Below are 57,436 nucleotides of genomic sequence, written 5' to 3' on the forward strand. Positions count from 1 at the left end.
TCTTCGCCCGGGATGACTCCGGCAGAGCATAGGCATAGTACCCCTGCGTCTGCGCCACAGGTCCCGTAGGGTTTTCCATGCTCTTCGGCTGATCTCCCACGACTTTGTCAGAGCTCAGCCGTGCACTGAGTGCAATGTACTCTCTGCCATTCACTTCATAGACAGTGGGAATTCCTTCGGGACCTCCCGGCATCTGGATCTCGGAGATCTGCCTCCCCGTATCTTTGTCGTAGATGTGCAGCTTTGCGTCCGACCGTGTACCGACAACGATGAGTCCACCCGCTGTAATAACGGCTCCTCCACGCGGCCAGTAGCTTCCTGTATTGCGAATGCCCTTCGCAACCAGCTCTGAAACCTCCCCCAGCGGAATCCGCCATTTCATGTCGCCCTTGTTCATGTCATAGGCCGTCAGGCTCGACCACGGAGGACTGATCGCTGCAAGTCCTTCGGATGAATTCATATAGCCGTAGCCGGTCCAGTAGCGCCTTCCTCCTGGCCCTAGCTTCGTCGTAGGCACGGGAGGCGCTAGAAGCCTGGCCTTAACCTCTGGCGAAAGATTCGCTTTATCCGGAGCTTTCAGATACGCGATCAGATGATCGATGTCTGCTGTGTCGAGATCAGGAAACGCCGGCATAGGCGCCAGACCATTGTGCACTGCATTCCTGACGCGGTCCGCCCCCGCCTTCTCTATCACTCCCTCAAGCGACGGAATCGCAGGTGGCTGCCCCTGGCGATGGTCCCCGTGGCATGTCTGGCAGTTCTGCAGATACACCGCATACCCTTGTGTCTCGGGCGAGCCTGCGATCTGGCGCTTTGGCGGCTTGGCTTCCAGATGCAGTAACGACGGTGCGTCTTTGGAAACAACATAAAACGTATTGGTCGTCGGATCGATTGCGCCCGATCCCCAGTTTCCACCGCCGTTGTTTCCAGGGGTCTCCATCGTCGTCGCAAGACTTGGCGGCGTAAAGATGCCCTCCTGCCTCGCTTCTTCGACCTCCTTCTTGATCGCCTCCCTCTCCTTTGGATCAGCGATGTAGGGGTTCACCATATCTGGAGTGAACTTCTGGCGCGCGAAGGGCGGAATGTGTGTTGGAAACGGCTGTGTCGGCCAACTCTCCTCACCAGGAACATCGGACTTTGGAACCGGACGCTCTTCAATCGGCCAGATAGGTTTGCCATTCGTCCGATCGAAGACATAGACGAAGCCGTTCTTCCCGGCTTGAACGACAACATCGACCATCTTGCCGTCGTGTTCGATCGTCATCAGCTTCGGTCCCGTCTCCAGGTCGTAATCCCAAAGATCGTGATGAGTCGTCTGAAAGTGCCAGATGTACTTCCCCGTCCTCGCATCCAAAGCCAGCAGGCAGTCCGAGAAGAGGTTAGCGCCAATGCGATCCGCTCCGTAGAAATCGTAGGTTGGCGATCCGAGGGGGAAGTACACGATGCCTCGCTTTTCATCGATCGAGAATTCGCCCCAGTTATTCGTTCCCCCCGCATACTTATAGGCACCTTTGGGCCAAGTGTCATAGCCCATCTCACCGGGATGCGGAACTGTGTGGAACTGCCACACCAGTTTGCCGCTAACCACATTGAAAGCGCGCAGATCTCCCGGAGGCGAGTCGTACTCCTCGCCAGTCGCAGAGCCCGTGATGTACAGATTCTCAAAGACCCTTCCCGGCGTATTTGACTGGATCTGCCGGATCGTCGAAGGGTCGCGGCCCAGCCCCAGCCTCAGATCTACGGCTCCGTGATCTCCGAAGCTCTCGATATCTTTCCCCGTTCGCGCATCCAGCGCATGCAGGCGGTTGTTCATCGAAAACAGGATGCGCCGGTCTGAATGGTCCTTGCTCTCCCAATACGTCATGCCTCGATGCGAAATCAGTCTCGGGTCGTGCGTGTCGTACACCCAGATCTCTTTGCCGGTCGTCGCATCCAGTGCCACAACCGCATTGTTCTTTCCATAAACGAACATCACACCATCGATCACCAAGGGATTCGATCCGTAGCGGAATCCGTTGTTTCCAGCCGGGTAGAACCACACCTGCTGGAGTTCCTTCGCATTGGTTCGGTTGATCTGCTTCAACGCGGAATACTGGGCATCATCGTTCGATCCGCCATAAGTCGTCCAAGAGCTGTTCGAGGCCTTTTGTGTCGCCGCTGCAGCATCGACAGTCCTCAACGGATGTTGCAAAACAACTGTCGTTATCCCACCAATCGCGAGGACCCACATACCCGCCTGTATCTTCCATGAAACTCGTTCCATCTCTCTTGCCTCTTACCCGGGATTTTCCTAACAACAGTTCGTCTTACGGAGTCAGAATCTAAACAGGCAGCTTCCACCCTTTGCGGCGCGGCCTTGTAAACATTGCATTTGCACTCTCGGAGTTCGAAAACCTCTTCTGTTCAGCATCGAAGCGCAGCACTGTTCCGTGGTGTGCAATCGCTATATTCCCTAGCAGACACAACTCGGTGATGTGGGCTCCATAGGCCCAACTGCAGGACGGTTGTGTGCCTCGCTTGGCTGCATCAATCCATTCCATCCAGTGGCTCGAGGGCCGCTCGACGCTCTTCGCGGGACGCTCGAAGCTCCGGTCTAGCTCTTCAGGAAGCAGCCACACCTGTTTCTGTTCTCCGGGTTTGCTGCTGTAAACCGGGCCATAAACCAGCACACCCTTCGTGCCATACACAATGCCCCCGCCGGTCGGCAATGGCTCACCCTTCTTCCATCCCGGAGGCGTTGGTGGCGTGTCGTAGCCCCACCACTTCACCGAGACCGGTGGACGACTCCCCTTTGCAGAAAAGCGATAGCTTACATGCGAGACTCGCGCAAACATCTGCTTCCGAATCTCTGCGGAATACTCCGCGTCCGCATCCGCTTCAACGCTCTCCGGATAGCCGAGATCTAACGCCCACACCACCGGATCGAGGAAGTGCGGGCCATGATCTCCCAAAATTCCCGTTCCGAAGTCCTGCCAGTTACGCCAACGCAGAGGAAGATACATCGGGTTGTACTTTCGAACCGGTGCCGGTCCCAGGAAGAAGTCCCACTTCACCTCTTGAGGAACCGGAACGTCCGCATTGACCTCTTCGACATCCGAGTAAGGATTGATGTATCGCTTCCCCGAAGCCCAGTCCGTCTGGAACACGTCGATTCTATCTACCGTCCCAATCGCACCGGCCCGAATCCACTCGACGATCAGACGCACATCCTCTGAGGCATGGCCAACAATCCCCGTCTGTGTCGCCTGCCTCGGAGAATGCTGCGCCGCGTGTGCCATCGCTCGCACCTCTTCGATCGTCGCGGCAAGCGGCTTCTCGCAATAAACATGCTTGCCCATCTTCATCGCTGTAAGTGCAGCCTGGGCGTGGACGTGATCGGCCGTGCAGACCACAACCGCATCGATCTGCTTATCCATCTGGTCCAGCATCACACGCCAGTCATCGAATCGTTTCGCCCCCGGATGCGCCGCCGCGACCTCCACCGCCGGTGTAAACCTGCCTGGCAATTGCGCCCGAGTCCTCCAATCGACATCGCAAACGGCGACAATATTCTCGCTCGCCAGCTCTCTCAGGTTGGTCGCTCCATAGTTTCCAATTCCGATGAATGCAATGTTCGCCTTTTCGAGGGAAGAAGCACCCTTGGAGATTCCCAGGCTCCGCATTGCTCCCAGTCCTCCCAGGGCTGCCGCGCCCGCAAGCACCTGGCGGCGCGAAAGCGTATGAGTCTGGTTCAAGGACGGTCCTCCCGTTTCACATTGCTGGAATGTAATTTCATTGCGCAATTCGCAATATCAATTGCACATTACGGAGCAAAATAGTAGCAATGTACGAAGAACATCGTCAAGAATCAAGATTATGACTTCTACCGGAACATCTGTCCCAGCAGCGCCTGCGCATGCTGACTCGTCTCCGGATCGGAGCTCTGCGCAGCGGCCTGCAGATATCGCAGGCCCTCCGCTCTTCCGCCCTGCTGCAACAGAATCATCGCGAGCCCAAGATTCGCATCGCCCTTGGCAGGGTTGAGAACCAGCGTCCGCCGATACTCCGCGGCTGCATCCGTTAGCCTGCCCTCTGCAGTCAACAGATCTGCCAGGTCTGCATGGGCACCGGCGTCTCCAGGTGCAACCCGCACTGCCTCCAGCAGCTCCTGCATGGCCTCAGCATTCTTACGTTCCATAATCATCAGCAGGCCCAAGCCGTGGTGAGCATCTCCGTAGCCGGGCCTCAAGGCGATCGCTCTCCGGAAGTGCATCTCAGCCTCCGGAAATCGCCTCTCTCCAATCAGAAGATTTGCCAGGTTATTGTGGGGCTCCGAAAGATTGGGGCGCATCCGGATCGCTTCACGGAAGGCCTCCTCCGCACCCGATGTGTCGTGGCGTTCGACTGCAATCAGCCCCTCTAGGTCATGGATATCAGGCCTGTCCGGATTGATCGCCATGGTGCGCGAGACCGTCTCCTGCGCCTCCGTCAGCTTTCCCTGCCGTAGATAGGCGTTGGCAAGATTCGCCAGAAATCCGTCATCCTCCGGATATCGACTCACAGCCCGCTGAAGGAGATCGACCGCGTTATTTACCTGTCCCGCGTTCAACATCACAGACGCCAGCTCACGCATCGCCGCTCTGTCGTCTTCCCGCAGCTTCAGCGCCTCGTTCAGGGTCGCGATCGCATCCTGAATCTTGCCTTTGCGAGCATAGGCTTTTGCGAGGGCGACATAAGGTTCAGGCCAGCTCGGGTGCACGTGGTCTATCTGCGACTTCAGCTGTCCAATCCCATTAATTCCCTCGTCGTTAACTCGGGCCACGGCTAGCAGCAGCTCTTCCCTCTCGGTCGGTGCGGAGCTTGGATAGAAGATGCGGACAGGCGTTCCATCCTCCGGCTGAACCTTTTCAGCGAATGCGGCACGCAGATCGCGAGACGGACGCACCCGCTGTATGTAGTGATCCGTCAGAACAATGTGCACCGACCCCTCCGTCCGGCGTTTCGGCATATGGCAGCTCAGGCAGTCGCTGCCCTTTGTCATCGCTACGTTCTGGTGTGAGACTTTCTGGTGGCACTTCTCACAGACCGCGATGTACTGTCTCTTTGCTTCTTCTCCTCGCGGGATATCGTGGGGATTGTGGCACGTCAGGCACGTCATCTGCGAATTGCGATAGCATGCCGATCTCAGCAGCTGGTATCCCGCATGAGCTACTTCAAACTCGTCGCCTTTTGAGTCTTTCGGCCTCTCGAAGTAAGTTTTGAACTCTCCCAGCTTCTCTCCGGGGTGGAAGGAGTAGGGCGCTCGATCGTAGTTTCGAGTCGCATTCGGAACATGCAGCGCGCTCGTCTCCATGTGGCACTCCATGCAGACCTCCATCTGCCGGTCCCGGGATAGCTTCGCCGGATTCACAATCTTGCTCCGAATCTGCTGAAGGCTGGCCTTGCCCCCGGTCGCCGCCGCAACATGGGCCGCTCCCGGACCATGACAGCGCTGGCAGTCGATACCCTCCGGAAGCTTCGCCGGAAATACGGAGAAGTCGTGATTTGGTTGCGCCGCGTTCTGATGCTCCGGATACGCATTGTGACAGAACATACAGTCCTCTCCAATTGCACCCTGCATATCCTGCTGATCCACCCGGTCGAAACCCGGGCTCATATTCCAGTAGCCCTGCTTTTCGACATACCAGCTCACCGGCAACTCAATCAGCTTGCCTTGCGTCGTGCGATGCATATACGTTCGAGCGTGGTTTCCAGAACCAAGGACGTAATCGATCGTCTCTTCGCGAACGTTCTCCTCTTTTCGGCCCGTGCCAAGAGTGAACCTCCGTTCGAAAAAGCGGCCATCTCGCTCGATCATCTTGTAGTGCAGGCCTGAAGGCTTATGCGCGAATGTATTCGCCTTCGCATAATCCTCAATCACGTTTTCAGCCGTTGGCCTGTAGAACGACCTTGCCATACCTGTCTTCTGGAAGGTCCTGGCAATCTGTCCATGGCACGTGGCACAGACCTGGCCGTCAACGTAATCTGTATCCGCCTGCGCCTCAGCGTGACCTTTTACCTCTCGTGGGCCAACGCGCTTCTCTGTTCTGTACCAGACGAAACCGACGGCTGCAAATGCGAGGGAGACAACCACCGCAAGGATCGCCAGACGTGTCGGCGAAAGCTTCCACTTGCGATGCGAGATCACCATGAACCTGCCTTAGTGGTCGTACAGGACAGATCGTGTCAAACGATAGATCCTGCAGATGTTGCTCATTATGCAATTGGTATTGCGCAACGGTGCATCATCATAGCACTATGTTTCAGAGACTTGTCCAGCAGTTTTCGACGCGTTAGCCTTGTGAGGCAACAAAGGCGGGGAGATCTCGTACTCTCCTCTTTTCTACGGAATGGAGTCGTCCTTGCAACCACTCATCGGCAGAACCGCCCTCGTCACAGGGGCATCGCGCGGGATAGGCCGCGCGGCAGCGCTCGCGCTTGCTCGTGCCGGTTGCAATGTGGCCGTCAACTACCTCAACGCGGAAGAGGATGCCCTCTCCGTCGTTCGGGAGATCGAACAGCTCGGCTGCCGCGCACTTGCGATCCGTGCCGACGTCTCTCAGCCCTCCGGTGTCGATCAGATGGTGAAGAGGGCTTTTGCCGACCTCGGCGACATCCACATCCTGGTCAACAATGCGGGAATCAATCCCGCCCGGCCCTTCCTGGAGCTCACGCTCGAAGACTGGAATAGGACCCTCCAGACGAATCTCACCTCAGCCTTCCTGGTCTCGCAGGCAGCCATTCCTGCAATGCGGCAGCAAAAGTGGGGCCGGCTCATCTTCATCTCTTCGGTGGCCGCACAAACAGGAGGAGTCATCGGCCCTCATTACGCTGCGAGTAAAGCTGGCATGCTTGGCCTCATGCGCAGTTATGCCAACCTCCTCGCCAAAGATGGCATAACCTCCAATGCCATCGCTCCCGCGCTCATTGAAACCGACATGGTCCGGAACAACAGGAACGTCCGCCCTGACCTCATTCCCATCGGCCGCTTCGGCCATTCCGAAGAGGTCGCAGAAACCGTTACTCTTCTCGCCACAAATGGCTACATCACCGGCCAGACCATTAACCTCAATGGCGGCTGGTACATGAGCTGAACCGATATCCCTCGCACCATAGCCAGAGCGAATCTTCAGAAAAACATTGATCCCTTCTTCTCTCCATCCAAAATCCGCCTCGAAAGACATCTCCTCACCCGAAGCCCAGAGGACGATACACGCATCCTTGAAGCGTCGTTGGACCTACGTTCTTCCGGCTGCCTTCATCACCTACAGCCTTGCCTATCTTGATCGCGCAAACTACGGCTTCGGTGCCGCTGCCGGGCTGGCGACCACGCTCCATATCACCGGCTCTCAGACGTCGCTGCTCGGAGCATTGTTCTTCCTCGGCTACTTCACCTTCCAGATCCCCGGGGCCAGTTTTGCACGAAAGCGCAGCGCGCGCTGGCTCATCTTCTTCGCTCTCATCCTCTGGGGAACCCTTGCTGCGCTCACCGGAGTCATCCGCCATTTCTGGTTGCTGGCCCTCGATCGCTTCCTCTTGGGAGTCGCTGAAAGCGTCATCTTCCCCGCGATGCTGCTCCTGCTCACGCGTTGGTTCACGCGCGAAGAGCGCTCGCGCGCAAACTCCATCCTTATCCTTGGTAATCCCATCACCGTACTCTGGATGTCCGCCATCACTGGCTACCTCATCCAGGCCTTCGGCTGGCAGAAGACCTTCATCCTCGAAGGTCTTCCATCCGTACTATGGGCGCTTGCATGGATCTTCCTCGTTCGCGACAAGCCCGACGAGGCTGGCTGGCTCGACCCTCAAGCGGCAGAGACCCTCGAACATACCCTGGCGCAGGAACAGACCTCCATCGATCCGGTTGAATCCGTCAGGCATGCCCTGCTTCGGAGCGATGTCCTTCTCCTCTCGCTTCAATATTTCGCCTGGAGTGTCGGCGTCTACGGCTTCGTCCTCTGGCTCCCCACTATCGTGCGCCGCGGCAGTTCGCTGTCCATGGGACAGACCGGACTCCTCTCCGCCGTCCCCTATCTCGCAGCCATCGTGCTCATGATCATCGTCTCCTACCTCTCCGATAAGAGCCTCCGCCGCCAGGATCTCGTGTGGCCCTTCCTCCTCCTCTCCGGCCTCGGCATGCTCGGCTCGTTCCTGCTGGCCGACATCAGTTTCGCTGGAGCCTTCGTCTGTCTCGTCATCGCAGGAGGCTGCATGTACGCGCCCTACGGTCCTTTCTTCGCCATCATCCCCGAGCGCCTGCCCAAAAACGTTACCGCCGAAGTCCTTGCTCTCATCAACAGCTGTGGCGCGCTCGGTGCATTTGCAGGCAGTTATCTCGTTGGCTTGCTCGAAGCTCTCACCCACAGCTCACGTCCGGGCTTCCTGCTCATGTCGCTCTCGTTGATCTGCTCCGCGTTCCTCATACTCGCGCTTCCAAAAACCGCACCATCGCTGACCGTGAAAAACTGATATGAAGTCATCTCCCGCAAGCACTATCACCGCCTCCAGGGTCCTCGACAGCTCCGCCTCTCTGTTCGCTGAAGTCAAGACCCACGCGCCCGGACCCCAGGGAGCACTCCCCATCACGCCGGAGATGTTGCTCACCCAGCCATCCGGAAACCTCTTCGGCCTTAGCCAGGATGCAGGCATGGGCTGGGAGCCGTCACGTCTGCTCGACCCTGAGTTCCTCATCCTCAGCACCCACGGCGGACTCCGCGCCCACGACGGCAGACCCATCGCTCTCGGCCTGCACACCGGCCATTGGGAGGTTGGCCTGCTCGTCGCCGAAGCAGCCCGCGAGTTCCGCAATCTTCACGCCATCCCCTTCGCCGGCGCCTGCACCGATCCCTGCGATGGCCGCACGCAAGGCACCACAGGCATGATGGACTCGCTGCCCTACCGCAACGACGCCGCGGTCGTTCTGGGCCGCCTCATCCGCTCTCTTCCCACCCGCAAAGGTGTCCTCGGAATAGCCACCTGCGACAAGGGCCTGCCCGCCATGATGATGGCCCTGGCCTCTTGTGGTTCTTACCCGAGCATTCTCGTTCCCGGCGGTGTCACTCTCCTCGCCGACGAGGGAGAAGACGCAGGGAAAGTCCAGACCATCGGCGCGCGCTACGCAAAGCAACAGATCACGCTCGAGTACGCCGCTGAGGTAGGCTGCCGCGCCTGCGCAACTCCAGGCGGAGGATGCCAGTTTCTCGGAACCGCCGCCACCTCTCAGGTCGTTGGCGAGGCGCTCGGCCTTGCCCTTCCCCACACCGCACTCGCACCCTCCGGCCAGCCCATCTGGCTCGACGCCGCCGTGCGTTCCGCGCGAGCCATGCTGCGCATGACGCATCTCGGCATCGCCACCACCGATGTCCTCACCGATGCTGCCATCCGAAATGCGATGGTTCTGCACGCCGCATTCGGAGGTTCGACCAACCTTCTTCTGCACGTTCCCGCCATCGCGCATGCGGCTCGGCTTACTCGTCCCGGCATCGACGATTGGGCCCACGTCAATCGTCAGATCCCGCGTCTCGTGGATGCTCTCCCCAACGGCCCTCAGAACTTTGCCACGGTTCAGGTATTTCTCGCAGGAGGCGTCCCCGAGGTCATGCTTCACCTGCGCCGCGCCGGTCTCCTGGATACATCCGTGCGTACCGTCAGCGGCGAGACACTCGACGAAAATCTCGACTGGTGGGAGCAGTCGGATCGGCGAACCGCACTCCGGAATAAGCTCCGAGAGCTCGATGGAGTCGATCCTGATCAGGTCATCCTCTCTCCCGACGAGGCGCGCAAACGCGGTCTCACCGCCACCGTCTGCTTCCCTGTCGGAAACCTTGCTCCTGAAGGCTCCGTCATCAAGAGCACGTCCATCGACCCGACAATCATCGATGAAGACAATCGCTATCATCACGTCGGTCCCGCTCGCGTCTTTGTGACCGAAGAGGCCGCGATCGCCGCTATCAAGCAGGGCACCATCGGCAAAGGCGACGTCATCGTTCTTATCTGTAGCGGCCCAGCCGGAGCAGGCATGCAGGAGATCTACCAGATCACCTCCGCCCTCAAGAACCTCCCCGACTGCAAACATGTCGCCGTGCTCACCGATGCGCGCTTTAGCGGAGTCTCCACCGGAGCCTGCATCGGCCACATCTCGCCGGAGGCACTTGCCGGAGGTCCGATCGGTCGGGTTCAGGAGAATGACGTCATTGAGATCACTGTCGATCGCGACGCGCTCCACGGCACCGTCCATCTCATCGGCACTCGCGACGAGCGCTTCTCCGCGGAAGAAGGAGAACGCCGTCTCGCCGCGCGCGCACCCCGCGAAGACCTTGCACCGCATCCCGAGCTCCCCGCAGAGACAAGGCTGTGGGCCGCTCTCGTTCAGGCAAGCGGAGGTATCTGGGGAGGATGCGTCTACGACAGCGACGCAATCATCCAGCGCCTGCATCTCGATCATCAACCTCAAAAGCACTCCCTCAATCCACTTCACAAGGAAGCAAGATGAAGCTTTATCGCACAAAAAATGGCTTTTACGCCGAGGAAGCTGGCTCCTGCTACTCAGTCGAAACTTCAGACTGGGCCGAGCTCATCGCGAGCCCCGACGTCTATCAGCGAGTCAAGGCGTCTCTCTCCGGCAGTCAGGTGCCACCTCCCCCTGCAACTGAGCTCCTCGCCCCCATCGGCAAGCAGGAGGTCTGGGCCGCTGGAGTCACCTACTTCCGTAGCCGCGATGCCCGCATCGAAGAGTCGAAAGACGCAGGCGGCGGCACCTTCTACGATCGCGTCTACCACGCCGAACGTCCTGAGATCTTCTTCAAGGCCACGGCCCATCGCGTCGTCGGGCCCAATCAACCCGTTCGCATCCGTTCTGATGCCAAATGGTCGGTTCCGGAACCTGAGCTCACCCTGCTCGTTAGTTCAACTGGAACCATCACTGGATACACCATCGGCAACGATATGAGCTCGCGCGACATCGAGGGAGAAAACCCTCTCTATCTTCCGCAGGCCAAGGTCTACGATGGCAGCTGCGCTCTCGGTCCCGCGATTCTTCTCAGCTCTGAGCCGCTTCCCCGCAGCACCGCAATCCAGCTCCAGGTTGAACGAAGCGGAGCAGTCGTCTTCTCCGGCGAAACCACCTTGGCTGAGCTCAAGCGCAACCCCGAACTTCTCGTGAGCTATCTCTTTCGCGACAACAGCTTTCCTCATGGAGCATTGCTGATGACCGGAACCGGCATCGTCCCCGGAGATGACTTCACCCTCGCCCCCGGAGATAAGGTCCGCATCACCATCCCACCTATCGGTATGCTCGAAAACCAGGTCGCCTGAACACAAATCAAAGTCGTCATTCTGAGCGAAGTGAAGAATCCCTGTATCTTGCCCCACCCTCATAAAGGCCGCAGGCAAAATACAGGGATCCTCTGCCTTGCTCAGCAACACGACTTCAGCCACTACACCGTGCGACTGAAACCCGTCACCTTCACGACCGCGTCAGGGTGCCATTCACCAGCCGCATGATGCCCAGTGGATTCTCACGTCTCAGCTCCACAGGAAGCGCCGCATCTGGAAAGTCCTGATAGCACACTGGACGTACAAAACGATGGATCGCCTTCGTACCCACCGACGTTGTTCTCGAGTCGGACGTCGCAGGATACGGTCCGCCATGCACCATCGCATGACAAACCTCCACGCCCGTCGGATACCCGTTGAACAGGATCCTCCCCACCTTCGTCTCCAGAACCCGGATCAGCTCTCCAGCCGCGGCGATATCTTCCTCCGTGCCATGAACTGTGGCCGTTAGGTGTCCATGCAACCTCTCCGCGGCTGCCACTAGCTCATCCTTCTCGCCGTATTGGATCAGCAGCGTCGTCGGCCCGAAGATCTCCTCTTCCAGCGTCTCGTGGCCGAGGAAATCCTTGAGCGGCACACGGAATAACGTCGCCGCTCCCGCAGCAATCTTCTTGTCGACGACCGTATCCGCTCCTGCAACCAGCTGCGCCTTCCCACCCTTCGTCCGTTCGGCGATAGCTTCGTTGTACTTCGCCGCGATCCCCGGCGTCAGCATTCCCTGCTGCGACATCGTACTCACTCCATCACGCAGCTGTTCGGTGAAACGCTCCATCTCCTCCGCCGGCCCAAACACCAGTCCGGGCTTGGTGCAAAACTGACCTGACCCCAGCGTGAAGGATGCCTGCAGCCCTTTAGCCAGGGCTTCTCTCCGTTCCTTCATCGCGCCTGGCAGAATGAACAACGGATTCGTGCTTCCCATCTCCGAATAGCATGGGATCGGCTCATCGCGTCCCGCAGCCAGGTGCATCAGGGCCTTACCCGCGTTCTGAGAACCCGTAAATGCCACAGCCTTTATGCCGGGATGCTTCACCAGCGCGACTCCCACGTCAATTCCGGCGTCGAACAGCATTGAGAAGACGCCGTCCGGCAGATCGCTCTCCTTCACTGCCTTTTGAATCGCACGCCCTACAAGTTCGCTCGTGCCCGGATGCGCCGGATGCGCCTTCACAATCACAGGACAGCCGGCCGCCAGAGCCGACGCCGTATCCCCACCTGCAACCGAGAATGCCAGCGGAAAGTTGCTCGCACCAAAGACCGCAACCGGCCCAAGCGGCTTCGACATCGACCGCACATCCGGCTTCGGCAGTGGCTTTCGCTCGGGATCAGCCTCGTCGATCCTTGCATCCACCCAGGAGCCCTCTTCCACCACCTGCGCAAAGAGCGCCAGCTGGCCGGTCGTCCGCGCAAGCTCTCCCTGCAGACGCGGCAGAGGAAGTCCTGTCTCGAGATTCGCGCGTTCCACGATCGCGCCGCCCAGTTCTGATAGGTTCGCAGCAATCTTCCGGAGAAATGTTGCCCGATCCTTCCCCGGAAGCGACGCATACGTATAGAACGATGCAGTAGCCTTCCCGACTGCATCATCGATCTGCTGCGGCGTCGCCGAGTAGAACGCCGGCTCCATCTTTTCGCCTGTCGCAGGATTCACTCCGTGGAAGGTCGTCTGTCCGGGCGATGCAACGCCCTCTCCAATCAGGGACACCCCTGAAAGTGAATTCTCGGCTACTGACATATCTCAGGCTCCTTCGCTTTCGGCTCAGGCAAATACTCGCAACATCCATTGCACAGTGAGCAACTGTGCATTCTCAAAGAAAATGCGAGACCAGTGTAAATCAGGAACGAAACCCCCGGCAGTTCCTCGCCTGACGTCTCCGCGATCTTTCCTTTTTGTCTTCCTTTCATGCAAACTCGATGCATGGTGCGTGTTGGCGTCGATGAAAATCTCTCTTCGGAACTCCTGCGAAACTTCCCGCCCGAGGCCGAAATCGTTCGTATCCCTCGTGAGTCCTCCAGTGAGCATGATGTCGACTTCTGGATTCTTCCCTTCGCCCGCAAGGATGCTGCAGTTGCCTTCTCCCGTCTCCACGGAGTCAAGGTCGTTCAATCCATGATGGCAGGGGTCGACTGGATCCTGCCCTGGCTTCCAAAAGACGTCATCCTCTGCGATGGTCGAGGAATTCACGACATCTCCACCTCCGAGTGGGTCGTCAGCGCCATCCTCGCCACCTACAAGCGTCTTCCTCTCTATCGTGATATGCAGAACCGGCAGGAGTGGGGCGGCCAGGCCTCGGTGCGCGATGGCTTCATCAACGAGAACGGCGCACAGGTCGGTCAATACCGCATCCTCGGCGAAGACATCTTCGGCAAATCCGTGCTCATCGTCGGCTACGGATCCATCGGCAGCGCCATCGAATCCCGCCTTACCCCCTTCGGCGTAACCGTAACCCGTATCGCTCGACGAGCACGTGAAGCGCCTCACGTTCACTCCGTCGATCAGCTCGCGGAACTGCTGCCACACGCCGACATCGTCATCGCAATCGTGCCCTTCACGGCGGAGACGGACAAGCTCTTCGGCGAGCGTGAGCTCAGCCTCATGAAACCCGGTGCCCTTCTCGTCAATGCCGCACGCGGCCCCGTCGTCGATACCCAGGCTCTCCTCGATGCTCTCAATCAGAACAGGATTCGCGCCGCAGTCGACGTGACTGACCCCGAACCGCTCCCTCCGCATCATCCGTTCTGGTCTGCAGCCAACTGCCTCATCACGCCCCACGTCGCCGGCTCAACCCCCGACTTCATTCACCGTGCCTTCAGCTTCGGAGCCGAGCAGGTGCGCCGATATCTCGCTGGCGAGCCGCTCGAAAATCAGGTGACCGCGCAGGGCTATTGATCCAAAGCAAGAGCCGCGCCGGATATCTCGCGGCGCGGCCAACATTCCTTAATTTCTGAGGATCAACCCGCGGTCCTTACCTCCCGCGCCAGTCGTTACATACGGCGAACCCGCGGCATACGTGGAAGATCGTCGTCAAACTCGGCCTCGTCTTCCTCGGCCTCATCGTCATCCTCGTCGTAGTAGCCCTCGTCCTCTTCTTCTTCCTCGTTGTCTTCGTCTTCATCTTCCTCGTCGTCTTCTAGCTCTTCGTCGTCGTCGTCGTCCTCATCCTCTTCATCTTCCTCGTCGTCTTCTAACTCTTCGTCCTCGTCCTCATCGTCTTCATCTTCCTCGTCTTCATCATCGAAGTCTTCGGTATCGTCATCCACGCTGCGTGTTGCAGCGAACAACGTATCGGTGGGGCAAGGATCAAATGAAGCAAACATGCTCATATCAATGGGGCGAATTGGCTCAGTGATTGCGGTCGTTGTGGGCTCGGTGGCCATGAACTTGTCTCCTGTTCGCACTATTGTATTGGGGTAGGATGCACGGAAAAGCAAAAGGTGAGTCACAAATTTAAGGATTTTCTATCTGCCTGGGCGGAAACCTCAGAACCTATCCGAAGATCGCACACCTCACTTCCCTTCCTTTCAACCATCCTTCTGATGCTTCCTGTTTCGAAACAGGACATATGCCTCAATACCGATCATTTTGACGAAAGAGTAAGGGTACTCGAACCCACAGATGACCCGCTCGTCTTCGCCAACCCGAACCGCTGTCCTGCTCCTCAGCATGTACCTTGCCATCTCCTCGTCCGTTGCGCGAGGTCAGGCCGCCACCGCTCTCCCCCAGACACTCGAAGATGTTCTTCACCACATGTCTGATCTTGCAGGCGTCATCTTCACCGGCGAAGTCACCGGCATCCGGCACAAGGGCGGCCAGCAGGGAGCCTCCGGCATCGTTGAGATAGACTTCCGCATCGACCAGGCCGTCCGAGGCTGCAACACCGGACAAACCTACACGCTTCGTGAATGGGCAGGCCTGTGGAGTCAGGATGGCGAGCGTTACCGCGTCGGCCAGCGCCTTCTCATGATGTTGCACACTCCCGGCTCGTCCGGAATCTCTTCTCCCGTCGAAGGTATGGACGGCGCCATCCCCGTTCGCCCGTCACCCTCCAGCTCTCAACTCCTCACCGCCTCAGATGCAGAAGCCCAACCGCCTTTCGTCGCCGACCTTCGCTGGGTCGCCACTCGCATCGCGCGCCCGCTCCCATATGCCACCGCATCATCCAGCAGCATCTCCGCTGCATCCGTTCCTGTCTACGACCAGCAGCAAACCCTCGCCGCTGCTCAGGAGACTCCATTGCCTGATCTCCTTGGAATGTTGCAGTCCTGGCAGCAGGCCGTTCCATGATCCGCAGTCGACGGATCCTGACGCTCTCCCTCGCACTGCTCTGCACCCTCCCTCGGCTTGCCGCTGCAAGCGGGCCCCGGTGGGTGACAGGCCTTCCTTACTATTCCTCAGAGGGGCGTCCCATCGTCTGGTATACCAGCACCCCCTACTACTTCACCGATCCCGGCGACCTCAGCCCCTATGTTGATCACGTTGCTGCCGATGCCCTCGTCAAGGCCGCAGCCAGCGTCTGGACAGTTCCCACAGCCAACTTCAATCTGCTCTACGGAGGCTCTCTCTCCGAACACGTCAGCCTCGCCAACGTTTACTTCAGCAGCACCGGCATCGTCTTTCCCGACGACGTACAAAGCACAAACTATCTTGCTCGTCCCATCGCCATCCTCTATGACTCTGACGGAGCTATCACCGATCTCCTCCTCGGATCAGGCGCCAGCTCTCCATCCAGCTGCCGACAAAACGCCGTAACCGAAAGCGTTGACTCCATCTCTCCGGCAGGTCTCATTCTGCACGCCATCATCGTCCTCAACGGCCGCTGTACTGGACCCGCTCCCGAGCAGCAGCTGCAGCTTCAATATCAACTGATGCGCGCCTTTGGTCGCGTCATCGGCCTCAGCTGGTCGCAGACCAACGACAACGTCTTTACCGGAACCCCCACACCCACCCTCCAGCAGGCACTTCACTGGCCGGTCATGCACCCCATCGATGTGCTCTGCGGTCCCTACACCTACCAATGCATGCCGCAGCCGTTTACCCTCCGCGACGACGATATCTCGGGTCTCGGCCTGCTCTACCCGGTCGGCACAGTAGCGCCCTCGATTCCCGGCAAGACCGATACGCTCTATCGTGCCAATCGCATCTCCGGAACCATCAGCTTCCCCAATGGTCAGGGCATGCAGGGCGTCAACGTCGTCATCCATCGGCTTGAACCCTACTGGTCCATTCCAGAAGCATGGGAGACCACCTCTGCTGTCACCGGCACCCTCTTTCGCCGGCGCAGTTCCACCCCTATCAACAAAATAACCGCCTCCTTCACGACCAACATGGGTTCCTCCAGCGCCGCTCTCGAGGGAGCCTATGACATCTTTCGCACCGCCATCCCCCAGTCCTGGGAGCCATGGCAGACCCTCATCGTCTCCACCCAACCCATCAATCCTCTCTACACGGGCCCCTACTCCGTCGGTCCTTATGACTCAGGCTCCGTCGCACCCTCCGGCTCTGCGCTGCAGTTCGTCCAGGGCATCGCCGGTCCCTACCAGCAGACCAGCATCAGGTTAGTCGCCTCCGACGCGGACTCAGGTTGTCAGATCTCCCAGGACGGCACCGAATCGGTTCCCTCCTCCATCCCCTCCACAGGCTGGTGGAACGGAAACTTCTGCAGCTACGGACACACCGCGTGGTCCACGCTAAGCGTCAAGGCAGGTCGAAGCCTCACCATCGAAGTCTCAGCGCTCGATCACAGCTCTGCACTCACCACCACCAAGGCCCGGCCCACAATCGGGGTCTGGAAGTCCACGGACGCCATCGGAACTCTGCCCACCGTCGCATCCGCTCCCGAACCCTTCAACTCCCCCGTGAGCGGCATGACCACGCTGTCGCTCCAGACCTCCCAATCCCAGCAGTTTCGTCTCGGCATCATGGACCAGCGCGGCGACGGTCGTCCCGACTTCTCCTACCAGGCCCGCATCCTCTACGCCGACTCCGTCACCCCCTCCTCCATCCCGGCGAAGGGAGCCAGCATCACCATCACAGGCTCAGGGTTCCGTGCCGGAAACACCGTCACCATCGACGGAATCCCTGCCACAGTCTCCAACTGGACCTCCACCTCGATCACAGCCAATGCGCCCGCACTTCATCTCGCTACCGCGGCTACGGTCGATGTGGCCGTGCGCGACCTCGTCACCGGCGGATCCTCCGTCATGACAGCGGCCCTCGGATATCAGGCTCCGCAACCCGAGCTCACGCTCCTCTCCTCGCCCCCCACTACCGTCATCGCCCAGACCACAGCGCCTGTTCCTTTTACCATCAAGGCCGTAGCCGCAGACGGATCCAGCCCTTTGGCTAACCTCCCCGTCACTCTCACTTCCACCTCCGGACAGGTGCGGTTCGAGAGCTGCAATGCGACCTCCTGCACGCTTTCCACCGACTCCTTAGGAAAAATCAGCACCTTCATCACACCCCTTCAGCCCGGCGCCTTTACTCTCAGCGCTGCCAGCAGTATCGGAACCGTAAGCGCCGCCAGCACCGCCATTCCCCGCGTCCAGACCCTCACACCCCTCCTCCCACAGCTCTATCTGGCTCAAAAAGCCGTTCTTAGCTGGAACCCCCAGGTCTCCCTTGCCGATAATGCTGCCGCCACCAACGGTATTCCCGTTCGCTGGATCCCACTCTCTGGCCCTCTCACCTTCAATCCTGCAACGTCGCTCTCGAACGACAGCTCTATCGCGCAGACCACCGCAACAGCCGGCCCCTTCCTCACGGCGAACTCCGCCAGCGCCTCGGCCTGCGCCTGGAACTCCATCTGCAGCAGCTTCACCGTCACCAGTGTTGACGATGCAGTCCTTCAGCTCTCCGTGCTCAGTGGAGCGCAGCAGGCCGTCTCTGCGGCTGCAAGTTTTACGCCAGTAGTTCTCCGCGTCGAAGACGCCTCTGGGCACCCGGTTGCAGGCGCGACCGTGACCGTCCGTCAGACCCTCCAGCCCTGGTCTTACGTTCCCTGCCCCTCGCAGGGCCGATGTCCTATTCCCCCCACGGGCAGCACTGCAAGCGCCAGCCTCATGTCGGGCCTCGATGGTACGGTCGTCATCAACCCGATGGAATCCGTATCCAGCCCGGAGATCACTCTTCTCGCAGCCGCAACCGGAACCGCAGGCTTCATCTCCTTGGAGCTCCATAAGCTCCCCTGAATCGCATGTGAGAGTCTTTCGATGCTTTTCATGCATCACAAAAGAGTGAGAACCGAAGAGCCAGAGAGCAAATCCAAAGGAGCCATTGGCATGGCGGCTGGCAGCACTGTACACAAACGAGTCGTGATCATCGGGGGAGGATTCGCCGGCATGAACGCCGCGATCGGATTAGCGAAACTTCCCGTCGACATCACCCTTGTCGACCGCAAGAATCACCACACGTTTCAGCCACTTCTTTATCAGGTAGCCCTCGCTGTTCTCTCCCCCGCCGAGATCGCCCAGCCCATCCGCTCCATCCTGCGAGACCACCAGAACGTTGAAGTGCTCATGGATGAGGCGACAGGCTTCGATCTGTCGCAGAAGCGCGTCCAGCTCAAGACCGGGGCTCTGCTCGAGTACGACTTTCTCATCCTGGCCACCGGCTCCACGCACTCCTACTTCGGACACGATGACTGGGCAAAGCTCGCTCCCGGCCTCAAGACAGTGGAAGACGCCACCGAGATCCGGCGCCGCGTCCTGCTCGCCTTCGAACTCGCCGAACGACAGATGCAGGAGGCTGGCGTCCACCCCCCTCTCCGCTTCGTCATCATCGGCGGAGGTCCAACAGGGGTAGAGCTCGCCGGGGCCATCAGCGACATCGCGCGCCTCTATATGGCCCGCGACTTCCGCCACATCAACCCCGCCACCGCCGAAGTCGAGATCCTCGAGGGATCTCCCAACATACTCGGAGCTTATCCTCCCGATCTTCAGAAAAAAGCTATCGATCAGTTATCCGCCCTCGGGGTCAGCATCCGAACCGGCGCTCACGTCACCGACGTCAAGCCGGGCTACGTCATGGTAGGCAATGAGAAGATCGATTCCACCGTGACTCTGTGGGCAGCTGGAGTCCAGGCCTCCCCTCTGGGCAAGATGCTGGGAGTTCCACTCGACCACCGGGGCTGTGTCATCGTCGATCAGTTCCTCAACCCGCCCGATCATCCGGACGTGTTCATCTGCGGCGACCTCGCCCATGTGGAAGAGAACGGCCATCAGGTGCCCGGGGTCGCGCAGCCAGCTATGCAGATGGGAAGCTACGCGGCCAAACGCATCGGCCGCCTTCTTGCCCGCGATCTCGGAAGCGACGGTACTGGACTCAACGAGCCCTTTCACTACTTCGACAAGGGCGACATGGCTACCATCGGGCGCAAGGCTGCCGTCGCCGATATCAAGTGGCCCTTCCATGGCCACTGGAGCGGCCTGCCCGCCTGGATCGTCTGGCTCGTCATTCACATCTTCTTTCTCATCGGGTTCCGCAATCGGCTGGCCGTCTTCCGTCAGTGGGCATGGACCTATCTCAGCTTTCAGGACGGGGCACGTCTCATCACGGGCTCTCAGGAGCTTCCCGGATGGGACAGCCAGTACGGCATTCAGCGTGATTCACCTGTGGAGCATCCCGTCGTGACCACCCAGTGATCCGAAGATGGGGAAAGATCTGTCAAGCCCTTAACTTCTCTAACTCCATATGTAGCTTGAACATACGTCTGCCGTTCAGTTACACGCCGACCGCTAAAATAGATACGAGAGAAGAAATAATTTTTCAAAGGGAAAAGCCCGCTGGATGCGGGCTTCTCCTTTGTTTTCAATATTTTGCCTATAAACCCTTTCATCTCAATAATTTACATGAAAGGTACAGGCCTAAGTCTATTAAAATCAAGATTTTGCCCGAAATCGTGGGGGGGACTCCCTAAGCGGTAAAGCTGGACCCGCAGCCGCAGCTCTTGGTCGAGTTCGGGTTGATGAAGTTGAAGCCCTGCCTCATCAACGTCTCCTCGAAGTCCAGGACCATCCCGGCGAGATAGAGAAAGCTCTTCGGATCGACGAAGAGGCGGACTGGCTTTCCCTCTGTCGGATCTCCGGGCGTCTCGACTCCCGCTCCAAACGTAAACACACGGTCCCGTTCCCGTGGCTGGGAATCAAACCGAATCGAATAGCTCAGCCCGGAGCAGCCGCCGCCCATCACTCCCAGGCGAAGTCCGCCCTGTTCGGGCGAGACTCCCTCCTTCGCCATCGCCACGCGAATGCGCTTGAGAGCGTTCTTCGTAATCTCAACCGCGGCCTTGGCGCGAGGCTGCTGCCCCTCTGCACTCAGCAGCGTCATCCCCGCCAAGGGATCTTTGGGCTGCTCAGGAGCGCTGGCGCGAGCATCCTGTGAAGTTGTGGGATTGATCGAAACCATGGACATTAGAAAACCTCACCCGCGCCCTGAATCGGGACGCGAAGACAGCGGAATGACCTCGGTCTCGCGAAGGAGGCACCCTCTGTCAGATGATGCAAAAGCACCCCGCGACTCGCAAAGCATCAGCAAGGCCGCGGGGCGCGATCTTTTGAAACAGCGGAAATTAGTGAGCTGCTACAGCAGCCGGTTCCGTCTCGGCCACGCTGTTCTTCTTCTTCCAGTCACCGATCGCGGCGCGGATGGCGTCTTCCGCCAGAACCGAGCAGTGAATCTTGACCGGGGGAAGCGCAAGCTCCTTTACGATATCCGTATTCGAGATCGCCATCGCTTCGGCAACCGTCTTACCCTTCACCCACTCTGTTGCGAGCGAGCTGGACGCAATGGCTGACCCGCAACCGAAGGTCTTAAACTTCGCGTCCTCAATCACCTGGGTTTCGGGGTTTACCTTGATCTGCAGACGCATAACGTCGCCGCATTCCGGTGCACCAACCAGGCCAGTACCGACCTCTTGGGCGCCCTTGTCCAGCGTACCGACGTTCCGCGGATTGTTGTAGTGGTCGACGACCTTATCGCTATATGCCATGGGAAAGTCCTCTCGCTATGTATAGATGATAACTCTTATTGTTTTGGTGCGCCACCCTTGGCCGGTTTTGCAGAATCCGGCGACTTTGAGCCTCCAGCCTGTTGACGGAGAGACACTCGCTAGTGCGTCCCAACGTCGCTGGGATCGTTCTCATCGGTTCCGTAGGTCGGATAAGGCAGCGGCTCAGTGCTCGTCTTCATGGTCTTCAGGGTCGCGAGATCGGCCTGCAGCGCCTTCCAGGTGTCGGGTTTCGCCTTGGTCGCGAAGTCAACACTCATATCCGAGTAGAAGTCCAGGATGTCCCGCTTAATCCCCGGAGGAATCGGCTGCCCCGGCTTGGCTGCGAGCTGATGGACGAGCCGGCAGTACGTCGCATCCGTCAGAGGATATTCTCCAGGACGCACCATGGTGCCCGTGTCGAGATCACGATTTCTGAGCGGATGCCTTGGATCAGGCGAGCCGCGAGGAACGTCCTGAGCCGCTCCCAGCTGTGCCGGAAGCGGATCGCTCGGTGGAGGTTGGGAGTGTACATCCAGCTTTGCGGCCTCCGCAGCGGATGCACGCGGTGTCGGCGGAGGTGTAAACCGTTTGAGGGCAAAGTTCAACGCATCCATCGAGCGCAGAACCGACTTCGTGTATTCGCGATCCGTCTCTGCGGTAGGGCCCTTCACTGCGGCAAGCTTGATCGGCCCAACCTTGGGCAGGATGTACAGAATGCCAGCCAGCGTATACGTACCGATGCCGGCACGATGACGATATTCGTCCCAGTGATTCTTGCTTGCGATCTTCGTTACCTCTGCCGTGAGGCGCTGCAGCTCCGGCGAATCCACGACCGGGGGCTCACGGTGGCGGTGCAGCAGGGCGACAGCATAGGCGATTCGCGGAATGAAGCGCCTCACCGCAAAGCGATAGCCCCTGACGTTGACCCGCGCTCCTTTGCCTGCTGAGAAATCCTCGGCCAGACCGTACGTCTGGTAGAACGCAAGCTCCAGCTGACGCTGGGGAACCAGCAGGCCAACGTGTCGGAGATAGTGAACCGGCGCAAACCGGCCTCGTGAGACCTCATTGACATCGAAAGCGAACTCCGTCCGAACGTGCTGCGACTCGCCTTCTGCGTAGTTCACCGATCGACCGTACTTTTGCTCCAGCTTCGGAAACTCTATGGGCACGGCGAGATTGGTCGCATCAGCATGGCCAATGCTGTCCCCGATATAGTGCGAGAGCGCACCGACCGCAAAGGCCAGTTCATCCGCATTCCCCGCGTTGCGAAAGAGATTAACAACGAAATCTCCGGACCGTACATAGTGGGTTAGGTTTGAGAAGAAGGAGTTGCCGAACGGGTAATAGCCGATGTCCTGGATGACACAGCCGCCATACGCGTAGGCGCGTGCATGTTCGATCTGTGCCTGTGTGATCGTAGGGTATCGACTCTTAAGCAGAGGGACGATCGAGGTATCCCAGGTCAGATCGATCAGCTGCTCATGCGTCAGGAGCGAGTAGCCACCAGCCGAAGGGACTGCAAACAGACAAAGGATAAGTACAACTGTAAAGAGCCGAGAGATTCTCATTCTTTATGCTGCTGACTGACATGCAGCTATTCTGCTGGATGTTCTGATTCCGCGCCGGGTTGCCATCTGCGCAAGATAATCAATAACTTGCAATAATTTCAGTGCCCAAAGTGGGCATTTCCCGCAGTTAAGCCGGACAGCTGCCTTTGAGATTTTCTGAGATCTGGTCACAAAAGTGAAGGCCGGACGACGTTGTTCCGTCCGCCCGGCCTTCATGTCCTGCTATGTGGCAGTTAGTGAGCTGCCCACTCGATCTTCGACAGGTCGATACCTTCTTTGACCATCTCGTACAGCGGGCTAAGCTCCCGCAGCTTCTGCACGACATCGATGATCTTGTCAGAGACGTAATCGACCTCAGCCTTATTGTTGAAGCGGCCAAGCCCGAAGCGGATGGAGCTGTGTGCAACGTCGTCGCCCAGACCAAGCGCCTTGAGGACATAGCTCGGTTCGAGTGTCGCTGAGGTGCAGGCCGAACCCGAAGAGACCGCGATATCGTTGATGCCCATCAGCAGGCTCTCGCCTTCGACATACACGAAGCTCATGTTCAGGTTGCCGGGCAGATGATGATCCATGTTGCCGTTGACGTGCACGTAATCGAGTGCGTTTTCGAGCTTCGCCTTCAGATAGTCACGAAGCTCAATCTCACGCTTGGCCTCGGACTCCATCTCGTTCATGGCGATCTCGCAGGCTGCGCCCAACCCGACGATACCGGGCACATTCAGCGTGCCGGAACGCATACCGCGCTCGTGCCCTCCGCCGTTGATCTGCTCCGAGATCTGTACGCGAGGGTTGCGACGGCGAACATACAGCGCGCCCACGCCCTTCGGCCCATAGATCTTGTGTCCGCTCAGGCTCAGCACGTCGATGTTGTCCTTCTGCACATCGACGGGAATTTTCCCAACGGCCTGCACCGCGTCGGTGTGGAAGAGGACTCCCTTCTCGTGGCAGAGGGCGCCGATCTCACGGATCGGCTGAATAACCCCGATCTCGTTATTGGCGTACATAATCGAGACAAGAATCGTCTTGTCATCGATCGCCCGCTTCAGGTCCTCGATGTCGATAAGACCATCCGCCTGCACCGGCAGATAGGTCACGCGATAACCCTGCTTCTCGAGCTTCTTGCAGGTGTCCAGAACAGCCTTGTGCTCCGTCACCTGGGTGATGATATGGTTGCCGCGCTCGCGGTACATCTCGGCGATACCCTTGAGAGCGAGGTTGTTGGACTCTGTCGCGCCCGAGGTAAAGATGACCTCTTTCGCGCTTGCGCCGATCAGCTTCGCTACCTGCTCGCGTGCCTTCTCGACCGCCTTCTCCGCCTCCCAGCCGAACGCGTGGTTCCTGCTGGCCGCATTCCCGAAGATCCCGGTCAGATAAGGCATCATCGCTTGAAGGACCCGCGGGTCCAGCGGCGTCGTCGCATGATTGTCCATGTAAATCGGAAGGTGTACTCCTTCCGGAAGGGGCGTTGCCGACTCTGCAATCACAACTCCGGTTCCATCGGTGCTCATAGCGTTCCTACTCCTGACTTTCTTTAAATCTGAATTCTTGAGGTTGTAACGACTCGGCTCGCGTACTAGAGTGCGATTGAAACCAACCCGCCACCAACCGCGTTGGTGTTTCCACGTTCAGCATCGCCAGTCTCAACCAGGTCTGCAATATAGATGCCGCTCAGAAGGTCCTTGATGCTATCGTTTACCTTCCGCAACGGCTCCTTGATGGTGCATGTGCTGGTCAGATCGCATGCACCGTGGATGGTGATGCAGCTGGTTATAAACAAGGGACCATCGATCGTTCGGATTACCTCGAAGGCGGAGATATCTCTGGCCGGACGGGCGAGCGAATACCCTCCGTTCGTTCCAGCGTGCGAGACCAGTAAGCCGCCCTTCGCCAGCGTTTGCAGAATCTTGGCTAACAGCTGCGGAGGAATATGGTAAGCCTCAGCAATATCCTTTGCGCTATGCGCGGAGCCGCTGTTTTGCTCGGCCAGATACTTCAGGGCCATCAGACCGTAATCCGCTTTTTTTGTTAGCCGCAGCATCTGTGTCCGATCGTGCCCACCGCCTGAATGTCTCGTTCAGCGAATCATCTCACCCGGCGAAACTTCGCAACAGCGGTCGTCATCTAGTAGTGTACGTCTGCGGGTACAGAGCCGCAAGGCGATTCCGAAAGCAGCAGACCTCTTAAAAGCCTGGATTCGGGGACTCATCACAGGGCTGCAGATTGTTCACAGAATGTTCTTACTGCGGTTGACAACCCGCATGGACAAGGTCAGAATCCAACCAACCTAATTCCCCATTCCCATTTCGATCCATGAATATTGCCTGCAAACATCCCATCGTTAAGATCGTCTCTCGAGATGAGGACGCCGAGTATGTTGAATGTCAGACATGCGGTGAAATCTTTGATTCCAGTGAATATCGCGATATGGCAATCGAAGAGGAGGTCGAGGCTGAAGCCGTCGACGAGGATATCTAAGCCGCAGCCGGGGCCGAATTAACTCTCCGAAAGACGATCCAGGCATACTGCGCCGCCGACACAGGCGCCAGAACCGCAATAAGCCGCAGCAGGCCTCCGCTCAGCGCGCTCAGCCAGGCTGTCGGCCAGAGTCTTTCGAGCAGCACACAAACAACTCCCAGAATCTGGACCAGAGTATTGCATTTGCCTAACAGACTGGGCCGGAAGTCCCGCAGTGTGCCCGTGGCGAACAGCAGGGTCGCGATCAGCAGGATACCGAGGTCCCGACTGAAGACCAGGACAGTGACATACCTGGGGATAAGGTTGGTATGGGTCAGGACTACAAACAATGTACTTAGCAGCAGCTTGTCAGCGATGGGATCCATGTACTGTCCCAGCGTCGTCCTCTGGCTCAGCCACCGCGCCAACAGGCCGTCCAGGGCGTCAGTTAGACCTGCAAGGGCAAAGAGAGCGAACGCCGCGGCGTAGTTGTTGTCCAGAATCTCGATGACAAGGAACGGAAGAATAAACAGCCGCATCAACGTCAGGAGATTGGGTGTGGCTCGGACTTGAGTCAAAAACGGCACGGTCGCTATAAGTCATCGTAACTGAAAGCCGCACCCCTCATCCGTCAGAGATCCGCTCGGAGAAAGTTGCCCTCTTTCAAGGTTGCCGGTAAACTAAGAATACGCAGGCGCGTAGCTCAGTTGGTTAGAGCGCTACCTTGACACGGTAGAGGTCGTTGGTTCGAATCCAATCGTGCCTACCATTCAAATCAATCAGTTACCGCATCAAGGTAACAACTCCAGAACAACCCAATCAACGAAGTGGCTATCCGGACTGACTGTGTCAGTTTGACCGGTTCATCTCCTCGTGCCCCGCATCCGCAGGACCAATAACCTGCTGTGGCAAGTCGCGATTGCTCCGTATCCTCGTCTCTTCAGCGGTTTCGGTCTGGAAGAGTGGCTCAGCACCCTTCCAGACGAATCCCGGCTCAGAAGCTATATCGGAGCGCCAGCTGAAGCCGCCGTGGACCGGACCGGACTGCCGTGATCCGGCCAAAGCTGGAGCTCTGGGCGGTGTTGTTGGGGTTGCTGAGGGAGGTCATGTTGAAGACGTTCGAGGCATCCGCTCGGAACGTGAGCTTCTGCTCACGCCACACGGTGAAGTCCTTCGACGCCGTCGCGTCGTACTGCTGATACCCCGGTGCGCGTTCTGAGCCGACCCGCCCGGTTCCATACTGTCCGTCCGCAGGAGCGCCATAAGCGCAGACGCCGTTATCGGTGCCGCGGACCGAACAGGAGGCAGCAGAAGGATCTGTACCGAACCATGCGTTCAGACCGCGGCTGTTGATCTTAAGCGGACGGTAATGATTCGCGCGCTGGATTTTATTGTTGGTATAGGCGTTGTTTACGCTGTTGTTGATCGTAACCGGGAAACCGCTGTACGCAACGGCGGTAAACCCGACCTTCCAGCCGCCAACTATCTCATCCACAGCCCAGTGCATGTTGCCCCCGAACATCCGCCCGCGTCCCACAGGAAGCTCGTAGCTCATGACGCCGTTCAGATTGTGCCGGACATCCTGGCTCGTGGGACCGTACTCGGCGTGGTTGTTGTAGTAGTCCTGGTTATAGTTGTTGGCGTTCGCGATCATGGTGGAGCCGTAGAAGCCAACAGCATTGGTCATTGCGCGACCGTAGCTGTAGTTGAGCGTTCCGGCCAGCCCGTGCCAGCCGCGCTGCCGCAACGTAACCTGCAGTGCGTTGTAGTTCATCATGGCGTCCGACGTGGTGATGACGATGGATCCTGACTGGCCCACCAGCGACTTATACGGAGCGGGATTGATGGTCGAGCAGGTCGCGCTGTTTGGGTTGGACTGCACTACCCCATTTATTACGCAGGGCTGCCGCAGCTGATTTGCCGAGCCATGATTGACGAGATGTTGGCCAGCTTCGCCGATGTATCCGAGCGTGAGCGAAGTGGAGTTGCTGAACTGGTACTCGGTCGTGAGACTGTACTCCGAGATGAAGGCTGGCCGAATGTTCATGGCCCAGGCATTGAGAGAGAGTGACTGCGTGGGAGTTGCAGGATTGGAGAAGCCATCCTGCACCCGGAAGAACTGGCCTGAGCTGGTCGCGCTGGGGGCCGACCCTATCGCGAAGTAGGGCGTCTGAAAGGGCGGGTTGATCGTGAGACGACGATTGGCGCCCGTACCTTCCATGTAGTTCTGGATGCCGTATCCGCCACGAACCACCATGCGAGGTGTGACCGAGTACGCGAATCCGATCCGCGGCATGAAGCTTGCGTAATACGGGTTGACCGTCGCGCGGCTTACTCCGTTGACCCCGGCATACACGAGCTGGCCAGTCGCCATGTTAATGTTGGCCTGCTTGTTGTTGACCTCGTACATTGGCTGGTCGAACTCGTACCGGATGCCGAGATTTGCCGTGAAGGTAGGAGTAATCTTCCAGTCGTCCTGGGCGAAGTAGGCGTCGCGCCACTGTCGCTGTCCCGTGGGACCCAGAGGGCCGCTTGCGTTGCCGGTTCCCGTGTAGGACACACGATTGAGGTTGAAGTCGGCGATGGAGTAGCCCTGCGTGTTATTAGCCAGTCCGCTGCTCGGGTTTGAGGTGTAGTTGCCGGTATAGATAAATTGACCGAGCAGACCGTCATTGCCCGGATACAGGCTGTTCTGCTGATAACGGATGAACTGTGCACCGAACTTGAAGCTGTGGTGACCGCGAAGGTAGGTGAGGTTGTCGGCGTAGGTGAAGGTGTTGTCGGCGAAGTTGGTTGCCGTTCCCGCGTTGCCGAAGGTGGTGTACTCTCCACCATTTGGGGTCGTAAGACCGGTGGTGCTGGGCGGCAGGAAGACCTGTCCCGAAAATCCATTCAGCGTCTGTGCGGCGCCGATTCCGACGATGGAGTTTCCATTCATCCCGAAGGCCCCGGTGGGATCGGTCGTGAGTCCGCCAAGCATATGCACCCGCGTGAAGCCGATGCGCAGCTCGTTCACCAGTGACGAGTTGAAGGTATGAACCTCATTGATCGCCACACCTTTGACCGGTGTCTTCGGCGAGACCGGAAACGAGATAGCCAGCACCGGTGTGGTTGTGATGAGGTTTTCGCTCTGGCTGTACCGAACGGAGAGATTGTCCTTTTGCGTTGCCTTCCAGTCGATCTTGATGTCGCCCTGGTCGTTCTGCCGGCCGTTCCGTGTCGATGCGGTGTAGTTATTGGTTGCTGGCGTTCCGACCTGAGGAGCCTGGTTCGGCAGAGGGTAAAGTTCGGGATGAGCGTAAAGATACTGCGCTACCGGATTCGTGATAGGCACATTCAGATTGCCTGCGTAAGGTTTGTACGGCAGAGAGGAAGAGTCATAGAGCTGAATCAGATTCTTTGCCGTGCAAGACGCTCCGGGAGCACACATGATATTGGGATTCAGCAGCTCGGAGAAATCTCCGTGACGCATCTTCTCGGTTGCGACCGTCGCAGTTCCGACACCGCCCTGGTGATACCGTCCTCCCTCGTAATCCACGAAGAAGAACAGCTTGTCTTTGAGGATGGGGCCGCCCAGCGTACCGCCGAAGATCGGCTGCGTATAAGGCTGCCGCGGCGTGATCTTGCTGTTGTGCTTGTTGGCCCAGGTGTTGGCATCCATCACTCCGTCGGAGAGGAAGTAAAACGCTCCGCCGTGCCAGCTGTTGGTGCCGCTCCTTGTGAGCGCGATCACAGCGCCACCGTTGACATTGCCGTACTCAGCCTGCGCGTTTGCCGAGACCACTTGCACCTGGTCGAGGGCGTCTGGACTGGGATTGTAGCCAACCCCGTTGTTCAGGGTCTCGTTAATCTCGATGCCGTCCAGCAGGTAGTTATTCGACTGTTCGCGGTTTCCGTTCACTGAGACCTGCTGGCCGCCTACGCCAATCGCGGAGTTTCCAGCAAAGTTGGCGGGGGTCGTGCTGACCGCACCGGGCACGAACATCGTCAGCTGCACGAAGTTACGGCCGATCAGTGGAACCGCGTCGATCGCCGTCTTGTCCAGCGTTGTCGCAAGCTGAGCATTCTCCGTGTTGATCAGAGGCACCAGCTCGGAACTCACGCTGACCGCAGAAACCGTGCCCTGCATCGCGAGCTGACTATCCAGCTTCGCATTTTGTCCTGCTTCGAGCGTGAAGGGCTTCGAGAGCTGCCTCGCAAAGCCGGGCGCTTCGACCGCGAGAGTGTATCTTCCCACCTGCAGAAAGCGAATGCTGTAAACACCACTGTCGTTGGTCTGGGCTGAGGTCGAGATGTTGGTCTCGACGTTCGTGACCGTAATCGTCGCTCCCGGTACAACCGCGCCTCCCGGGTCCGTAACCGTCCCGTTCACGCTGCTGGTGATGGTCTGGGCTGCGACAAACGGAGTGAGTCCTAGGAAGACCAGAAGTAGAACAATACCGGAAAGGCGAAGCATAGGATCTCTCCTTGAGGTCGACTGCGCAACTGGCATGATTGTCAGACAAATCTGATAAGCGAAGCTATCGGAACGAGGGCCGCGGAATGGCATACCGGAGAGATACTCCTTTTGAAATGTATGACCTCTGAAACGATTCGTTCGAGCGAAACTGATTTACGCCTGACGCGCTCCATCTCTATAGAGAAAGAGCATGGCCGTGACGCAGATCACCACCTGCACCAAGCAAGCAAACTGTCAGAAAATCAATCCAGCAATCAATACTGCTTCAACAGGACCGAGCCGAGATATCTCCCGACATGGCATGTATCCAGCGACACACTTCCAAAAACCACGATGACCGACGCGACAACATATCGAAGCGCGATGAATCATCAATAAAGCATTAATAAATTCGTGCTGATTGTGGTACCGATTCAATATCAGGTCTTTATTTACCGCATAGGTTTAATGTCCTATCCATACACATTTTTTTAGAAGTCGCTGTGCCATCTTCGAAAGCCCATCAGCAAAGGATGCCGTGGCCTGGACTGCTGCTCGTCAGCAAAGTCCTCGCGCCTGTTCTTTCAATCGCAGATTGATGTGCCCTCTTAATGGCTCATCCTCTTCCTGCCTACTCGCGGCTGGGAACAGGAGCCACTGCCTGGCTGCAGATCCACTGCGCCGTGCAGGCTCGAACACCGAAGAACACGTTGTCCTTTGAGACAGGCAGGCGTGCGGAATTTTCTGTGGACCCTGGAAGTTCTTTTGCATCTATCCCAAACTGCCAATCATTGACCGCAGTCTCTCTCCACACGATCTGATAGTGGATCTCTCCCGTGTAACTCTTCGGCGCCTCCCACCGGAGGATCGTGTCGTTGTCGAGATTAGAGGTCAGAACACGCACCTGCTGGGGAACTCCGGGCGACTTTGCAAGCGTCGCCAGCGTGGCGATATTCAAACGGGCTACCCTGGCGATGTAATTGAAATCATCGAACTTCAGCAGGTCTCCATACTCTCTGCCATTTTCGACCCGGACATGCTGGTGCTGATGATCGTAGTTCTCACGCCATTCCGTAAACCGGACAGCGGGAAACCCGGCATCACTGAAGGACTTGTGATCGCCTCCCCGCAGAAAGCGATCCAGTCTAAGCTCCATCACTGCCCGGAACGGTGCAGCTCCATCGAAATAGGTTCGATCCACGGCCAGCACCTCGCGGGCAAGCTGACGCGACGGCGTCTCATTCTCCCCGCCGATGCTCAGTGCCTGCCGAATCTGATCCGGCGGAGAGGACGGCAGGATTCCCTGTGAGAACACGCGGATGCGCTGCTTGCTCTGCAGCCTGTCACCCGGAGTTGTGTCGCCCCCGACGATATCGTTATTCAGGACACCCTCGAGTTGCCAACCCTCCTTCACTGCGCGCTGCGCCAGGTGCCGAGAGCCGTTCAGTCCTTGCTCTTCGCCGGCGACAGCAACAAACACGAGCGTCGCCGGAAACCTGTACCGGCTCAGTACCCGCGCAGCCTCCATCGAGACAGCCGTACCGCTGGAGTCATCGTTGGCTCCCGGAGCGAAGTCATGCGTGTTCATCACATCGGTCTCACGCGTGTCGTAGTGCCCGGTGATGAGATACATCCGTCTCGCGGATGCAGGATCCGATCCGCGCAGGATCGCATAGACATTCCGAAGGGGCGTGGGCTTCACGATCCGTGGATGACTGTTGCCAAACCCCGGTTGCGGCTCTTCCACCGACTCGTCGAACTGCACCTCGAGACAGCCGCCGCAGTCTTTGCTGTAGCTTTCGAACTGCGCCTTGATCCAGTCCGCGGCCGCCAGCACACCCGTGCCCGGCTTGAGATCCGTATCCGTCGAAGAGATCGTCGACCTGTTATGGAATCCCACCAGATGAACGATATTGCTCTTGATCCTCTCGGCAGACACAGACTTCAGCGCCTCGACAATCTCCGCATTCGCCGGTGCCTTTCCCAGCGGCATACCCACTGCTTCAAAGTCGAGCTTCGGCGCCCCCGAACGGCCGGCCGTCTGCGCGCTCAGAAAACCGGACAGCAGCATCGCCGCTGCACAGACTACCCCAGGATGAAGACGCTTCATAGCCAATTACCTCGTTATCTTTCGCGACCTTCCGGAACCTTCTCGAACAAGCGCCTCAGCGAAAGATGAATCTTCTACGTATGTGGCGACGACATCGAGAACGGACGAGAAGACGGTGCAACCGCCCACTTGCGATTGGGCTCCGGCCCCATCACAAAGCGTAGCTCTCCCCCATGCACAATCTCTTCGTGAAGCAGATAGCTTCGCTCCAGCGGCTTCCCGTTCAGGGAGACGCTTTCGACATAGCGATTCTCAGCACTCATCTTCTCCGCGACGATTCGAAACGTCTTTCCATCCGGAAGCATCAACGTCGCTCGATCCACAAACGGTCGCCCGATAACGTACTCGTTCGACGCAGGAGCCACCGGATAAAACCCCAGCGAGGTAAAGATCAGCCATGCTGACATCTGGCCCAGATCATCGTTCCCCACCAGGCCATCGACGGTTGGCTTGTACTGGCTGTCAACGATCTGTTGCAGCCGCTCCTGCGTCCTCCACGGCTGACCCGCATAGTTGTAAAGATAAGCGAGGTGATGACTCGGCTCGTTTCCGTGGATGTACTGACCGATCAGTCCCGCAATATCCTCCACATCGGCATACTGCTTGGGATCGACCTTCGCATCGAACATCGCATCCAGTTTGGAAACCAGCTTCTCATCTCCTCCCAGCAGCTCAATCAGACCCTGCTCATCCTGCGGCTGATACCAGGAGTACTGCCAGGAGTTCCCCTCCGTAAACCCGCTATCGGCTCCCGCTCGTGCCGGCTCAAACGGCTCGCGCCAGCTCCCGTTTGCATACCGCGGCTGTACGAATCCACTCTGGCGATTGAAGACATTCCTCCAGTTCTCCGCCCGCTTGGCGAAGACCTCGGCGATGTCCTTTCGGCCCATTGCAGTCGCCATGCGAGAGATCGTCCAGTCGTCGAAGGCATACTCCATCGTCTTGGACACTGCTTCGCCATCGTGATCGATCGGCACGTAGCCGAGCTTCATGTACTCGTCGAGATACCCATACGGACCATAGTCCGCACTGGCCATCATCGCATCCAGCGCCTGCTTCGCATCGAAGCCGCGTATCCCCTTCATATACGCGTCCGCGATCTCCGGAACGGCGTGATAGCCGATCATGCACCACGTCTCAATTCCCTGGAACTGCCAGACCGGGAGAATCCCGAAAGGGCTCTCGCGCTGCGACTCGACCAGCGAGCGTACTACGTCCGAGGTCCGGCTCTCCGGCTCGATCAACGTCATCAACGGCTGCTCGGCCCGATACGTATCCCACAGCGAAAAGCTCGAGACAAAATGAAAGCCGTCGGCCTTGTGAACCTGGTTATCCGGCCCCCGGTAGCTTCCGTCCACATCCATCGAAGTTCCCGGAGCCAGCAGTGCGTGATAAAGCGCCGTATAGAGATTCCTTCGCATCGCGGGAGCCGCAGCGATATCGATCACCGCCAGCGCCTTCTCCCATGTAGTGCGCGCCGCACCATGCACTCGTTCGAAATCGAAATCCGGCACCTCGGCATCCATGTTCGCGATGGCGTTCTCCTCGCTCGTCGGCGAGAGCGCAACCTTCACCACCAGTGGCGTTCCAGTGGGCGCAAAGTCAAAGACACCCACCAGGCCGCGGCCTTCAATAGCCTGCTTCTCCTGAGGTGTCGTACCCGGCGGCGCAAAACCCTTGTACTCCACCGGCGACTCGCGGTCATACAGTTCGTGCGAAACCATCGGCCGCGAGAAGCGTATCGCATAGTAAAGCTGCCGTCCCGGTGCCCATCCTCTCGTCTCCCGCATCCCCGTGATCGTTCCGTCCTTACGGATACGAATGCGCGACCACAGAACCTTCCCTTCGTAGTTGTAGATCGAGGACCGCAGATCCATCAGGATGTGTTCCGGCTCTCCCGCCGGATAGCTGTAGCGGTGAACACCGACACGCTCCGTAGCCGTCAGCTCCGCTCGCACCTTGTAGTCGTCGAGCGTGACCGCATAGTAGCCGGGCTCTGCCTTTTCCGTCTTATGGCTGAACCGCGAACGATAGCCGGACTCGGGGCGATCGATCTCGCCCGGCTCCAGCCGCACCTCTCCCGCAATCGGCTGCAGCAGCACGTCGCCAAGATCGGAGTGCCCTGCGCCTGAAAAGTGCGTATGCGAAAAGCCCAGAATCGTGGTGTCTTCGTAGCGATATCCCGCCGCCCACTTATAGCTCTGCTTGAACGGACGAATCTGCGTATCGGGACTAAGTTGAACCATCCCAAACGGAACCGTGGCACCCGGAAAGGTATGTCCTTCAGGACCGGTTCCAATCAATGGATCGACTGACTGATACGCGCTGGCAGCCTCCTGCGCCTGTGCCGCCAGCCGCAAACCTCCCGCGCAGGCCATGAAGCCTGTGAACAATACGCAGATACTCGAGTGTAGAAAGTTTAGACCAAAGCGAGAGTTAAAAAAGACGGATATCTTCTGCAAAACGGATCCTCAATCTTTCACACCAGTCTGCTGAACATATACCATGCGGCACGATCAATCCCTCCCGAATCGTGCCTAGGCTAATGTGTGATGCGGCCATTCCGCCAATGCCGATGCTTGGAGCTGTCCTGATGATCCACCTCAGCGTGATCATCTTTCTCGTCCAGGCAAGCGCGGCGCAGCCACGCCAGCAACTCGAAGAGCGATGATCGGTGCCAGTGATCTGTCCGCCGCCCGCTATACCCGTCCCTTGGCGCAAAGGCGTTTTGATACCGCGCAGGCTGGGCTCCAGCCCTGGGTAATGCCGCAGCAGCACAGAACTCATCGTGTTATGGGGTTTCCCGTGCTCGCCTGCGGCACTCCGGTGTAGTACAGATTCCGCGTGCGCAAAGTATTTCGGACGCCCACCAGCACCGCCAGGCTATCCACCAGCGGCACTCCATACCAGCCAACCCTCTGGTCGACCTTCGTGCACGCTCCGTCGTAGAGATTGCTCAATTTTCTTGACGGACGGGCGCTTCACCAGCCAGACCAGCATCGAGGCCCCAGCCGTACTACCCAGAACCCAGGGCGAAACTCGAAGTGCGTCCTTCTTCATAGCTCCCCATCGGTTCACGCAGTTTTCAGAGCGGCAAGTCTACGCTCCTCCTGGAACAAAGAACACGAGATTTTTCCGTCTTGGGGCGTCAGCTTGACGATCGTATCCTGCCAATCCGCGGGAAGAACTGGCCGATGAGGAGGGACCGGAACCGCTCTTCGCGGGGAAATATACTCACTCCTGTCGGAACGGTGCGGCTTTCTTACGCGGCAAAGCCAGCCTATGCGTCCGAAGCATGAACCCCGACGGCTTGACCTCGCTGATTGGCATAGTGCTGCTGCATGAATTGCGGCCGGACGCTCTTGGCATCCCGGGTTGGGTCGGCCTGCTTTTCACGGTACAGCTTGAGGTCGCTGTCATGGAAGAGCTCCGCAATCGTCATCTCCTCGCCCCGCGAGGTTACGCAACCAATACTCACGGCAAGAGAAAACCTCTCTCCGTCGCGCGTCTCCACACTGACATCCTGGATGGCGTTCCTGAGACGCGCACAAACCTCGCTGGCGCTATGCTCATTGGAGCCTGGCAAAAGCACGAAAAACTCATCGCCGCCAATCCGCGCGGCTAGATCGGTGATGCGGAGCGAAGAGCGAAGAGCCGTCGTCACGGCGCAAAGGGCGTTATCGCCAGCAGCATGACCGTAGGTGTCGTTGATCTGCTTAAAGCTATTGACATCGATTGCAAGAGCGGAGCACGGTACGCCAAGGCGCGCGCGGCACGGCTCAGCTCGCGTTTGCCAAAGTCGTCCAGGCCACGCCGATTGAGCAGTCCGGTCAGAGGATCGGTCATCGCACGGCGTTCCAGCTCTTCACGCACGCGCAGCGAATCAACCCACATAAATGAGACCGATAGTCCCGCAATGGCGATAACACCGGTCCACGTGAACCACACATCGGCTCTATGCAGCATCAGCACGCCGACGAGGCGTACAACGTTCATGAGTATGTGCACAACCAAAACCGCCGACATCGCTCGGAGGGCCGGCCTGATCGTACGTTCCTTGCACCGAACCAGGTGGACCCAGATGGGAATCTGCATAACCGACATGACGATGACAGCTTCAATCGTCCGCACGATGACATCTGGCTTGATGTAGGTGAAATACAGATAGCTCAGGATCAGAGCAGAATTGACGCCCAACAGCCAGTACATGTGACTGCGACGCTTTGTGGTAATTGCAATCGCCCGTTCCAAGAAGACATAGGTCATCAGGAACAGGAAGTTACCTAGAATAATGGCGAAGAAAGCCGGGATAACTCCTCTGTAGGCCTGAAGAGAGAGGCCGATGCCACCCAGCATGAATCCGATGGAAACCCAGACAGGCCCACTGTCGGAATACGGACGCCTTTGAGTACGCCACGCCAAGAGGATGACGATGCCCATAAAAGCGAGCAGGCCGCCCTGCATACTGAATAGCGTAAGACGATCCATCGATAATGGGTCCCAAGAAAGCAGCATTCGCCGCTGCATCTACTATTTCAGACTGAAAACCGGCGGGCAATGGTACTTATGGAGTAGCAGCTCGCTGCCTGTCCCAGGCGAAGCTCTCGCCCTGCCAATCGACGGCGCCTGGAACCATAGCACACGGGCTACGCTCCGCCGCGTTCGAACTCCCGTGTCTTCAGCACAATCAGGTACTCATAGAAGGACTGCAGCGTAGCGTACGCCAGTCCGGCTGCTCCATCCAGAACAGCCATGCGATAGAACATCATGTACGCCCACTTAACCAACGGCCGCGCGGGCATCCGGTAAAACAGTGCCTTCTGGTGCAGCCTGCGTGTATGGAAATCCGGGTCCCGCAGCGCGCTCTTCCACGATGGCCGCTGCAATCCCTGCTGTTTATAGATCAGCTCCGCTTCCATCGTCGAATAGGTATTGTGCTTCGTGACCCAGTGCGCGATTCCCTTGGAGAAGGGATAGTGATCCAGCGGGTAACCCAGCTCCGTCACGCGACCCTCCACCTCAAGGACCTCATTAATCGCCCGCGTATACCGTGCCCGCTCCGGCCGGACCAGCCTTATATAGAACGGCGAAATCTGCGCATGCTGCAGCCACGTCCCGAACAGGAAGTCCCTCCGCCGCAGCCGGAATCCCGAAATCTCCTCGCTCGCCCCCAGCACCACCTGCTGCATCTCGCGCGACAGCTCCGCAGTCGGCCGCTCATCTGCATCCAGCAGAAACAGCCATGGATACTTGAACTTCACCTCGCTCATCGCTGCGTTTCTATGCGTCGCATAGTTGTCGAAGACCCTCTGCGTAACCTTCGCACCCGCAGCCTCGGCGATCTTCACCGTCTCGTCCGTCGAGTACGAGTCGAACACATGCACATCGTCCGACCACGCCACCGACTTCAGGCACTCCGGCAGGTCACGCTGCTCATTTTTGGTAAGAATGAGGACCGAGATCATCTCCTGTATTAGACCATCCCTCCCCCGGCCGTCCCACTCCGGCAACTAACCCAAAAGTCACAAATTCCTGTGGCTTAAAAACCGGCATCTGCATCTACACTCATCCCATGTGCGGAATCGTTGGCTATATTGGTCCTAAACCCGTCGTGCCTGTCATCATCGAAGGCCTGCGCCGTCTCGAATACCGCGGCTATGACTCCGCGGGCATCGCCGTCGCCGGCGGCCCCAGCTCCAACGGCCACGGCTCGCTCGAGCTCCGCCGCGCTCCGGGCAAGCTGCGCAATCTCGAGACCGTGATCGCCGACCATCCCATCCACGGCTCCTTTGGAATCGGCCACACCCGCTGGGCCACCCACGGCCGCCCCACCGAGGAGAACGCCCACCCGCATCGCGACTGCACCGGCACCCTCGTCGTCGTCCACAACGGCATCGTCGAGAACTACCTCGCCCTCAAGAAAGAGCTCACTGCCAAGGGCCACAAGTTCGTCACCGAGACCGACACCGAGATCATCGCCCACCTCATCGAGCAGGAGCTGGCCGACGCGCAAAAGTCTGTCATCTCGACCGAAGGCCTCACAGAGGCCGCAGCGGAGAAACCTGCTTCTCTCCCCATCCCACTCGAGGAGGCCGTACGTCGCGCCGTCCACCGCCTCACCGGAGCCTTCGCGATCGGCGTCATGTCCGCGAATGATCCCGACAAGCTCGTCGCCGCCCGCATGGGACCGCCCGCCGTCATCGGCCTCGGCGAGGGCGAGTTCTTCCTCGCCTCCGACGTCCCCGGAATCCTCCACCACACCCGCAACATCCACTTCCTCGCCGACGGCGAGCTCGCCGTCCTCACCCGCGAAGGCGTCACCCTTACGGACTTCCAGGGCGCAGCCCTGCCCTTAAAAGTCCAGCGCATCGCCTGGGACCCCATCCAGGCCGAAAAGGCCGGCTACAAGCACTTCATGCTCAAGGAGATCAACGAGCAGCCCCGCGCCGTCCGCGACACCGCCCTCGGCCGCGTCTCCTTTGACACCGGCCAGGTCTTCCTCGACAACCTCGCCCTCTCCGACGACGACATCCGCCGCGCCACCCAGATCACCATCGCCGCCTGCGGAACCTCCTGGCACGCCGGGCTCGCCGGAAAGTTCATGATCGAGCGCCTCGCCCGCCTCCCCGTCGACGTCGACTACGCCAGCGAGTACCGCTACCGCGACCCCATCCCCAACTCCAACGCCATCGGCCTGCTCATCACCCAGTCCGGCGAGACCGCCGACACCATCGCCGCCCAGACCGAGCTCATCGACAAGGGATCCAAGACCCTCGCCATCTGCAACGTCGTCGGCTCCGCCGTCACCCGCCGCGCCTCAGGAACCATCACCACCAACGCCGGTCCCGAGATCGGAGTCGCCTCCACCAAGGCCTTCACCTCCCAGCTCACCGCGCTCTTCATCCTCGCGCTCCACCTCGCCCAGACCCGCGGAACCATCACCCCCGCCCAGTCCCTCCACCTCACCACCGAGCTCGGCAAGCTCCCCTCCAAGCTCGAGTCCCTCCTCTCCCTCAACCGCCCCAACACCACCGGAATGTCCGAAGGCGTCGCCGCCCCCACCGCGACCGGCAGCCAGTCAACGACGGGCGCACAACCTTCCGGCGTCCATCCCAACGGATCAGAGAGAGATGGTGAAAGTGTCATCCTGAGCGAAGCGCAGCGAAGTCGAAGGATCTGCGGTCAACTGCATCCACCCAGCCCTTCACCCACATCTGGACCGGCCCCGATCGCCGCCGCCGCCCGCGCCCATCCCTCGACGAGCAGTGCCAGAACCTCGCCCGCCTCTTCCACGGCGCGCACGACTTCCTCTTCCTCGGCCGCGGAATCCACTACCCCATCGCCCTCGAAGGCGCCCTCAAGCTCAAGGAGATCTCCTACATCCACGCCGAAGGCTACCCCGCAGGCGAGATGAAGCACGGCCCCAACGCCCTCATCGACGAGTCGCTCCCCGTCGTCTGCATCGCCACCAAGGACCCCGACGACCCCGCCAGCGTCCTCAAGTACGAAAAGACCCTCTCGAACATTCAGGAGGTCACCGCCCGCAGCGGCCGAGTCATCGCTATCGCCATCCAGGGCGACCACGAGATCCAGCAGCTCGTCGAGCACACCATCTACATCCCCCAGGCCCCCGAGCTACTCCTACCCATCCTCGAAGTAGTCCCGCTACAACTCCTCGCCTACCACATAGCCGTAAGAAGAGGCTGCGACGTGGACCAGCCTAGGAATTTGGCGAAGAGTGTAACAGTGGAATAATAATGTGATTGAAGTTAGACCTCGACGGCTATATCTTGCTGATCATGATCATAGCTAAGATGACTATTCTGCATGCTTTACTGTTTGTTTCTTTTGCGCCTTTGTCCGCAACAATGGATTCTAAAACATCCTCAATGCCAATCGAGGAAACTCAATCCAAAATAGTTGAATCCAGGACGCTGACTTCGGAGTATGTTCGTCTTGCGCACAAAACATTAGCCGCTGGAAGTCCTGAGTGCCTCAAAGCATTCAAGCTGTACGCCGCTGCTTACTCCGCATATTCCGGCTGGGACGAATACGTAGCTGCCGCAATCGAGAAGGGCGACAGCAAACATATCGATCACGACTCCTTGTACACCATCAAGGCTACCGCGGCATCTCAAAATGCCGAGAAGTTTGTTAACTTTGTCGACGAAAAGACAAACGGCGAATCGAAGGCTCTTTTACCTGCGCTTTCCTCGCTAACAGACCTTGGCATTAAGATCTGGAATGAAATCAGGAAGGAAAAGCTAGAGAATCGGACTAATGCGGCCAAGAGTTTCAGAAACGCAACTGCTTGGCAGACGTGGGATCAAATCACATCTTCTACGACACAAAGACCTTGCGGCAATCTAGTCAAATGACAATCTGCGTTCGATTCGTGACCTATTTTGTTCTGATTGCAACGCTCAACTGCTTAGCCTCCGATGATCCTACATCCCCGAAGCGGTCGAAGACGGCTGATGATAATCGCTATGCCATTTTAGTAGGCGTGGACAAATATGACAGTAGAGATATAACCGAACTGAGCGGGCCAACCAACGACACCTACCTGTTGCGGCAAGCTTTGATTAAATATGCGAAATTTCCTGAAAACAATATCACCGTACTCTCTAGTTCTGGGCCTAGAGCAACATGGCCCGATAAGAACGTCATCCTGCAAGCGATATCCAGAATAAAGACCACCGCACCCCCGAACAGCCTTCTTCTATTCATGTTTAGCGGCCATGGCGTTGTATCGACAGACCGGAAGGGGATTTCGCGTGCTTTCTTGTTACCCAAGAATGCGGTCTGGACAACGGACTTCGATTTACTTGAAGACACTTCGCTACCTGTAGAGATGGTTCGGGAACGCATCGCTTCTACAAATATCAGGCAAGTGATTATCCTTCTTGATTCTTGCCGGAATTCTCCTCAATCGTCAAAATCTGCCGAGAACAACACATTTAGTAAGGCATATAAAAAAGATTTTGATTTCCATGCCCACAACGATGGGATTGAAGCGAGTCTTCTTTTCTACGCAGCATCTGACGGTCAGCGAGCGTATGTTGACCATTCGAAGCACGACATTGGATATTTTACGGAGGCAGTTGCGGAAGCGCTAGAGGGCGCTGCGGCGGATCAGGATGGCAATGTCACTTTAGGAAACCTTGTTGAAACAGTGCAAGCGCAAGTTCCGACAATGGCTATGAAAGGTGGCTACAAACAAGAACCGGATGCTCACCTATCGGGATTCCGGGCATTTCAATTGGTCATATCACACGCATCCCCGAAGGGGATGAGAAACAACTTGGAACTAGATCTAGAAAGATCAATGGAGGACAGACCAGCTAAACCTTTGACCAATCTTGATTCCGATGAGGATTACGGATCCTCTGACGAGATACTGCTTGAAGCCGATGGAGCCATTAAGCAATGTGATCACTTCTTGGAACATACAGAGATGCGCTTGAGATCGGATGAAGCCATCATGGATGACATTAATGTCATTTCTCATGAGCCTCCTGATAGTAATTTACGCAAAAGACGTCAAGCTTTTCTGGAGTCAGAGAAAAGCAGGTTTTATGCTCGACAGATGGAATGGTGGAACCTGATCTATCGTGACAACTTCGCTAAAGCTTACTTCACGCTCATGGAAGCAGTACCAAACTCAGATAGCATCCCGCCCGGCACAATCGATAACACTGCCTTAATCAAATCACCTGCGCAGTATTGGCAGGTTCAAGGCTTATGTAGCTCGTTAGGCATCCTACGAAATAGATACAAAAGGGTTTTGGAAATGCAACATCAGCCGAATTACTACAAACCCTCTGAAAACGAGAAACGGCTTATGGCCCCCCCTCGCAACTAAGACATGGGCAGGTGGCCCATACATAAAACCAAACCCATACCTCGGGTGCCCGATCATGCGGTCTCATCGCATGATCGGATCATTCGGGCGGGTAGCCCATATCGGAACCTAGAGATTTCGCTAATAGTATCCAACCGAAATCCGCGGCAACGATCAGTCCACCCAAAATGAGCGCCCAAACTGCGATACCTAACAGTAATCTTTTCTTTTTTATGACTTTGCTTTGTTCATTCCGTCTCGTCCCTAAGTCTTCGTCATTCTGGCTTCGCTCTTCCGGTTCCCAACCATCGTTAGTTTTGCGTTGGAGGAGCCGGCATATCTCAACTTGCAAATCTAAGCAGTGAGTTGCCGTTTGAGCATGCCAGAGAGAAGACCCGGCCGCAATTCCTAACAAAATGACGCCCGGTACCGTGAACCACTTCGTAGATACCAGTGCACGTAATTCGACGTCGCCCCTAAGCACCACTTCCTTAATAAGAAAGCCATAACCTGCAATCCCGAGAAACGATAATCGAGTCAGTTCTTTACTCAACTCCAGATCATGCTGTCCAAGCTCGAAATCAGGTCGAGTAACATCATCTTGAAGGGCCAAATCCTGCATACTTCGTGCAGGCAGCTTATGTAAAGGGTCATTTTTCATAGAGGTGGGATTGTAATACGTAAGACGCTTGGCCCCACATAAATTACTCGACGGGTGGCCCACAGTTGGATCCGCGCATAGATCGGATCTCCCATCTTCGGTGCGGGTGGCTCATACATCCCCAACCAACCCATACCTCGGGTGGCGCGTGGCCCATACATAAAAACCCGCCCACCGCGGGTGCCCCCTTGATGCGGTCTTATCGCATGAATGGGCATTCGGGCAAAGCTCGAACCGCCTCGTTACGGGCAAGGCTTCAGAGCCTGTCCTGAGCGCAGTCGAATGGATGCCACAGAACCCCTCAGGAACGCGACTTTAGCCGCTGAGGTACCCTCCCCACCCTTCACTTCACAAAGATCTGGCTCTTCACGCGGTCGAACTCATCCTTCGACAGCACGTGTCTGCGCACCAGGTCACGCGTCGACTTATACGGCCTGTGTTCGATGATCTTCCCTGCCTGCTCCGACGTCACCCCGGGGAGCCGCCCGAGCTCAGACGCCGAAGCCGAATTGATGTCCACCGGCCCCTTCCTCACCAGCCCTTCGGCCACACCGCGGGCAATCGCGCCCGCACTCCTCTTCGCCGCAGCCGTCGCATCCGCAGTGTGCCGCTCGAGCGAATCGGTATGGCTCGGGGAGCACCCGGCCAGCAACACGACCAGCATCGCCATCGAAACAAACTTGACCATGCATGTGAGATGCACCCCACGAAGCCTGCGGGCAGCCCCTTTCACCGGACTGCCCATCCACCCCCTCTGTATGGGGCGGCCACAGGCCTCATCATCCAAAATCGGGTGCCCCATATCTCGATTCTGAGATGTGGGATTCGAGCAGGCTCAAACTCGCTCAAATCCCGTCCGCCTGATCTGCGTGCCCAGCAAAGTAAGACCGGACGCAAGCAGTAACAGCGACGAAGGCTCCGGGACGGTCGAGGCCACCTCGAGGACGCCTCTGTTTTGACTGATGTCAGTGCAACCACCATTGACGCAGCCAAGGATGACGTAACCGATCTGATCGTGGGTCAGAGCGTAAATCACTCCACTGCCCATCATGAAATTGATCCCGAAAGCATCGACCTTGGGCTCGTTCGCGAAGAGCAGATTATCCGCGTGGTTAAACTCTCCGGGCGAGAGCAGGGCATAGATCTCGTTGAGCGGCGGATCCTGACCGGGAAGTATTGCTCCCGTCATGCCGGTGACCTGGTAGATTCCGGGACTGATCAGTTCTCCGGACATGGTTCCGTAAAGGTTGAAGTTTTGGCCAAGGAAGGTGTAGGTAAAGCTGTCAGCTCGTGCCACCGTGGTGAGCAGCAGCCCAAGAGCAACTCTCAAAACAAGACGCATGAACTCCTCCGAGTTTCATAAATGTCCAAACCGTCGTAGCGGGCCCGCGAAAGTCTATCAAACCGGACCGACCGCCCTGTAGAATTCCCTGCCGAGGAGCAAGCATGCTCGAATCCACTTCCGAAAAACCCTTGACCCTCGACATCGAGCACTCTGGCGCCACCGTAATCGTTCGCTGCCACGGCAAACTGCTCGCGGGCTACACCGACCTCCTCCACGTCCCCGTCTCGCACCTTCTCGCCGACCACAAGCGCATCATCCTCGACCTCTCCGACCTCACCCACATGGATTCGATGGGTCTCGGAGCCCTCGTCCGCATCTACGTCGCCTCCACGAACCGCGGAACCACCCTCGAGCTCCGCAACCTCGGCAAGAAGGTTCGCGATCTCCTCATCATGACCAACCTGCTTCCCGCCTTCACCATCACCGGCGAACACAACATCCGCATGTAGGCCGGGTGGCCAGCGGAAACGACGCCCCGACCCGTGATCAGCTGCCTCAGTCGCCCGGGGCGGCCGTCCTCGCGCAAACACGAATCCGTACTCAAGGGCTCAAGAAAAAATCACTCGGCACTCACAGAACCCCACTGGAACCGCGCCCCCGAGCCCTCTCTGAGGCGCAGATTCTTGACACCCCTGCTAGGCTTAAATAAGGGACACAGAAAAACCCGGCCACCCGCCGGGCTTTTCTATCCAAGGGGCATGCACCCACGAGGTCCGGACCTAACCCTTGTGCTTTGAAGATTCTGCGCAAAACAGGGGGAGGGGGTAGGCCAGTCCTGAACCAGCTAGGTCACCCGGCAGCTACTTGGACGGCCAGGGAACTGGCTGATTGATCTGGACCAGAGCCTGCACATTCGTGAACTTCGGAATATCTCCCAGGATCTCGCCGCCAGACGAGGCAATCGCCGCCTCGAACTGCTCCATCGAGCCGAAGGTGAGCAGCGTAATCACCTCGTAATCCGGCTCGCGGCCCTCCGGCGTCGCGACCCCGCGCATCCACTCCATCTTCACCAGCCCCATGCCCGTCCATCGCTGCTGCACCAGCGGCATGTGCTTCTCGAGATAATATTCGTGATCGAACCGGGATTCGCTGCTCCGCGGATAGAGAACCGACACAATCGTCATGCCCGGAATCATACCGGATAACCAGCATCCATCCACGACTTGAAGAGCGCCACTCGGTCCGCCGGCCAAACCTCATCCGGAGGCATCGAGCCATCCGCAAGCCGCTCATACACCGTCTGCGCATTCTCCGGAACGCACATCCAGGCCGGATCACCGAGATCGACCCCCATGCCCTGCATGCACTCCACGTCTTCGTCGCGAAAGAGCGGGCGAATATCTGCCGCAAAACTAAGAGCCATAAAAGTCTCCTTCCGAACATCATGAAGCCAAGCGGGCCGCTCGTCCACTTACCCATCTTGAAAATGCCCCATCTTCGCAACACCTCGCTGATGTGCAGGATGGTTCTCCCCGCCAGTCGATTTACAATCCCTCGCAGGAGGAACACCATGCGCCTACGCTTCGCCTGTGCCGTCCTCGCGCTCTTTGGCACTCTCGCCGCACTTCCCACGCTCGCTGAAAAGATCAAGGGCTCGACCGTTCTCAAGGATCTCCAGACCTCAGGCATGAAAGACAAGAACCATAAGCATCAGGCCTACGATCTGTTCTTCAGCAGCGAGGGCAGGAGCTATACCTGCCGCACCGACTCCGGCAAATCCATGAACGCCACCGACTTCGTCGTCGGAACGACCGTGCGCTACGAGATCGATGGAGATAATGCAAAGATCTGGTCCTCGCAAAATAAGAAAGTCGAGTGCAAGATCGTCCGCGTGGAAGCTTCCGCTTACCCCAGGTAACTCCAGTGGCAGTCTTCAGCGAAGAAGCACGTCCACCGTCCTCGGTTCAGATCTGAGGCGGGAGATCCGAATGCGATCGAGGCTCGCAGATCGCCCGCATTGTCTTCATCCGATCGACCCGCCACTTACCGGATTGAAACTTCCCCAAGCTCTTCGGGTTGCGATATAGTCTTTTCCACCGGCCCCGTCTCTCATTCCACTGAACGAGGCTTTCATGCGCCTGCGATCCGCAGCAGTTGTCCTATCCCTCTCTCTCGCCGCCTACTCTTCCCCGGCGTTCCAGACACCCGACAAAGCCGCCCTCCAGAAGCGCGTTGCCGACCTCAAGGAATCCGTCGCCTCCAACCGCGCCCGTCTCGCTCAATATCAGTGGACCGAGAACACCACTATCCTCCTCAAGGGCGAGGTCAGAAAGACGGAGCAGAGCCTCTGCCGTTACGGTCCCGACGGCAAGGTCCAGAAGACTCCGGTTGGCGCCCCGGCCGCTCAACCGCAGCAGCAGTCAGGGCGCGGCGGCCGACTGAAGGCAAGAATCGTCGAAAAGAAGGTCGATGAGATGAAGGATTACGGAGCCCGTCTCAAGGCTCTGATTGGAGAGTACGTTCCGCCCAACCGCGACAAGATCCAGGACAGCTTCCAGTCCGGCAACGCCAACCTCAGTCCTTCCGGCGGCCTCACTACTCTGGCTCTCAACGACTACTACAAGCCCGGCGACAAGATGATCTTCGCCTTCGACCCAACGGCCAAGAAGATCCGCAGCATAAACGTCGACACCTACCTGGACGATCCCAAGACCGATATCGTCACGCTTGCGGTCACCTTCGCCAGCCTTCCTGACGGAACCAACTACGCCGCCAGCACCGACCTCAAAGCGGCAGGAAAAGGGATGGAGATCCGCACGGCCAACTCCGACTACCAGAAGATCGCTCCTTAGCTGTCAATCGATGCATTCACAGAGCGGGATCACTGCTCACGGATTGCCTCGCAGAACAGTTGCCTTCCTTTCACCAAACATTCGTCTTCCGACCGGCTGCCTGAGAATTAGCCTGTTACTCCTTCCACCCTGCGCAACTCTCATGGGCGCGCGACTTCGATATCCATCGTGGCGGCGAACTCGCGCAAACCCCAACGGAGCCATCTCCGGTTCGCGATCAACAAAGATGGATCGCTCGCGCCGATCGGCTCAACCGTCGTCGGCAACAATCCAGCTGGAAGCACCAATCTCGATATCGCTATCAGCTCCGACGGCACCTATCTCTACACCCTCAATTCGGGAACCGGAACCGTAGGCATGTTTCGTATCGAAGACAATGGGTCTCTTACCAGTCTTGGCCAAGCAGGAGATTTCGCGAAGACAGCCGGCTTCAACGGCATCGCCGCAATCTAATTCAGGCGCTGAACAAGGCCCATCTCACGCTTCTGGGGGATGGGTCTTGCGTCTAAGAATTTTCGCAACGCGGCACCCTCCACATCAGGTCGCCGAGGCTTCGATCAGAGGCCTCAGTGACCTGCCCGTTGCATCTTTTCCAAACCCACTTTTGTGACCATCTTCGGGTAACCGCATGGAGGGGAACCGGCATCTGTACAAGCTAACCCAATTGCCTCTTAAATCCACTTATATCAAGATTTAAGTGGCAATGGAATAGGTGTGCATATGTACAAAATACTCGCTTTATTCTTGTTAAGTCTCCCATACGTAACCCTGGCACAAAGCGCGGACAATACGGTGTCGAGTTCGTCGGCGGCATCCGTGCCGTCTGCACCAGAACCCGCGGCGCAGCGACAGTCGATGGCAACCACCAACAATGGCTCCGTCTCGCATCGTCCCCCTGTCGCCTCCGTCGCCATGCACTACAACTACATGTTCCAGACCAGCCCCTACGTCGGCAATCGCAGCCTCATGGGATGGTCCGTCGTTCCGGAGGTAAACCTCACCCACCGCATCGGCTTCCAGGCAGACTTTACCAGCCTGTACATGCGCGGAGTGGTTGTAGGTGAAAAGCGTCTCCTCCTAGCGGCAGGCCCGCGATACACCTTCGCACCTCGCTCGCACTTCACTCCCTTTGTCTATGGGGAAGGAGGAGAGATGCGTACCACAACCAAGGCCAATGACATCGCTGACTGGAACCCTGTCGCTCGAGCGGGTGTCGGCTTCGATCTCAAGAGCTTCCACGGCATCGGCTTTCAGGTCATCCCGGCCGAGTACACGGGTGAAAAAGTCGAGTGGCGCAACCAATGGAATCACAGCTTCAGCGCCCGTGCCGGTATTGTCTTCAATCTTTTCAAATAGCCGACATACTCGGCGCACGCAAGTAAATGAGGTCCGGCTGCTGCCGGACCTCCATTTCCAGCTGCTTGAAACCTCAGGTGCTATGCGGCACTGCTCTTGTGCGTATGACTCTTATGACTTCCGCTGGAGCTGGCGGATTTCTGTTTCCTGCTGGAATGCTCTTCTTCGCTGGGGTGCACCAGCTTGTTGAAGTTGCTCTTCTCCCCGGCCGCTGTTTTTTCCTGGTATACAAGCTCCAGATTGTTCTCATCGAATTTCTCGAAGAACTCATCCCACGAGATCTCACGAAGATTGCTGTCATTTCTATTGGGCGCCTTGGGAAAACAAAAGCGCAGAATTCCTGTATCGCCGTTTCTTTCTGTACTGGCAACCTCGGCTGGTTGCGCGCCGTGAGTCTCTGCCCAGCGGCGAATCTCATCATGGTCCTGTGTTGTTTTGGAGAGTGACATATTACAACCTCGTCAGAAAAATGACGTGCCTGATAGGTGGATAGGATTCGCCAATCAGTGGTTGTATGTTTGTAGAACCCGCACTCAACGAGGCCGGCGCGGCCTATCGGGAGAACTCTCAGGCTAAACCGGGATCCCGGTGTGTCCGCGCTTCCGGCCCAGGAAGTAGAAGAAGGTCGCCATAGCAATCAGGGTCACGAGCGCGGCAAGCGCCAGGAGCCGTAGCACCGCGACTGTGTATTTACCCGAGGTCGGAACGTAGTTGCAGCAGTACAACAGGAAGAGATCCTTCGCGGAAGCTATCTTGAGGTGCGAAGCATTTACCAGCGCCAGTCGCACGTCGCGCACAGGGTAGTCGATCCCGGAGAGATACTCCGACATCCTTCCGTCCGGAGTCGCGAACATGATGACGCTCGAGTGCGCGAACTGATCCATCTTTCCATCCGGGCCCGGCACCGCTACATAGTGAAACCCGGTCGCCTGGCTGAGGGCGGTGATGGATTCCTGCGAACCTGTTAGGAAGTGAACGCCGCCGCCCGCCTCAGGTTGGCCGAGTTCCGCAAGAAAGGTCTTCTTCGCTTCGACCGCATCCTTAGGGGTATCCATCGGGTCGATGCTGGCCACAACGACGTCGTAGTCCTTGCCTGGCTTGAATCCGACACCCTTCAACGCATCCGCCATTCCATGAAGAACCTGCGGACACAGCATCGTGCACCGGAAGTAGACCAGGGCCAGAGCGACTGGGCGCTTTTGGAAGAAACTTGCCAGCGCGACCTGCTTGCCAGTCTCGTCCACAAATGATGTAGTCAGCGGCAGAGGCTGGTTAAGCCGTTCCACCAACCCTGCATCTTTCAGGTACTTAGGAGGGGTCTGCGCGGTGGACCCCAGGGGCTGATTGCTGGTCTGCGCTGACAAACCGGCCGCTATAAAGAAAACACCTACCATGGCCAGAACGCCAAAACGCCGAGATCCCATCCAATCATCCTCCTCGGAGACTCTTCTCTTATGCTACGCTTCGGGGTCCGGAGGGGGAAATCACCGTTACTTCACCTGGTGACAGCTTGAAGTGGCCTTCGGTCCGGGAAAGTCTGAACCGAAAGTGGTGCCGCGGGTGCCGGCATCCCACCACGTCCACTGCTCGGCGGCATACTTCGCACCCGAACCGGAGGGCACAGTAACGAAGATCATGGAGCTTCCTTTCACCGGTACCACAGCCAGGTGATTGCCAGCTCCGTTGATGTATTCGACGGAAAAGATACCTGCCGGAAGCCCCATCCTGGCTCCCTGGGCGTCGCACTGGAAACGCGCCGTGTTGCGCTTGACAGGGTCGTTGCCTGCGAGGTGAAGAGTGAGATCGGTAGCTCCTGCCGGTGCGACGAGGAGCATCAGGGCCGCCATGTTCGTGATCCGCAATGTCGTCTTCGCCATCGCTCCCCCTCAATTCGGAATATTCATTGTCATTTTTACCGGCCAGACGGCTGTCTGGACAATCTAAAACGCTCGAGGCAATTCCATGACCCATGATCTGCAGCAGACGATCGCTCTTCTTAGCAATACTCCTGGTGCTCTGAAGGCACAGCTCAGTGGACTTTCTGAAACATGGACTCACCGGAGTGAAGGAAACGGCACCTGGACCGTCTACGACGTTATCGGGCACCTGGGGTACTGCGAGCGCACTGACTGGATGGTAAGAGTGAGACTTATCCTGTCCGGCCGCAACAGCTCTGACGTTCCTGCATTCCGTCCCGTCGACCGGACCGGGCAGCAGCGTGAGGGTCAGCAGAGAACGCTGTCTCAGCTCCTGGACGAGTTCTCACGCCTGCGCACCGCAAATCTTGCGGAGCTTGAATCTCTTGGTCTGACTGAAGCAGATTTTGGGCTACAAGGGCTTCATCCGGCCTTCGGACCGGTATCGCTGGCTCAGCTGCTTGCTACCTGGGCAGTCCACGACCTGACCCACCTTCATCAGATCTCGAGGATCCTCGCCCATCAGTATCGGGACGCGGTGGGACCGTGGATCGCCTATCTAGGGGTTCTCCAGTGCGATGGCCATAGCTCCCCTGCCTAGCAGTCCGAGAAACAGGGGCAGGAAGGGGAGTCTCTTCAGAGGTTCTTTGCTATAATGAAGTACCAGCGTCTGCAGGATGAGTTCGGTTCCTGTAAGCGCGAGATTTTGTGAGTTATCTGCAGATTCAAAGGCGTGGCTGGTTGATTGAGCACGCTACCTCCGCAGCCGGAACGCTATAAGCCCCGGAATTCAGGAAAGATTCCATCCCTTATCGGGGAGGGATGCCCTGCTCGCGGAAGAATCTGTGACTAAGAGATTGGAGTAAGACATGGCGCAAAAATGTGAACTCTGCGGCAAGGGCCCGCAGTTCGGCAACAACATCTCCCACGCCCACAACACCACCCGCCGACGCTGGAACGTCAACCTGCAGTCGGTCAAGGCCGTTGTCGAGGGCACCAGCAAGCGCGTCCGCGTGTGCACCAGCTGCATCAAGACCGGCAAGATCGTAAAGGCCTAAGCTTCCCTTCCGGGAATCCCAATCCAGGCCCTAAAAGCAATTGCCCCAGCCACTTAGTGTGGACTGGGGCTTTGCCCTGTTTGTTTGGATAATCGACAAGCTCGAATTGCTCTCAATTCTTTAAAATGACTTTAAGACAGTTCTAACGCTTTTCGAATCCGAGGGATGCGCTGTTGATGCAGTAACGCATCCCGGTAGGATTGGGGCCATCCGGGAAGAGGTGTCCCAGGTGCGCGCCGCACTTTGCGCAGGTAACTTCGATCCTTCGCATCCCATGGGTCAAATCCTCAGTCGCTTCGACGGCATCGTCTGAGACAGGCAGCCAGAAGCTCGGCCAGCCGCTTCCCGAATCGAACTTCTTGTCGGATGTGAAGAGGGGCGCATTGCAGGAGCCGCAGTGATAGACCCCCGACTCGTGGTTGTTCAGCAGGGCGCCGGTAAAGGGCTTTTCGGTCCCCTTCTCGCGCATGACATGAAACTGCTGAGGCGTCAGCAGCTCGCGCCACTCAGCCTCTGTTTTATGGATCTTTTCCGGATTCGCAGACTCAGGCATGGCAGAATTCCTTTCTATATATTAGATGACTTCGACCCGCCGAGGTCACCCCGCCGGGTCACACCGCTTCTCAGAGATCCCGCGCCACGATCTCTACCTCGACCAGTGCGTCTTTGGGAAGGGCCGCAACAGCAACGGTCGAGCGTGCTGGAGGAACGACTCCTTCGGGCGCTAAATACGTGGCATAGATGGCGTTCATCGCAGCAAAGTCTGACATGTTCTTGAGAAACACCGTTGTCTTGACGACGTTAGCAAATCCCAGGCCAGCTTCCGTCAGTACGGCCTTGATGTTTTCGAAGACGCGAACTGTCTGCTGCTCAACTCCCCCCTCGACGATCTGTCCCGTCTCCGGATCAAGACCAACCTGGCCGGAGGCATATAGGGTATCTCCCACACGAATTGCCTGGGAGTAAGGGCCGATCGCCGCTGGAGCTGCCTGAGTGGAAACCGCAATTTTCTTATCGCTCATAGAGGCAAGTCTAATTCCTGCTGCTTACGATCTGAAGTTGAAGGTTTGTGCAAGGATTGCAGCAACCCGAGTTCTCCTATGTCGCTCTCATGGACTGGCGTTGTCTTCAACGCAGATCCCTGCGGTTCGATCGTTCGCCATTTTCTCGGGGCTAGATTTCCGTCGATTTCCGTCACCCCCGAAAGCTCTTGAAAGGAGAGTGTATGGGAATTCTTGATTTTATCCAGTCAGGGGGCCAATCAGGCGCAGCCGCTCAGGGGGATCAGGCAAAGGTTGCCGCCGGCTTTATCGAAGCACTGTCATCGCACCCTGGAGGCATTGCTGGCGTGCTCGAAAGCTTGAAGGTAAACGGGCTGACAGACCACGTGGGAGCCTGGGCCACAGGACAGGCGCAGACCGCTACTCCGGAACAGGTCCAGCAGGGGTTGGGGCCAACCGGTCTGATTCAAACAACAGCCGAGAAGGCCGGGGTCTCTCCCTCCGTCGTCACCTCGGCACTCGCCATTATCCTCCCGATGCTTATCCACCACTTCGCGCAAAACGGACAAGCTACGGAGAGTGGCAACTTCGGCAATCTCGCGCAACAGGTGCTCGGAAAGTTTCTTTGATTCGCTAACGCCAACGACAACATAAAACTTCTCTGCCCTGCATGCATCGCAGGATGCGAGAACAACCATCAGGAGATGAAAAGCATGGCGGATCTTGAACAGTTGAAACAGAAGTACAACCCCGTAATCTCTACCATCAACAGCTTCGGGGAGTTTGGCGCGAAGGTGGAAGCGGTGGATCTTGCGGGTGAGCAGTTGCACATCAAAGCGACTGTTCCGTCAAAGGTTGTAGCGAACCGCGTCTGGGATTCGATCAAGGAGGTCGATCCTACCTATTCTGACCTCAAGCACGAGATTGCTACCACGGGCGGAGACAGTCAGCCATACACCATCAAAGCCGGCGACAATCTATCGAAGATCAGCAAACTGTTCTACGGGACGCCAAACAAGTACAGTGAGATCGCCAAGGCTAACGGAATCGCCAATCCCGATCGGATCCAGGCAGGCCAGCAGATCAACATCCCGCCGCAGAGCTAAACGCGACGCAGAAGGCGACACAAAGCCGTGATCTTCCTAAGGTCGCGGCTTTTCTGCGACAGCGCCTCTCTTTTCTGCTGTACTTCTAGTTCGGTGTATCCAGCGAGCCACTAAAGTAACTCTCTCGGGAACCGATCTTTGCATCCGGATAATCCGGCACACGAACGCGAATACTATGCAAACCATCGACCGGAGAGCCATTGGAGCTTGCCTGCGGCTGGAAGCTCAAAAGATAGTAGTTGTGGATTCGATTCGAAAGCTGATGCAGGCCATTGTCGAATCCCTTCTGGGTCGTGAAGTTGATGTACTCGCCGCCTGAGAGCGCCGCAAGGGTGCGTGGCGCATTCTTCTTCGCTGCATTGACGGCCATCATCAGGAGACCAACCGGTCCTGAACCTCCTCCAAACTTCAGGTCATTCAAGATCTCCGTTTTGCCCGGCGAGAACGAGACAGAGTCGACGAGCGTATTCGTCTGTCCCAAGGCTGCAATCACATCGGCAGGCTTCTTGTGGCTCCCATGATCGCGAGTCTCACTGATGAGAAGAATCGCGTGGCGGTTGTGATCCTTTCGCTCGTCCAACAGGCTGCTGGCCCAGGCCACAGCATCGAAGGTAGCAGCCTCGGAATCTTCGCATGGCTCCAGATGTGAGAGCGCCGCTGTCGTCTCATCCGAATTCGAAGAGAAGTCGCCCAGCAGTGTCGGCTCCTTGCCATAGGTTGCGATAGCAATCTGCCTTGGAGCTCCTCCAGCAATCTCTTCGAGCATGGTGGAAAGGCCGGTGAGATTCGCATACTGCATAACAGCCGCCCGGCTGCACTGCACCAGCACAACCAGCGTCAGACCCAGCGAGTCCGTATCCTCATCGAGATGAATTGTCTGCGGAACTTCGTTATCTTCGACGACAAACTGATCTGCACGGAGAGCGTAGATAACCTCTCCGTGCTTCGTACGTACCGAGACTGGAACCAGCACGACATTCGCCTGCGCCTTGAGTGTGTATCCACCGTCCTGCTTCGGCGCAGGCGGGCCGGCCGCTGTGCAGCCATCGGATACAGAAGAACGAACCAGCAAACCACAAGTGGCGCGAATGATCGCATAGAGACCGGACCCGACATCTTAGACAAGATTGAGCTGCCATGACACGCCAAAACCGGGCGCTGATCCCGAAGACAGGAACGGCTGAACCTTCACAGCGGCGGCCATCAAGCCTTCCTTTCAAACTAGAATGGACCAGGACCGCACCCTTGATCCGGTTCCAGCTTACCTGCATAGCCTTGAACATTCCGACAATTTCCAAGAGATGAGTTTCCCAATGAATCTTGCTGACGATCGCTCCGGAGTCTCCACGTCACCTTCACTCTCTTATCCCGAAGCCCGGACGGTCGATCAGGTCGACGACTATTTCGGCACTAAAGTTCAAGACCCTTACCGGTGGATGGAGGATGTCGATTCGCCTGAGGTGAAGGCGTGGATTGAGGAAGAGAATCTCCTCACCCGAAGCATTCTGGATAAGGTGCCCGGACGAGAGGCGCTGCAGCGGAGGCTGATGGACCTGATCAACTTCGAGCGCTATACGCCACCCGTGCGTAAGGGAACACGTTATTTCTATTGGCACAATACCGGCCTGCAGAACCAAAGCGTCCTGTACTGGACTGAGGAGCTGGATGGAGCACCGAATGTGCTGCTGGATGCAAATACGATGTCGGAAGATGGCACCGTCGCGATCAGCGGGCTCAGCATCTCGGAGGACGGCCGCCTTGCGGCCTACTCCATCGCCGATGCGGGCTCCGACTGGGTGAAGTGGCACGTACGCGAGGTGGCCACTGGGGTGGATCTACCGGATGTAGTCGCATGGTCCAAGTTCAGCTCCGCGTCATGGCTGAAGGATGGCTCCGGCTTCTTTTACGAAGGCTACGACGCACCCGAGACAGATGCACTCAAGGCGACGAACTACTTCCACAAGATCTTCTTCCATAAGCTCGGAACACCCCAGAGTGAAGACAGGCTCGTCTTTCATCGTCCGGACGACAGGGAGATGAACGTCGGTGCGGCTGTCACCGACGACGGCCGCTACCTGATCATCTATCAGACCAAGGGATCAAGCCCGAACAACCAGCTTTCAATCAAGGATCTCGAAGATCTGGACGCTCCGGCCGTTGAAGTGGTCTCCCTGGCAGATGCGGTCTACTCTCCCATCGACAATGACGGAACCTTGTTCTGGATCCATACAACCTTCGAGGCTCCCAACGGGCGCGTGGTCCAGGTCGATCTGAGAGATCCAGCTCGCGAGAAGTGGAAGACCGTCATCGCAGAGACCAGCAACAATCTCGACAGTGTAAGCATGGTCGACGAGATATTGATCGCCAACTATCTTGCCGATGCGCAAAGCATGGTGAAGCTACATGCGCGGGATGGAGATCTGCTGGAACGGCTCACGCTCCCCGCTATCGGCACTGTCTCCGGCTTTGGCGGAAGGCGGACCGATAAGGAGACCTTCTACCAGTTCAGCAACTTCACCAGGCCAGCGACGATCTACCGGCTGGACATGAAGAGGCGCCGCTCGACCATCTTCCGTCAACCGCAATTGAGTTTCGATCCGGGCAATTACGAGACCCAGCAGATCTTCTACACCAGCAAAGACGGCACTCGCGTCCCCATGTTTCTGAGCTATAAAAAAGGCCTGCAACGGAATGGCGCTAACCCCACCTTGCTTTATGGCTACGGCGGCTTCAACGTCTCACTGCTGCCGGAATTTTCCGCCGGCAACCTGCTCTGGATGGAGATGGGAGGCATCTATGCCCAGCCCAGCCTGCGCGGTGGAGGGGAGTATGGGGAGGACTGGCACCTGGCAGGTACCAGGCTTCAGAAGCAGAATGTCTTTGACGACTTTATCGCAGCGGCAGAGTGGCTGATCGCGAATCACTACACATGCCCCTCGAAGATCGGAATCTCAGGAGGAAGCAATGGAGGGCTGCTGGTTGCTGCCTGCGAGATCCAGAGGCCCGATCTGTTCGGCGCTGCGATCGCCTCGGTCGGAGTAATGGATATGCTGCGCTTCGACAAGTTCACCATCGGTTGGGCATGGAAGACGGACTACGGTGCGCCAAGCGAAGACGAAGCCGAGTTCCAGGCCATCTATCGTTACTCTCCCCTGCACAACCTCAGGTCCGGAGTCTCCTACCCCGCGACTCTCATCACCACAGGAGACCATGACGACCGGGTGTTTCCCGCACACAGCTTCAAATTTGCCGCTGCCATGCAGGCCGCACAGGCTGGAGAAAGACCAGTGCTAATCCGTATAGAAACACGAGCCGGTCACGGAGCAGGAATGCCACTTACCAAGCGCGTGGAGATCATCGTTGACCAGCTCTCCTTTCTGTCGCTGCAGTTTGCCATTCAGCCATATCTGCCGGCGGATTCTGACTGAGACCACGCTCGCGTCTGCATGTGCTTGATGAGCGATCGTAAATTTCGTATCGCTCTCTCGCCTCAGGCGTCCAATGAATGGAGTGAAGTGAGGATGAAACTTCGCGGCGTCCGGTTTAGGAGTTGTTGATGATGTAACCCCGAGAGTGGGACGGCACGAGTCGCGACTCTCATCGACGCTAAGCGATTCAGGATTCTCTCTAGTTGCAATAAAGGCTCTCGCTGTGGATGGGAGCCTTTATTGTCTGGCTGCTTCGAAGAAGGCTCGCAATTTCGCAGGGTCTTTCTGGCCCGGAGAAGCTTCTACACCGCTCGCCACATCGACACCCCAGGGCTCCAGTTCGCGAATCGCCTCGCCGACGTTGTCTGGCCGCAGGCCCCCTGCGACTATAGTCCGAAGATTCCCCGAAGCCTTCTGGAAGACAGATCGCGCCGCCTTCCAGTCGAACGCAACGCCTGTGCCGCCGCCTGCGTTTCCAACCCGCGAGTCTACCAGGACACGATCTAACAGCTTGGCTTGCACGATCTCATCGATCTCTTCTTGAAGGCGCTCGCCGCTGTCCGTTCCGACCACGAAATGCAGCGTCTGAATCATACGGACCTCACTGCCGAATCGCTCACGCAGTTGCTTGATAAGGAGCAGATCAAGCCCCCCGTGAAGTTGTACTGCAGTAAGGTGGGCCTGCTGAACCGCAGTTGCAATCTCCGCGGCATCGCGACTGTAGAAGACGCCGACACGCTCGACATGATCCGGTAGATGCGCCGCGATCGGGGCAACCTGTTGCGGAGTCACACGGCGTTTGCTCTCTGCAAACACGAACCCCAGCGCATCTGCTCCCAGGTCGATCGAAAGCTGTGCATCGGCGAGGCTTGTATTGCCGCATATTTTAATCCACGTCATTGCAGCACTCGATCTGAGTACTCATGCTGAAGAAGAGAAGCCAGAGCGGCTCCGGGATCCTTTTGACGCATGAGAGTCTCCCCCATGAGAAATGCGTCGTAACCGGCATCCCGCAACTTCGCGATCT

General features: G+C 57.7%; 53 protein-coding genes and 1 tRNA gene (2 of these 54 cut by a window edge). 23 read left to right on the top strand and 31 right to left on the bottom strand.

From position 1 onward, the window contains the following. The 3 genes from JAO29_RS01665 to JAO29_RS01675 form a co-directional block, all read right to left on the bottom strand. A protein-coding gene (locus tag JAO29_RS01665) for an outer membrane protein assembly factor BamB family protein (protein ID WP_334266432.1) crosses the window boundary here: on the bottom strand, positions 1–2,263 show its 5' portion. It extends 5 nt beyond the left edge of the window; only the first 2,263 of its 2,268 coding nucleotides appear in the window; it begins with the start codon at positions 2,261–2,263; its stop codon lies off the left edge, out of view. A 58-nt stretch (positions 2,264–2,321) separates the two neighbouring features. Then, positions 2,322–3,734: a Gfo/Idh/MocA family protein gene (locus JAO29_RS01670; protein ID WP_334266433.1), complete on the bottom strand. Its 1,413-nt coding sequence runs from the start codon at positions 3,732–3,734 to the stop codon at positions 2,322–2,324. A 128-nt stretch (positions 3,735–3,862) separates the two neighbouring features. Further along, entirely contained in the window at positions 3,863–6,169 is a 2,307-nt protein-coding gene (locus JAO29_RS01675) for a tetratricopeptide repeat protein (RefSeq protein ID WP_334266434.1), read from the bottom strand. A gap of 211 nt (positions 6,170–6,380) precedes the next feature. On the opposite strand from JAO29_RS01675, the gene JAO29_RS01680 reads away from it, so the two are divergent. The 4 genes from JAO29_RS01680 to JAO29_RS01695 all read left to right on the top strand — a co-directional run bounded on the left by JAO29_RS01680 (position 6,381) and on the right by JAO29_RS01695 (position 11,331). Beyond that, positions 6,381–7,112 (top strand): 3-oxoacyl-ACP reductase family protein, encoded by a 732-nt coding sequence (locus tag JAO29_RS01680; RefSeq protein WP_334266435.1) that lies wholly within the window; start codon positions 6,381–6,383, stop codon positions 7,110–7,112. A gap of 127 nt (positions 7,113–7,239) precedes the next feature. Then, positions 7,240–8,487 carry an MFS transporter gene (locus JAO29_RS01685; RefSeq protein WP_334266436.1) on the top strand — a complete coding sequence of 416 codons (1,248 nt, stop codon included), beginning with the start codon at positions 7,240–7,242 and terminating at the stop codon, positions 8,485–8,487. A gap of 1 nt (position 8,488) precedes the next feature. Next, complete coding sequence (locus JAO29_RS01690; RefSeq protein ID WP_334266437.1) at positions 8,489–10,510, top strand: YjhG/YagF family D-xylonate dehydratase; 2,022 nt, start codon at positions 8,489–8,491, stop codon at positions 10,508–10,510. Then, entirely contained in the window at positions 10,507–11,331 is an 825-nt protein-coding gene (locus JAO29_RS01695) for a fumarylacetoacetate hydrolase family protein (protein WP_334266438.1), read from the top strand. The genes JAO29_RS01690 and JAO29_RS01695 overlap by 4 nt, the downstream gene beginning before the upstream one ends. Positions 11,332–11,482: 151 nt before the next feature. Here JAO29_RS01695 and JAO29_RS01700 read toward each other — a convergent pair whose 3' ends face one another. Beyond that, complete coding sequence (locus tag JAO29_RS01700) at positions 11,483–13,081, bottom strand: aldehyde dehydrogenase (NADP(+)) (protein ID WP_334266439.1); 1,599 nt, start codon at positions 13,079–13,081, stop codon at positions 11,483–11,485. A gap of 183 nt (positions 13,082–13,264) precedes the next feature. Between JAO29_RS01700 and JAO29_RS01705 the strand changes: the two genes are divergently transcribed. Further along, the gene (locus JAO29_RS01705) at positions 13,265–14,236 is read left to right on the top strand and encodes a 2-hydroxyacid dehydrogenase (protein ID WP_334266440.1); all 972 of its coding nucleotides are present in this window, start codon (positions 13,265–13,267) and stop codon (positions 14,234–14,236) included. Positions 14,237–14,331: 95 nt separating this feature from the next. Here the strand turns inward: JAO29_RS01705 and JAO29_RS01710 are convergent, their stop codons facing one another. Continuing rightward, the gene (locus JAO29_RS01710; protein ID WP_334266441.1) at positions 14,332–14,724 is read right to left on the bottom strand and encodes a hypothetical protein; all 393 of its coding nucleotides are present in this window, start codon (positions 14,722–14,724) and stop codon (positions 14,332–14,334) included. 238 nt (positions 14,725–14,962) lie between these two features. Between JAO29_RS01710 and JAO29_RS01715 the strand changes: the two genes are divergently transcribed. The 3 genes from JAO29_RS01715 to JAO29_RS01725 all read left to right on the top strand — a co-directional run bounded on the left by JAO29_RS01715 (position 14,963) and on the right by JAO29_RS01725 (position 19,986). Then, positions 14,963–15,631 (top strand): hypothetical protein, encoded by a 669-nt coding sequence (locus JAO29_RS01715; protein WP_334266442.1) that lies wholly within the window; start codon positions 14,963–14,965, stop codon positions 15,629–15,631. Then, positions 15,628–18,534, top strand: coding sequence for an IPT/TIG domain-containing protein (locus tag JAO29_RS01720; RefSeq protein WP_334266443.1), 2,907 nt, complete (start codon positions 15,628–15,630; stop codon positions 18,532–18,534). The genes JAO29_RS01715 and JAO29_RS01720 overlap by 4 nt, the downstream gene beginning before the upstream one ends. A 90-nt stretch (positions 18,535–18,624) precedes the next feature. Continuing rightward, complete coding sequence (locus JAO29_RS01725) at positions 18,625–19,986, top strand: NAD(P)/FAD-dependent oxidoreductase (RefSeq protein WP_334266444.1); 1,362 nt, start codon at positions 18,625–18,627, stop codon at positions 19,984–19,986. A gap of 271 nt (positions 19,987–20,257) precedes the next feature. Here the strand turns inward: JAO29_RS01725 and JAO29_RS01730 are convergent, their stop codons facing one another. From JAO29_RS01730 to JAO29_RS01755, 6 genes are all read right to left on the bottom strand, one after another. Next, the gene (locus JAO29_RS01730; RefSeq protein WP_334266445.1) at positions 20,258–20,755 is read right to left on the bottom strand and encodes a HesB/IscA family protein; all 498 of its coding nucleotides are present in this window, start codon (positions 20,753–20,755) and stop codon (positions 20,258–20,260) included. A 157-nt stretch (positions 20,756–20,912) separates the two neighbouring features. Next, positions 20,913–21,332 (bottom strand): Fe-S cluster assembly scaffold IscU, encoded by a 420-nt coding sequence (gene iscU, locus JAO29_RS01735; protein ID WP_334266446.1) that lies wholly within the window; start codon positions 21,330–21,332, stop codon positions 20,913–20,915. 119 nt (positions 21,333–21,451) lie between these two features. Continuing rightward, positions 21,452–22,900 (bottom strand): zinc dependent phospholipase C family protein, encoded by a 1,449-nt coding sequence (locus JAO29_RS01740; RefSeq protein WP_334266447.1) that lies wholly within the window; start codon positions 22,898–22,900, stop codon positions 21,452–21,454. Between the two features lie 233 nt (positions 22,901–23,133). Beyond that, complete coding sequence (locus JAO29_RS01745) at positions 23,134–24,408, bottom strand: IscS subfamily cysteine desulfurase (RefSeq protein WP_334266448.1); 1,275 nt, start codon at positions 24,406–24,408, stop codon at positions 23,134–23,136. Between the two features lie 65 nt (positions 24,409–24,473). After that, on the bottom strand, positions 24,474–24,938 hold the full coding sequence (locus tag JAO29_RS01750; RefSeq protein ID WP_334266449.1) for an RrF2 family transcriptional regulator: 465 nt from the start codon (positions 24,936–24,938) through the stop codon (positions 24,474–24,476). Between the two features lie 433 nt (positions 24,939–25,371). Beyond that, on the bottom strand, positions 25,372–25,941 hold the full coding sequence (locus JAO29_RS01755) for a CDP-alcohol phosphatidyltransferase family protein (RefSeq protein WP_334266450.1): 570 nt from the start codon (positions 25,939–25,941) through the stop codon (positions 25,372–25,374). 105 nt (positions 25,942–26,046) lie between these two features. Here JAO29_RS01755 and JAO29_RS01760 point away from each other — a divergent pair. Beyond that, positions 26,047–26,123 (top strand) — tRNA-Val (locus JAO29_RS01760). A 225-nt stretch (positions 26,124–26,348) separates the two neighbouring features. On the opposite strand, the gene JAO29_RS01765 is transcribed toward JAO29_RS01760, so the two are convergent. The 7 genes from JAO29_RS01765 to JAO29_RS01795 all read right to left on the bottom strand — a co-directional run bounded on the left by JAO29_RS01765 (position 26,349) and on the right by JAO29_RS01795 (position 37,367). Continuing rightward, entirely contained in the window at positions 26,349–29,810 is a 3,462-nt protein-coding gene (locus JAO29_RS01765) for a TonB-dependent receptor (RefSeq protein ID WP_334266451.1), read from the bottom strand. Positions 29,811–30,423: 613 nt separating this feature from the next. Further along, the gene (locus JAO29_RS01770; RefSeq protein ID WP_334266452.1) at positions 30,424–31,902 is read right to left on the bottom strand and encodes a M28 family metallopeptidase; all 1,479 of its coding nucleotides are present in this window, start codon (positions 31,900–31,902) and stop codon (positions 30,424–30,426) included. Between the two features lie 74 nt (positions 31,903–31,976). After that, positions 31,977–34,280: a GH92 family glycosyl hydrolase gene (locus JAO29_RS01775; RefSeq protein ID WP_334266453.1), complete on the bottom strand. Its 2,304-nt coding sequence runs from the start codon at positions 34,278–34,280 to the stop codon at positions 31,977–31,979. Positions 34,281–34,685: 405 nt separating this feature from the next. Further along, positions 34,686–34,862: a hypothetical protein gene (locus JAO29_RS01780; RefSeq protein ID WP_334266454.1), complete on the bottom strand. Its 177-nt coding sequence runs from the start codon at positions 34,860–34,862 to the stop codon at positions 34,686–34,688. Positions 34,863–35,182: 320 nt separating this feature from the next. Beyond that, positions 35,183–35,638 (bottom strand): GGDEF domain-containing protein, encoded by a 456-nt coding sequence (locus JAO29_RS23335; protein ID WP_442886293.1) that lies wholly within the window; start codon positions 35,636–35,638, stop codon positions 35,183–35,185. Next, the gene (locus JAO29_RS01790) at positions 35,563–36,390 is read right to left on the bottom strand and encodes a GGDEF domain-containing protein (protein WP_334266456.1); all 828 of its coding nucleotides are present in this window, start codon (positions 36,388–36,390) and stop codon (positions 35,563–35,565) included. The genes JAO29_RS23335 and JAO29_RS01790 overlap by 76 nt, the downstream gene beginning before the upstream one ends. 158 nt (positions 36,391–36,548) lie before the next feature. Beyond that, entirely contained in the window at positions 36,549–37,367 is an 819-nt protein-coding gene (locus tag JAO29_RS01795; RefSeq protein ID WP_334266457.1) for a glycosyltransferase family 2 protein, read from the bottom strand. Between the two features lie 107 nt (positions 37,368–37,474). Here JAO29_RS01795 and glmS point away from each other — a divergent pair, with 107 nt between their 5' ends. Genes glmS through JAO29_RS01815 form a run of 4 tightly spaced genes read left to right on the top strand, consistent with a single transcriptional unit; the run spans position 37,475 to position 41,767 of the window. After that, positions 37,475–39,316, top strand: a complete 1,842-nt coding sequence (gene glmS / locus JAO29_RS01800) for a glutamine--fructose-6-phosphate transaminase (isomerizing) (RefSeq protein ID WP_334266458.1) — start codon at positions 37,475–37,477, stop codon at positions 39,314–39,316. Then, positions 39,241–39,657: an SIS domain-containing protein gene (locus JAO29_RS01805; protein WP_334266602.1), complete on the top strand. Its 417-nt coding sequence runs from the start codon at positions 39,241–39,243 to the stop codon at positions 39,655–39,657. Before glmS ends, JAO29_RS01805 begins: the two co-directional genes overlap by 76 nt. A gap of 8 nt (positions 39,658–39,665) precedes the next feature. Further along, positions 39,666–40,280, top strand: a complete 615-nt coding sequence (locus JAO29_RS01810) for a hypothetical protein (protein ID WP_334266459.1) — start codon at positions 39,666–39,668, stop codon at positions 40,278–40,280. A gap of 17 nt (positions 40,281–40,297) precedes the next feature. Beyond that, entirely contained in the window at positions 40,298–41,767 is a 1,470-nt protein-coding gene (locus JAO29_RS01815) for a caspase family protein (protein ID WP_334266460.1), read from the top strand. A gap of 79 nt (positions 41,768–41,846) precedes the next feature. Here the strand turns inward: JAO29_RS01815 and JAO29_RS01820 are convergent, their stop codons facing one another. The 3 genes from JAO29_RS01820 to JAO29_RS01830 all read right to left on the bottom strand — a co-directional run bounded on the left by JAO29_RS01820 (position 41,847) and on the right by JAO29_RS01830 (position 43,749). Next, complete coding sequence (locus JAO29_RS01820; protein WP_334266461.1) at positions 41,847–42,407, bottom strand: hypothetical protein; 561 nt, start codon at positions 42,405–42,407, stop codon at positions 41,847–41,849. A gap of 343 nt (positions 42,408–42,750) precedes the next feature. After that, positions 42,751–43,152, bottom strand: coding sequence for a helix-hairpin-helix domain-containing protein (locus tag JAO29_RS01825; protein WP_334266462.1), 402 nt, complete (start codon positions 43,150–43,152; stop codon positions 42,751–42,753). Positions 43,153–43,242: 90 nt separating this feature from the next. Continuing rightward, positions 43,243–43,749 carry a PEP-CTERM sorting domain-containing protein gene (locus JAO29_RS01830; protein ID WP_334266463.1) on the bottom strand — a complete coding sequence of 169 codons (507 nt, stop codon included), beginning with the start codon at positions 43,747–43,749 and terminating at the stop codon, positions 43,243–43,245. A 104-nt stretch (positions 43,750–43,853) separates the two neighbouring features. Here JAO29_RS01830 and JAO29_RS01835 point away from each other — a divergent pair, with 104 nt between their 5' ends. Then, the gene (locus JAO29_RS01835) at positions 43,854–44,201 is read left to right on the top strand and encodes an STAS domain-containing protein (RefSeq protein ID WP_334266464.1); all 348 of its coding nucleotides are present in this window, start codon (positions 43,854–43,856) and stop codon (positions 44,199–44,201) included. A gap of 351 nt (positions 44,202–44,552) precedes the next feature. Here JAO29_RS01835 and JAO29_RS01840 read toward each other — a convergent pair whose 3' ends face one another. Then, positions 44,553–44,888, bottom strand: coding sequence for an EthD family reductase (locus JAO29_RS01840; RefSeq protein WP_334266465.1), 336 nt, complete (start codon positions 44,886–44,888; stop codon positions 44,553–44,555). Continuing rightward, complete coding sequence (locus JAO29_RS01845; RefSeq protein WP_334266466.1) at positions 44,885–45,115, bottom strand: hypothetical protein; 231 nt, start codon at positions 45,113–45,115, stop codon at positions 44,885–44,887. Before JAO29_RS01845 ends, JAO29_RS01840 begins: the two co-directional genes overlap by 4 nt. A gap of 147 nt (positions 45,116–45,262) precedes the next feature. On the opposite strand from JAO29_RS01845, the gene JAO29_RS01850 reads away from it, so the two are divergent. The 4 genes from JAO29_RS01850 (at position 45,263) to JAO29_RS01865 (ending at position 47,900) form a co-directional block, all read left to right on the top strand. Continuing rightward, positions 45,263–45,610: a hypothetical protein gene (locus tag JAO29_RS01850; protein WP_334266467.1), complete on the top strand. Its 348-nt coding sequence runs from the start codon at positions 45,263–45,265 to the stop codon at positions 45,608–45,610. Positions 45,611–45,824: 214 nt separating this feature from the next. Beyond that, entirely contained in the window at positions 45,825–46,544 is a 720-nt protein-coding gene (locus tag JAO29_RS01855; protein ID WP_334266468.1) for a hypothetical protein, read from the top strand. A 168-nt stretch (positions 46,545–46,712) separates the two neighbouring features. Next, complete coding sequence (locus JAO29_RS01860; protein ID WP_334266469.1) at positions 46,713–46,997, top strand: hypothetical protein; 285 nt, start codon at positions 46,713–46,715, stop codon at positions 46,995–46,997. A 363-nt stretch (positions 46,998–47,360) separates the two neighbouring features. Beyond that, positions 47,361–47,900 carry a hypothetical protein gene (locus JAO29_RS01865; RefSeq protein WP_334266470.1) on the top strand — a complete coding sequence of 180 codons (540 nt, stop codon included), beginning with the start codon at positions 47,361–47,363 and terminating at the stop codon, positions 47,898–47,900. 80 nt (positions 47,901–47,980) lie between these two features. Here JAO29_RS01865 and JAO29_RS01870 read toward each other — a convergent pair whose 3' ends face one another. The 3 genes from JAO29_RS01870 to JAO29_RS01880 form a co-directional block, all read right to left on the bottom strand. After that, positions 47,981–48,349, bottom strand: a complete 369-nt coding sequence (locus tag JAO29_RS01870; RefSeq protein WP_334266471.1) for a hypothetical protein — start codon at positions 48,347–48,349, stop codon at positions 47,981–47,983. 123 nt (positions 48,350–48,472) lie between these two features. Beyond that, positions 48,473–49,324 carry an SCO family protein gene (locus JAO29_RS01875; RefSeq protein WP_334266472.1) on the bottom strand — a complete coding sequence of 284 codons (852 nt, stop codon included), beginning with the start codon at positions 49,322–49,324 and terminating at the stop codon, positions 48,473–48,475. Between the two features lie 66 nt (positions 49,325–49,390). Continuing rightward, entirely contained in the window at positions 49,391–49,777 is a 387-nt protein-coding gene (locus JAO29_RS01880) for an MliC family protein (RefSeq protein ID WP_334266473.1), read from the bottom strand. An 85-nt stretch (positions 49,778–49,862) separates the two neighbouring features. On the opposite strand from JAO29_RS01880, the gene JAO29_RS01885 reads away from it, so the two are divergent. Continuing rightward, on the top strand, positions 49,863–50,417 hold the full coding sequence (locus JAO29_RS01885) for a DinB family protein (RefSeq protein WP_334266474.1): 555 nt from the start codon (positions 49,863–49,865) through the stop codon (positions 50,415–50,417). Positions 50,418–50,685: 268 nt separating this feature from the next. Further along, complete coding sequence (gene rpmB / locus JAO29_RS01890; RefSeq protein ID WP_334266475.1) at positions 50,686–50,874, top strand: 50S ribosomal protein L28; 189 nt, start codon at positions 50,686–50,688, stop codon at positions 50,872–50,874. Positions 50,875–51,016: 142 nt separating this feature from the next. Here rpmB and msrB read toward each other — a convergent pair whose 3' ends face one another. Both msrB and JAO29_RS01900 read right to left on the bottom strand, forming a co-directional pair. Beyond that, a complete protein-coding gene (gene msrB, locus JAO29_RS01895; protein ID WP_334266476.1) occupies positions 51,017–51,427 on the bottom strand; it encodes a peptide-methionine (R)-S-oxide reductase MsrB in 411 nt (136 codons plus the stop codon). Positions 51,428–51,497: 70 nt separating this feature from the next. Continuing rightward, positions 51,498–51,896: a RidA family protein gene (locus JAO29_RS01900; protein ID WP_334266477.1), complete on the bottom strand. Its 399-nt coding sequence runs from the start codon at positions 51,894–51,896 to the stop codon at positions 51,498–51,500. A 203-nt stretch (positions 51,897–52,099) separates the two neighbouring features. Between JAO29_RS01900 and JAO29_RS01905 the strand changes: the two genes are divergently transcribed. Together JAO29_RS01905 and JAO29_RS01910 are read left to right on the top strand one after the other, a co-directional pair. Next, positions 52,100–52,504 carry a YidB family protein gene (locus tag JAO29_RS01905; protein WP_334266478.1) on the top strand — a complete coding sequence of 135 codons (405 nt, stop codon included), beginning with the start codon at positions 52,100–52,102 and terminating at the stop codon, positions 52,502–52,504. Positions 52,505–52,588: 84 nt separating this feature from the next. Further along, complete coding sequence (locus tag JAO29_RS01910; RefSeq protein WP_334266479.1) at positions 52,589–52,981, top strand: LysM peptidoglycan-binding domain-containing protein; 393 nt, start codon at positions 52,589–52,591, stop codon at positions 52,979–52,981. 85 nt (positions 52,982–53,066) lie between these two features. On the opposite strand, the gene JAO29_RS01915 is transcribed toward JAO29_RS01910, so the two are convergent. Beyond that, complete coding sequence (locus JAO29_RS01915; RefSeq protein ID WP_334266480.1) at positions 53,067–54,053, bottom strand: VWA domain-containing protein; 987 nt, start codon at positions 54,051–54,053, stop codon at positions 53,067–53,069. A 241-nt stretch (positions 54,054–54,294) separates the two neighbouring features. On the opposite strand from JAO29_RS01915, the gene JAO29_RS01920 reads away from it, so the two are divergent. Next, complete coding sequence (locus JAO29_RS01920; RefSeq protein WP_334266481.1) at positions 54,295–56,409, top strand: prolyl oligopeptidase family serine peptidase; 2,115 nt, start codon at positions 54,295–54,297, stop codon at positions 56,407–56,409. Positions 56,410–56,646: 237 nt separating this feature from the next. On the opposite strand, the gene JAO29_RS01925 is transcribed toward JAO29_RS01920, so the two are convergent. Beyond that, positions 56,647–57,309, bottom strand: a complete 663-nt coding sequence (locus JAO29_RS01925) for a phosphoribosylanthranilate isomerase (RefSeq protein WP_334266482.1) — start codon at positions 57,307–57,309, stop codon at positions 56,647–56,649. Further along, a protein-coding gene (gene trpC / locus JAO29_RS01930; protein ID WP_334266483.1) for an indole-3-glycerol phosphate synthase TrpC crosses the window boundary here: on the bottom strand, positions 57,306–57,436 show its 3' end. The gene runs 679 nt beyond the window's last position; only the last 131 of its 810 coding nucleotides appear in the window; its start codon lies beyond the right edge, outside the window — the gene reads right to left on this strand; the stop codon is at positions 57,306–57,308. Before trpC ends, JAO29_RS01925 begins: the two co-directional genes overlap by 4 nt.

This window comes from Edaphobacter sp. HDX4, from assembly GCF_036877565.1.
Classification (GTDB): domain Bacteria; phylum Acidobacteriota; class Terriglobia; order Terriglobales; family Acidobacteriaceae; genus Edaphobacter.

What these genes read in the sequence shown, in the direction of transcription:
- JAO29_RS01675 (WP_334266434.1), bottom strand. Translation starts at nt 6,169, where the DNA reads ATGGTGATCTCGCATCGCAAGTGGAAGCTTTCGCCGACACGTCTGGCG.
- JAO29_RS01690 (WP_334266437.1), top strand. Translation starts at nt 8,489, where the DNA reads ATGAAGTCATCTCCCGCAAGCACTATCACCGCCTCCAGGGTCCTCGAC.
- JAO29_RS01695 (WP_334266438.1), top strand. Translation starts at nt 10,507, where the DNA reads ATGAAGCTTTATCGCACAAAAAATGGCTTTTACGCCGAGGAAGCTGGC.
- JAO29_RS01700 (WP_334266439.1), bottom strand. Translation starts at nt 13,081, where the DNA reads ATGTCAGTAGCCGAGAATTCACTTTCAGGGGTGTCCCTGATTGGAGAG.
- JAO29_RS01705 (WP_334266440.1), top strand. Translation starts at nt 13,265, where the DNA reads ATGGTGCGTGTTGGCGTCGATGAAAATCTCTCTTCGGAACTCCTGCGA.
- JAO29_RS01710 (WP_334266441.1), bottom strand. Translation starts at nt 14,724, where the DNA reads ATGGCCACCGAGCCCACAACGACCGCAATCACTGAGCCAATTCGCCCC.
- JAO29_RS01715 (WP_334266442.1), top strand. Translation starts at nt 14,963, where the DNA reads ATGACCCGCTCGTCTTCGCCAACCCGAACCGCTGTCCTGCTCCTCAGC.
- JAO29_RS01720 (WP_334266443.1), top strand. Translation starts at nt 15,628, where the DNA reads ATGATCCGCAGTCGACGGATCCTGACGCTCTCCCTCGCACTGCTCTGC.
- JAO29_RS01725 (WP_334266444.1), top strand. Translation starts at nt 18,625, where the DNA reads ATGGCGGCTGGCAGCACTGTACACAAACGAGTCGTGATCATCGGGGGA.
- JAO29_RS01730 (WP_334266445.1), bottom strand. Translation starts at nt 20,755, where the DNA reads ATGTCCATGGTTTCGATCAATCCCACAACTTCACAGGATGCTCGCGCC.
- iscU (WP_334266446.1), bottom strand. Translation starts at nt 21,332, where the DNA reads ATGGCATATAGCGATAAGGTCGTCGACCACTACAACAATCCGCGGAAC.
- JAO29_RS01740 (WP_334266447.1), bottom strand. Translation starts at nt 22,900, where the DNA reads ATGAGAATCTCTCGGCTCTTTACAGTTGTACTTATCCTTTGTCTGTTT.
- JAO29_RS01745 (WP_334266448.1), bottom strand. Translation starts at nt 24,408, where the DNA reads ATGAGCACCGATGGAACCGGAGTTGTGATTGCAGAGTCGGCAACGCCC.
- JAO29_RS01750 (WP_334266449.1), bottom strand. Translation starts at nt 24,938, where the DNA reads ATGCTGCGGCTAACAAAAAAAGCGGATTACGGTCTGATGGCCCTGAAG.
- JAO29_RS01765 (WP_334266451.1), bottom strand. Translation starts at nt 29,810, where the DNA reads ATGCTTCGCCTTTCCGGTATTGTTCTACTTCTGGTCTTCCTAGGACTC.
- JAO29_RS01770 (WP_334266452.1), bottom strand. Translation starts at nt 31,902, where the DNA reads ATGAAGCGTCTTCATCCTGGGGTAGTCTGTGCAGCGGCGATGCTGCTG.
- JAO29_RS01775 (WP_334266453.1), bottom strand. Translation starts at nt 34,280, where the DNA reads ATGGCCTGCGCGGGAGGTTTGCGGCTGGCGGCACAGGCGCAGGAGGCT.
- JAO29_RS01790 (WP_334266456.1), bottom strand. Translation starts at nt 36,390, where the DNA reads ATGGATCGTCTTACGCTATTCAGTATGCAGGGCGGCCTGCTCGCTTTT.
- JAO29_RS01795 (WP_334266457.1), bottom strand. Translation starts at nt 37,367, where the DNA reads ATGATCTCGGTCCTCATTCTTACCAAAAATGAGCAGCGTGACCTGCCG.
- glmS (WP_334266458.1), top strand. Translation starts at nt 37,475, where the DNA reads ATGTGCGGAATCGTTGGCTATATTGGTCCTAAACCCGTCGTGCCTGTC.
- JAO29_RS01820 (WP_334266461.1), bottom strand. Translation starts at nt 42,407, where the DNA reads ATGAAAAATGACCCTTTACATAAGCTGCCTGCACGAAGTATGCAGGAT.
- JAO29_RS01825 (WP_334266462.1), bottom strand. Translation starts at nt 43,152, where the DNA reads ATGGGCAGTCCGGTGAAAGGGGCTGCCCGCAGGCTTCGTGGGGTGCAT.
- JAO29_RS01830 (WP_334266463.1), bottom strand. Translation starts at nt 43,749, where the DNA reads ATGCGTCTTGTTTTGAGAGTTGCTCTTGGGCTGCTGCTCACCACGGTG.
- JAO29_RS01835 (WP_334266464.1), top strand. Translation starts at nt 43,854, where the DNA reads ATGCTCGAATCCACTTCCGAAAAACCCTTGACCCTCGACATCGAGCAC.
- JAO29_RS01840 (WP_334266465.1), bottom strand. Translation starts at nt 44,888, where the DNA reads ATGATTCCGGGCATGACGATTGTGTCGGTTCTCTATCCGCGGAGCAGC.
- JAO29_RS01845 (WP_334266466.1), bottom strand. Translation starts at nt 45,115, where the DNA reads ATGGCTCTTAGTTTTGCGGCAGATATTCGCCCGCTCTTTCGCGACGAA.
- JAO29_RS01850 (WP_334266467.1), top strand. Translation starts at nt 45,263, where the DNA reads ATGCGCCTACGCTTCGCCTGTGCCGTCCTCGCGCTCTTTGGCACTCTC.
- JAO29_RS01855 (WP_334266468.1), top strand. Translation starts at nt 45,825, where the DNA reads ATGCGCCTGCGATCCGCAGCAGTTGTCCTATCCCTCTCTCTCGCCGCC.
- JAO29_RS01870 (WP_334266471.1), bottom strand. Translation starts at nt 48,349, where the DNA reads ATGTCACTCTCCAAAACAACACAGGACCATGATGAGATTCGCCGCTGG.
- JAO29_RS01875 (WP_334266472.1), bottom strand. Translation starts at nt 49,324, where the DNA reads ATGGGATCTCGGCGTTTTGGCGTTCTGGCCATGGTAGGTGTTTTCTTT.
- JAO29_RS01880 (WP_334266473.1), bottom strand. Translation starts at nt 49,777, where the DNA reads ATGGCGAAGACGACATTGCGGATCACGAACATGGCGGCCCTGATGCTC.
- JAO29_RS01885 (WP_334266474.1), top strand. Translation starts at nt 49,863, where the DNA reads ATGACCCATGATCTGCAGCAGACGATCGCTCTTCTTAGCAATACTCCT.
- rpmB (WP_334266475.1), top strand. Translation starts at nt 50,686, where the DNA reads ATGGCGCAAAAATGTGAACTCTGCGGCAAGGGCCCGCAGTTCGGCAAC.
- msrB (WP_334266476.1), bottom strand. Translation starts at nt 51,427, where the DNA reads ATGCCTGAGTCTGCGAATCCGGAAAAGATCCATAAAACAGAGGCTGAG.
- JAO29_RS01900 (WP_334266477.1), bottom strand. Translation starts at nt 51,896, where the DNA reads ATGAGCGATAAGAAAATTGCGGTTTCCACTCAGGCAGCTCCAGCGGCG.
- JAO29_RS01905 (WP_334266478.1), top strand. Translation starts at nt 52,100, where the DNA reads ATGGGAATTCTTGATTTTATCCAGTCAGGGGGCCAATCAGGCGCAGCC.
- JAO29_RS01910 (WP_334266479.1), top strand. Translation starts at nt 52,589, where the DNA reads ATGGCGGATCTTGAACAGTTGAAACAGAAGTACAACCCCGTAATCTCT.
- JAO29_RS01920 (WP_334266481.1), top strand. Translation starts at nt 54,295, where the DNA reads ATGAATCTTGCTGACGATCGCTCCGGAGTCTCCACGTCACCTTCACTC.
- JAO29_RS01925 (WP_334266482.1), bottom strand. Translation starts at nt 57,309, where the DNA reads ATGACGTGGATTAAAATATGCGGCAATACAAGCCTCGCCGATGCACAG.